Consider the following 57,671-nt stretch of genomic DNA (forward strand, 5'->3'; position numbering starts at 1 on the left):
AATCATGAGGAATGTGAACTTGAAAACAAATAAAAGTCTTCTCAAAATGTTCCAATGCATCTAAATAAATGAAAGAGTTGACTCCATGAAACCTTGTATCATAAGCCAACAAATCCTGGTAAGAAAGACCTATTCCTGTTGTCCCAAACTCCAGTCCTTTAGCCCACGGTTTACCGTTCTTCATTTCATGCCAAAGATTAAGCCAAGGATATTCTTTTGTCTGCCAAATATAACCTATAAGTAAACCATTCTGTGGATTTGCAGCCGTAACCCAACCGATACTATCATTAAATAGGTGTGTCGACACATAACTTTGCCGTGTATCTGTTCTTGTTAAATCAATCCTGCTGCCTAATGTATCAATTATGGCCGTAGGCCATTTATATTCATATTTATGAGGATCAGGATACGATAAGTGTTGCATAAAACCTTGAGATGCATTACTATCAATGATAGTAGATACTGCCAAGAAAGGAGAACCAAGAGTAGCATGTTGTACAATATTAAATAACCTACCTACCGTAAACGTACTTTCAACGTTATCCGTCACTTTAAAAACAGCATTTTCTTTATCAAATTGAACTTTCCGCTCTACCTTTATTCCATCCAAAGATGCATTGGAACGGATAATCAATACTGAATCTCCTTTCGATAAAATTAATTTCCACAACTTATTCCCAGCTTCGCCATTATGAGGAATATGTGCCTTCATTTCTCCATTTGTAGGTGCTCCCCATCTACCCAAACACATAAAATGTCCTTGGAAACGTGCACCTTGCCTATTATTCTCCGGCATTTCATTAGTCGGAAGATACCAAGAGTAGGGATTATCCGATTGCTTGGACAATCGAAAATCAATAAAAGCACCTCCAAGCAAATCCATAGACAAATATTTCCCTTCCGGATTTCCTAAAGTCAGGATATGATCTTTTGCTAAAAGTGAATAAGCATATAACAAAAATCCTATCAATAAAACTATTTTCCGATGTAAAATCATAATATTATTCTTTGTTTGTCATAACCAAAGGTACATATAAAATATAGTATTTAAAAGAGTGAAATGCCGGATATACACCAACACCATCAACTAGTTACAACTGGTTTACAGACAGTTACATACATAATTAAGTCTTTTAATCCAACTTTGTCTGCACTTTGTCTCAACTTTATATCTATTTTCTTCCTACTGTTTGGCTTTATAACATCTATTTTTGCTTTCAGAATATTGCAACCGCAAATTGACAATACGAAGTAACATATAACTATAACTTTAAAATTTCTACATTATGAAAAACTTATCTTCACTTTTAAAACATTACATAGGAGTATTTATACTCTTATTTTGTGGAGGCTACATAACGGCCCAACAAGTCACAATAACTATTACAGAGAGAGACTCTGAATTTCAAAGTATTAAAAAAGCATTGTTGCAAACATATAATGATGAAGAGATAGCAAATATTACTAATTTAAAAATCAAATGCGAGAATTCTATCTATCTTGGGCCTGATGATTTTAGTTTTTTAAATACAATGAGTAGTCTCACATATTTAGATTTATCAGAGGCACTAGTAGAATCAGCAAACAATAAAAAAAATAATATTTTCCCTGGAAGATTAGCCAATAATACCACGATTTCCCAATTAATCTTACCTAATTTATTAGAATCTATTGATAGAAATGCTCTTTTAAATAGCTCAATTTCCGGAATACTAATTATACCGGAAGGCGTAAGATCAATTGGCAGATATGCTTTTCAAAACACAAAAAATCTAGAAGTTATAATTCTGCCTACAACTCTAGATACCTACATAGATAAAGTTAACAACATTGAGATCAGCACATTCAATGGTTGTACAAATCTAAAACAAATCATTTTTAAGGGAAATATTCCAAGCCAAATAGGAAAAGATGCTTTTACTCCTAATACAGATATAAAGATTGGAGTCCCAACCGACTATCTTGAAGCCTATAAAGCCAGTGAAATATTCTCTCCTTATTTTACTCCGGAACAGTTTGTTGCATACCAAAATATTACACTCGTAAATGGTGCCAGCAGTCAACAAGGAAATGTCGCTATCCCAGGATCTAGTGTAACTGTAAAAGCGGAAACAATCCTCAATAAAACTTTCAAAGAATGGAAATCTGTACCTGAAGTAACCTTTACAGACATCAATAGCCCTACAACAGTATTTACTATGCCTCAAAAAGATATTGTTATAACAGCTATCTACAACGAAGATACTCCAAAGGCTATTAACATAGAGGGAGGTGAAGCATCTATAAATGGGACAAAGGTTACAGAAGCAATGGTCGGTTCGATAATAACGATTACAGCAAATAATGGTGATTTTCTAAATTGGGAATCAGAGGATGTCACGTTTACTACTAATAATAACACAACAACATTTGTTATGCCTAATAACGAAGTAAACATAAAGGCTAATTTCTACGTTGAGATAGGCGAAGTCGTAACTTTAACAACAGAGAAACAGAACATTTCAGACTGGTTTGATTCTGAAACATTACAAAGTATAACAAGACTCACAATTATATCTGATGGAGCTCCATTAAATGACAGTGATTTTGCCATAATAAATCAAATGTCCAAACTTGAAGAACTAAATATTGAGAAACTTTCCAATACGACCATTCCGGCTAATGCCTTTAATGGAAACAAAACAATTAAAACGATTAAGTTACCTGCACAATTAGTAAATATTGGCGGAGGTGCTTTTTCTAATTGTTCTTTAGAAGGTATTATTGAACTTCCAGCCTCATTAAACAATGGTAATGTAGCTAATAGCCGTTTTGCTAACACTCAGGGTATCATCGGTTTTACATCAAAGAATACAAGCAACCAAAACGGGATAAAAATAATAGATGGAGTCGTTTTCAATTATTGGGGAACTGAATTACAGCTATATCCTTGCGGAAAAATGAATGAAGAATATACAATTCCAAATCCGGAAAAATCAACTGACAATCTGAAAATAATGAATAGTGCATTTGCGGATAACCAATATTTAAAGAGATTAACCCTATCTTCTCAAACAACAGCACTACAAACTGCTGGTCGTTATAACTTAATTGCACCGGGTTCCAACAATCTTGAGGCAATTTATGTAGAAGACGGAAATCCCACATGGGGTTCTGTTGATGGAATACTATACGAAAAAGAGACGAAAACATTCGTATTATGTCCCCCTAAATTTGGAAAAGAAAAGTTGATCATTGATGGCAATTTAATAAATACTGTAGCTCTTAGCCTTGCACAGGCAACGACACTTAAAAGCGTAATCTTCACAGAAGGAGTAATAGAAATTGGTAGTTCTGTTTTTAAAGGTTTAACATCATTGGAATCTGTAGAATTTCCAGCCTCATTAAAAACATTGAAGGGCAATTCTTTTGAAAACACATCTATAACCACAGCCATCTTTAAAGGAAATAATCTTAGTACAATTGGAGGATTATGTTTCAAAAATGCAAAATTAGAAATAGTAGATCTTCCGGCATCAATCGAAGATATACAGAATGAAGGCTTCACAGGCAACAGCAATTTGGATATTCTCATATGTCGTGCAGAAAACGTACCGACAATCGGAAAAGTAACTTTTAATGGTGTAGGTTGGAGAGATAATAAAGTCAATACTCAAATTTATGTTCCGGCAAACTCTTTAAATGCATATAAAACATCAAATTGGGTAAACGGAATCGCAGAAGGATATAAAGCATTTCCCGCTGAAAATTTCATTGCATTCTATAATATTACAGCAACAGCTGCTTCTGTTCAATCGTCCATCGCTTCTGATATTTCTTTCACAAATGATGTAGTAACTATTGAAGCTCAAATTCCGGCCGGAATGAAATTCGACAAATGGACAACCACAACCGAAGGTGTTGTTTTCGCTGATGCAACCAATCCTACCACAACATTTATTATGCCGGCAAGTGATGTAGAAATTACAGCGACATATAAAGAACTTGGTACGCTAGAAAATATTGGAGACAATATTGACGCTATATTCTCTGGAAAATGGGATGAATCTGTTTTCAATGAATTTGTTCAGGCAAATGCTGCCGAGCTTACTACAATTGATTTGACAGATGTTGCCGAACTCACACAAGTTCCGGTCATCGCCAACTTAAACCCAAATTGTCTGATTTATGTGAATGAGGGTGTCACAGGCAACGAAGGACAAAATATTATCATCAAAGATGGAACTACTTACACAAGTGACAACATCATACTCTCCGAAACAAGTAATGATATTAGAAATAACAGCTTCAATAATACGCATGAGTTTACAGGAAATATTTCTTATTCACGCGATTTCAGTAATACAGCTGTTGGGAAGTTTGCCTCTATTTGCTTGCCGTTTACTCCGATAAATCACAATGAACTCGACGGGCTGGAATTTGAGGCTTTTGATAAAGTAACCGTCGAAGGAGATAAAGCCAGTCTTAATTTCATAACGATCAACACTAATGAACTGGAAGCAAATGTCCCATATATCGTAAAACTTACACAGGAAACGGGAACTATTACTTTTAAAGGTTCCTCTGTTCCTGAAACAACAATTGCTAGTTCCCCTACCTCTGAAGGTTATACTTTGAACGGGAATTTCAGATATACAGACAATGTTACTGCCTACTATTTATTACAATCCGACGGGTCCGAATTTGCAAAAGGTGCCGAAAACTCATATATCACAGCTTTCCGCGCCTACTTATCAACAGAAGACAATACAATTCGCAAATTAACGGTAACACATAATGATAATGGCGGTACAACAGAATTAAATGGGCAAGCAACAGATAAATTAAAGATCTACGCTGTAAATGACGTAATTTATATCCAGGCAGATAATGCACAATCAATCAATGTATATTCAATAGACGGACGCATTATCAAGGTCGCAGAATTAGCTATCGGAGAAAATACGATTACAGGAATTGCCAAAGGCATTTATCTGATTAATAATCAAAAAGTTGTTATCAAGTAATCACTTTAAAATAAATAATAAGCCATGAAAAATAAATATATGAAACCGGAAATAGAGATTATCAATATTTCAGTAGAAAATTCGATAATGGCATCAAGTCCTAACTCTATAGACATTAATGATGGAAAGCACAGTGGTGGACCGGCTAACTCGAAAGGCAGAAAAGATACATTTTGGGATTAAGTTTGTATAAGGTAGATTGTTTTCAGGATTTGAGAAGCTCGAAATTATAATGATTTCGGGCTTTTCATTTTTCATAAGTCATCCAAAGCCAGGACGATACACAAGATAATTAATCCAACTTTTGGGATGCAGTTCATACAAAAAGCACCTTCACTGTACTATCTTATATACCAGATACTTATCTTTAAACAGTGAAGAGGTGAAAGCAGTTTCAACTAAAACTAAAAACGCTTAAAGGGGCGTTGCCGATCGCCTAAGGGAGCGTTAGCAATCGCTCAAGGGGGCATCGGCTAACGCTCCCTTAGGTGTAAGGCGATGCTCCCTTAGGCGATTGCTCCATTTTTATACAGGTATTAAAAACGTCCTTATGTTTATAAATAAAGGACCGTACGATTGAAGCCAAACGTACGGTCCTCTGATTACAAACTCCTATCGTTTGCAAACAATCGACCGTATGTAGATAAAAGAGACAATAAACCTTGTAAATACAGTATTCATTCCTATTTTTTTGATAATCCCTATTTTATCCATATATTTGAAAAGTCATCAAAACATCCCGAATCAATGATTGAATTACCAGAAGCAATAACTATCGGCAAACAAGTACAAGATACACTTGTCAACCTGACTATAACAGAAGTGTTAGGACCTACGCATCTGCATAAATTTACCTTTTTCAACAGTGATCCTAACTTGTTTCGGGATCTATTGGTAGGAAAACAGATAAAATCAGCAGAAGGAAAAGGTATTTTCGTTGATATACGTTTAAGTGATAATACCTTTTTAAGCATTTTCGACGGCATCAATATGAAGTACGCCGGCCCAAATACCGAAATTCCCGATAAATATCAGCTTTTGATAACATTCGACAATGATACCTTTATAAGTTTCACAACCAGAATGTATGGCGGAATATATGTATTCAAGGACTCTTTTGATAACAAATACCGTACACAAAGTCTTGAAAGTATCTCTCCGCTATGTGAGGAATTTAACCAAGCCTATTTCGAGGAACTCATCTCGAAAGAAAAAAAAGACATCTCTGCCAAAGCACTTTTGGCTTCCGAACAACGCATTCCGGGAGTAGGAAATGGAGTGTTACAAGATATTCTCTTCAACGCCGGTATTCATCCGAAACGAAAAATATTCTCATTGAGCGATAGAGAGAAATCAAATCTATTCCAAGCTTTAAAAAACACTCTGCAAGCAATGACCGATGGTGGGGGAAGAGACACCGAAAGCGATTTTTTCGGGAATAAGGGAAAATATAAGACCATTCTATCAAAGAATACATACGGAATGTCCTGTCCTCACTGTAATGACAAGATACACAAGGATGCTTATATGGGAGGCTCGGTATATTTCTGTCCCACATGCCAAAAGTTATGACACAATATTGATTACTAAGAATAAATGATTACCCAACCTGCATCCTCTGATTTTGACGAGTTGCTCTCTTTATGGGAGACTTCCGTACGCAGCACTCATCACTTCCTTACAAAGGAAGATATTCTGTTTTATAAACCATTGATACGGAATGAATATTTTAAAGCAGTGGAACTATATATCATCCGGAATCCCCACACAGAAAAGATCGTCGCATTTATGGGATTAAGTCATGATAATATTGAAATGCTTTTTACTCATCCTAGCGAACAGGCCAAAGGATATGGAAAAGAGCTTATTGAATATGCCATTCATCAAAAAGGTATCCGCAAAGTCGATGTGAATGAGCAAAATGAAAAAGCACTCCGCTTTTACCTAAACAGAGGATTTGAAACAATCGGTCGGGATGCGTTTGATGCTCAGGGTAAGCCCTATCCTATTCTGCACCTTCGGCTTAAACCATTCAGATTAAGAAATGCCCTGATTGAAGATATAGATCGTCTTTATAATGTATTCGAAACGAGTATACGAAATACTTGCTACCAAGATTATACATCCCGGCAGATAGAAGCGTGGATTGGTAAAGCTACCCCCGAACGTTGGCTCGAATTACTTCAAAGTGAATTACAGTTCATTATAGTGGAAGAAACATCTTCTTTCCACATTGTGGGCTTCACTTCTATCAACACTAAAGGTTATTTGCATAGTATGTTTATAACTCCGGAATTTCAGAATAAAGGCCTCGCCTCATTATTATTACAAACAGCAGAAGAGTTTTCCCGAAAACATCAAGCTACATCTATCTTCTCTGAAGTAAGCCTCACTGCCTACCCATTCTTTAAAAAGCAAGGATTTATTACGGAGAAAAAGCAAACCGTAATTGTAAATCAGGTAGAAATGACAAACTTTGTCATGCGCAAAACTTTAAAATAAAATCTCATGCTACAAGTCAAAGAAGTTACCCGGAATAAAAAGCAATATCTCGAACTATTATTACTCGCGGATGAACAGGAATCAATGGTAGACCGCTATTTGGAACGAGGAGATATGTTTGCTCTTTACGACGGTGATTTAAAATCTATCTGCGTTGTCACAAATGAGGGAAACGGGATATACGAAATTAAAAGTATCGCTACTTATCCGCAATATCAGAAACAAGGATATGGAAAAGCACTGATTGAATATCTGTTCGAGCATTATCGTGAACAATGCCATACCATGCTTGTCGGGACAGGAGAAAGTCCTCTCACTCTTACTTTTTACGGACAATGCGGATTTACTTATTCTCATCGCATCAAGAATTTCTTTACAGACCATTATGACCATCCCATGTTTGAAGACGGAAAACAATTAGTTGATATGATTTACCTGAAAAAACAATTACCTTAAACTCTCTTTCGCTTCTTCCTACTCCTCCACATTCAGATTTGTGTATCCAGTTACGACTGCCATCTGAATCCTCTTTTTATTCCTATCCATGAACCAAATCCTTTTTTAAATGTATATAGAAAGGTAATAACTAAAAACTCAATGAATCATGGATATGAATTTTCGATTAACTAAGCATTTCTTCGTTCTATCTTTAATTGTACTGTTTCTTGGAGCCTGCTCTAAAAATTATCTGATCGTAGATTTGGGAGAAGACGGACAAGAAAACAATGGTAATAGTAACAATGGTAGTTCAAACAACGGCAGTAACACAAAAGATGATGTATTGGTAACTTTTAATGCATCTGTCGAAAATCGTCATGTAACGCGTGCCATGTCACCAATGGCAAAAGGAATGCAAAGTTGGCTTTGTGCTTACCTCGCCAACACAAGTAATAGTACGGATACCACTCCAATAGCAGAAGGAAATTATGTCACCTCCTCACCGGGAGTACTAACCGGCATTCAAGGATATAAAATGTATCTGAACAATAATATTTATAGTTTTTACGCAGTGTCATGTAATGCCAGCACATCTGTACCGACTTTTAATAAAGGCATATCGGAACCTTTATCAAACGGTATCGACTATTTATGGTGGGATGCCACCCATCAAGATATCACCCGTTCGCAGGTCAACATACCAATTGTCTATCAACACGTTGCTACACAGGTAGTATTCGCTATTACAGAAGGTACCAATATAACACTGAATAAAGTTATATCAGGTACAATCACTCCTCCGCAACCGGGAGCCACAATGAATCTATCCACTGGTGTTATTACGCCGGAAATGGAATATGGAAAAGCGGTCACAATGGGAATCAAAGATTACTCCCTGCAATACATCATGTTACCCGTAAGAAATACAAAACCAATGACCTTGATACTCGAACTATTAGTTAATAATGAAAGTACTGCACGCACTTATGTTGCCGAGGTTTCATTGCCGGATGGAGAACTGAAAGCCGGAAATTCTTACCTGTTTAAAGCCGTAATAAATGAGAACTCCGTTTCGTTTCCGAATGTCAGTATAAAGGAGTGGACAGAAGTCGATGAAAGTGGAAATCCGATTTATCCGGTACAATAGACAGAGATATTAAGATTAGAAAAATATATATTGCAGTGAAGAATCCGTTAATAGCAGATACATGATTAATGGACTTCTCACTGCATTTCGTTTTATGACTTCTTTTACGAAAGAGCAACCATCTTTTTCAACCTGCGATACACATATATAAATGCAGGTATCAGGAATAAATCAGCTGCAATCCACGCAGATGGGTCACCAAAACAGACAGCTATGAATCCCCATACCGGTACGGCATAAAGACTTACCAATGTGCGGGCTATCATCTCAGAAACGCCGGAAAGCATGGCAAGATTCGTGTACCCTGCTCCCTGAATGGTATAACGCAGAATACAAAGCAATCCTAAAGTAGGAAAGAAATAACACGAAACATGAAGATACAATTCTGTGTTTTTCAGGATTTCTATTTCCGAAGCATCCACAAAAAGTAGAGCTAAGAATCTTGATCCCAGTATCAAAACCACGAAAGTGAAAGCTGCATAGATAATCATCATCAATGAACTGACCTTTATGCCCGTCCAGATACGTTCCGGCTTACCTGCGCCATAATTTTGTCCGCTATAAGTAGCCATGGCAATACCCAGACTTTCAAACGGACAAATAAAGAACATCTTTATACGTATAGCAGAAGTGAAAGCTGCCACACAGGCCGTACCAAGCGCATTATTGGCACTTTGGAGCATAATGCTACCGATAGCGGTAATAGAAAATTGAAGCCCCATCGGTACACCTATATACATAAGCGTTTTTGCCAGTTTGGGCTGAAACTTACGCTCGTTTGGCGTACTTTTCAAGATTTGAAAGCGACGATACATATATAAGTAACATAATAAGGCAGAAACTCCCTGTGAAAAGACAGTTGCGACGGATGCTCCCAAGACTCCCCAATCCAAGACCAATATACAGAAAAAGTCAAGCAGTATATTCAGAATGGTTGAAAACAGCAAGAACCAAAACGGAGTCTTACTATCTCCCAATGCCCGGATAACACTTGATAAAAGATTATACAGGAATGTACAAGGTACCCCGATAAACGTCACCAATAAATAGGCATAAGCATCATCGAATATATTTTCCGGCGTACGAATCAGACGCAGAATATCTGCACAATAGAGGCTTGTTATGATGGCAATAATAACTGATAAGACAACGGATAGTTGTAAACTAACTGAAACATACCGTCTCATCGTACTGTAATCCCGTGCTCCGAACTTCTGGGCAACAGGAATACCGAAACCACAACTACATCCATTGCAGAATCCCAAAATAAGAAATATAACGGAACTACTTGCACCAACGGAAGCGAGTGAATTTATTCCTAAGAATTTGCCAACGATAGCAGCATCGACAAGAGAATATGTCTGTTGAAGCAAATTGCCGAGCAACAACGGTAGCGTGAAATTAAATATGAGTGGCAGCGCCGGGCCTGCCGTCATTTCTTTGGAAGTTGCCATAAACTTATACCTACAAAATTTCGTGCAAAGATACGCAAATCTTCTGCACACAATTTATGTGTTCGCAAACAAAATAAATTCTGCCATAGCGTTTATTGATGCAAATCAAGTTGTGGTACTTCTATCATCTTTCCGCAGCAATGAAGCAACACCCAGATTCTATTATTAAGCCTTCAACTTCCCGGTAGAAGACAGCATATCATCGCCTAAATGTGTCTTTGCTTCCATGACTTCACGTTCACGGATTTCCTTTGCTTTACGGGCATATACAATCATACGCATAGATTGATCATAAGTAAAATAGTTCCATACCCAGTTAAGCAGAACTACGATCTTATTACGCACTCCCAAGATAGAACGAAGATGTACCACCAGCCACATGATCCAAGCCAGCCAACCTTGCATCTTTAAATGTTTAAAATCCGCTACTGCACGATTTCTTCCGATTGTAGCCATTGCACCTAAATTACGATAATGAAAAGGTTGCAATCGCCCACCTTTTTCTATATTTCTTAGATTCTTTGCAAGTAATTCACCTTGTTGTATCGCCACTTGCGCCAATTGTGGATGCCCATTAGGATAATTTACATCAGAAGTCTGGATACATTGATCACCAATCACAAAAACATTTCCCAAACCAATTACTCGATTGAATTCATCCACTTTTATACGCCCTCCTCTACCTATCCGTTCCGAGTCCATATTACCGATAGGTACGGCAGTGACTCCACTTACCCATATAAAACTACGAGTGGGAATCTCGTGTCCATCTTCTAATATCACTTTGTGATCTTTATAATCCATGACACGCTTATTCAGCATGACATTGACTCCCATATCTGCCAAAAATTTCTCCGCATGTTCGGAAGCTTCCGGTGACATGGCAGCCAGCAGGTGATTGCTAGCCTCTATCAAATGAATATGCAGTAAATCTGCCGGCATATCAGGATAGTCATTGGGTAAAACAAACCTTTTCATTTCAGATAATGCTCCGGCAATCTCTACTCCTGTAGCACCACCACCTACAATAACAATATTAAGTAGCTCCTGACGTTCCTGCTCATTGGAACTCGTAATGGAACGTTCCAAATTCGACAATAATGCATTACGCAATCCCATTGCTTCCGACACATTCTTCATCGGCATAGCAACTTCTTCAATATGCTTATTGCCGAAAAAATTAGTAGTTGTTCCCGCGGCAAGCACTAAATAATCATAGGTAGCCTTACCGATAGATGTCTGTATCATATTCTTCTCCGGGAAAACAGCTCTTACTTCTGCCATACGATAATAAAAGTCCTTCCGCTTTCGGAAAATATTCCTGAATGGAAAAGAGATAGAAGTGGGTTCCATACCGGATGAAGCTATCTGATAAATCAGAGGTTGAAACTGATGATAGTTATTTTTGTCAACCAGGACAACCTGAAAATCGTACTTTTTCAGTTTATTGGCAAGTTTTAGTCCTCCAAAGCCTCCCCCAACAATAATAACGCGTTTTTTGTCGCTTTTAGCTATATTAAAGCTCATACTATTTTGTTTTTCTATAAAACAAACCGATAAGATCATTTGTTCGTCCTTTTTTATCGTATGAAAGTAAAGATTTGATTACATTTGTACATTAATCCATTACAATACCGAATATGAAACGAATTATTATCGTTGGAGCTACCTCAGGAATCGGCAAAGAAGTTGCCATGATATATCTAAAAACAGATTGCCGCATCGGTATAGCAGGCAGAAGAACGGATGCATTAAAAGAATTACAGGCCATAGCTCCCGATAAAATCGAAATCCAGCCAATAGACGTCACACAAGAAGATGCAACAGACAATTTATTGAAACTAATTGAAAAGACAGGTGGAATGGATCTTTTTCTCTTAAGTTCCGGTATTGGCAACCAAAACATAGAGTTGAAACCGGACATTGAAATCCGCACTGCACAAACCAATGTGGTAGGTTTCACAAGAATGGTGGATACCGCTTTCAATTATTTCAAGCAACATGGCGGCGGACACCTTTCGGTCATCAGTTCCATCGCCGGAACTAAAGGTCTGGGATCTGCTCCGGCTTATTCAGCCACCAAACGTTTTCAGAATACATACATAGATGCGCTGGCACAACTTTCCCACATGGAGAAACTTAATATCCGTTTTACAGATATACGCCCCGGTTTTGTTTCTACCGATCTATTGAAAGACGGTAATTATCCTCTGCTGATGAAAGCGGATAAGGTAGCCAAACATATTGTACATGCACTCAACAGAAAAAAACGTGTTGCGGTTATTGATTATCGTTATTCCATTCTGGTATTTTTCTGGCGGATGATTCCAAGATGGTTATGGGAGGTGTTACCGATAAGAAATGATAAATGATATGGATGAATTTGATAATGAAGTCTATAGTATTGTCAAAGAAATCCCTGTAGGGAAAGTCATTACATACGGACAGATAGCCCGTTTAATGGGAAAGCCCCAACATTCTCGGAAAGTGGGTAGAGCGATGTCTCACGCCCCAAAAGAAATGAATCTTCCTTGTCACCGTGTCGTAAACAGTCAGGGGAGACTAGTCCCGACCTGGCATGAACAACGCAGCAAACTGGAAAGCGAACACGTTGTTTTCAAGAAGAACGGTTATGTTGATTTGAGCCGCTGTATGTGGGAAGAAATTAAATAATTATAAACCAATCAGGATATGTCAAAAGAGCAACATATACTCTCAGAGCAACAATTACCTATAAGTTTCATCCTTCAGTTTGCCAATTTTGCCTTGATACTGAATGAGTTATCCTGAATGATGGAATCATTCAGCAGATATATTCATCATTCATTATCGGCTGAACCTTTTTTCTAAAGAAGGTTCAGGATAACACACTGATAGTCAAACCTAAATTCGCAAACTGAAAGATTGAAGGTTATTTGAGGGTAATTCGTTTTTTACGCTGTATTTCACTTATAAACACCTTGATGTTTTTTAAAAACATCAGGTTGATTGAAAAAAACATCAGGACGTTTGTAGACAAACATACGGTCGATTGTTGGCAAACGATAGGAGTTTTTAAATAAAGGACCGTACGTTTGTCATCAATCGACCGTATGCTGAAAACCGATTTTACTTATCCCCAATAATTATCGGGTGAGCCCAAGCAATATTAGATAGCAAAGAACCATCAATCCTCTGCACGCCCCGTTAATCCGGATGCTGCTTCCACTAATCGGATAAACTCTCTCCGATATCCTCTTTCATCATTATTCAAACCTTTTTTTGCCAATGCAACCACTTTTTCATAAGAAGCATCTGCTTTAAAATCCGAATCGCTCAACAGTTGTCCGTACATAGCCACAGCAGAAGCAAAATGAAAATCCGGTGAAACTTGATTCTTTTTATCATCCTTTACTACTAATTCTATTTTTTTGCTGACATCCTTATCCGGCTGCTTATAGCGTAACTTCACTGTTAGCAATTCATCGGAATTCGTATAAACACGCTGTTTCTTATCGTCCACCTTCTGATACTTCAAATCATCAACTTTCCCGGCATAATCGCTTTTTACTCCAACAGGTACAACCTCATAAAAAGCAGTCACGACATGCCCGGCTCCCATTTCACCTGCATCTTTAGCGTCATCATTGAAATCTTCCTTATTCAGTAAACGGCTTTCATATCCAATCAAACGATACGCTTCCACTTGTGCCGGATTAAACTCTATTTGTAACTTTACATCTTTGGCAACCGTACTGATTGTTCCACCAAATTCATTAACCAATACTTTATTAGCCTCCTGAATATTATCGATATAAGCATGGTTCCCATTTCCTTTTTCTGCTAATGCCTGCATCTTGTTATCTTTATAATTACCCATGCCATAACCCAACACCGTTAGAAAAACACCACTTTTACGTTCCTCTTCAATCAAAGACTCCAACCCCTCTTTAGAAGATACACCTACATTAAAATCACCGTCCGTACACAAAATAACACGATTATTGCCACCTTTGATAAAATTCTTACGCGCAATCTTATAAGCCAGACGAATCCCCTCGCCGCCTGCCGTAGAGCCACCTGCCTGCAATTCGTCTAAAGCTTCACGGATTTTCTGTTTATCACTGCCCGATGTAGAAGGTAATTTCTCTCCTGCCGATCCTGCATAAACGACAATGGCTACCTTATCTTTCTCCCGGAGATTATTTACGAGTAACTTCAATGACGATTTTACTAAATCCAAACGTGTAGGACCAAACATAGAACCGGAAACATCGATCAGAAAAACCAGATTGGATTCAGGAAGATTTGCAGTCGGGATTTCTTTAGCTTTTAGTCCGATACGAACCAAACGATGTTTTTCATTCCAAGGGCAAACTCCCACTTCAGTAGTAATCCTTACAGGATCTACACCTGTCGGTTTGGCATAATCATAAGAAAAATAATTCACTAATTCTTCAGTTCGTATCGCATCTTTTGGAGGTAATTGCCCTTGATTGATAAATCTACGCATATTACTATAAGAAGCAGCATCCACATCAACAGAGAAAGTAGATAATGGAGTCTCTTTCGCCGACAGGAAACGATTTTCCGATACATGGTTGTATTCTTCCGCATCAGGCATTGGCATTCTCATCCCATAACAAGCCACAGCACCGGTAAACATTCTTTTGTTAACCTCAGAATATCCGGTTACCACCTCTTCGTCCAATTGCATACATTCCTCTTCCAAAGCCACATTAATCATTGTTTTATTTGCCTTTACTTCTTTCGTCACAAATCCGATATAAGAAAATACCAGTGTCTTTCCTTTTTCCACCTGAACAGAATAATTCCCATTCCTATCACTTACCACTCCCGTATTCGTACCTTTAACAACAACACTGCACCCCACCAACGGTATAGCATCGGCAGCAGAAGCAACAGTTCCTTTTACCGTAATAACAGCAGCATACACACCTTCCACAGAAAACATTGTAACTAATAACATGAGCAATAATACTCTCATACATTTCTCTTTCATACTTCTATCTGTTTTTAGATTAATAAAATCATTCTTTTACTCTATAGATGCAAAATCCATAACGATTCCATAAAAGCACGCATATTTTTTCTAACTTTGCTAAAAAATAAGTTCTGCTATTCAAGAAAAACATATCGAAATTACCGGATGAGAAGTTGTTGCAACAGTATTGTCAATCCGGTCAAACAGAATATTTCGGAGAGCTTTATAACCGTTATATCCCGTTACTCTACGGCGTTTGCCTGAAATATCTGCAAGATGAAGCCAAAGCGCAGGATGCCGTAATGCAACTATTTGAAGACCTGCTACCCAAAGTATATAACTATGAGATAAGGGTGTTCAGAACATGGCTATATAGAGTAGCAAAGAATCATTGCCTGCAAATATTACGTAAGGAAAATAAAGAAATATCGATAGATTACGCAGTGAACTTTGTGGAATCCGATGAGATTCTGCATCTATTAGATGAGGAAGATAAAGGTGAAGAACAAATCAACGCTTTAAATCATTGTTTGGAGAAGCTGCCCGAAAACCAAAGAATCAGCATTATCCGTTTCTTCATGGAAGAAATGTCTTACGCTGATATTGTAGAACAAACGGGATATACATTGAATAACGTGAAAAGTTACATCCAAAACGGTAAACGTAATTTGAAAATCTGTATCAAAAAACATATCTTATGAAATTGATAGACTACATAAGGGGAAAACGTAAAGGAAAAGAGGCACACCGATTGGAAAGAGAATCGATGCAAGACCCGTTTCTAGCAGATGCGATAGATGGTTATGATACAGTAGAAGGAAATCACGAAGTACATATCGACGAGCTAAGAAAAATGATTTCCCATAAATCCGGTAAAAGACGTACGTATGCCGTCATAAGCAGCATTGCCGCCAGTCTATTGATAGGTATCGGTATCAGTTTTTATTTTATATATGAAAGTAATCGCTTTACGGAGAAGATATATACAGAAAAGAAAGATACCACCAATGTACCTGTCAATGTCACCGTTCCTGTGACACAGCCGGAACCTATTACAAAAAGAAATGAAGCTATTGCCCAGAATAAAGATACGGTAAAAAGTATTCCGGTAAAGCCCCCCAAAAAGTCACCAAGGCTTCTTCAAGAAGAATCCTCCGCTCCAACCACTTTACCGGAGACTGCAACAGATGAAATAGAAACCATATCACAAGCAGATGCAGAAGCAATGGAAATACAGACAGACATAGACGCAATGCCGTCAGCATCCGCCCAAAAAGTTCAGAAAGAAGCAATGGCAGCTGTAGCCCCACAGGCAGGAATGCCAAGAATCAGAGGTAAAGTCGTGGGAGAGAATGGAGAACCGGTAATAGGCGCAAACGTTACGTTGAATAATGATCCACTAGAAGGTACTGTCACGGATAGCGATGGCAACTTTGAATTAACAGCGCAATCAAAGAATGATAAGTTAAAGATCAGTTATATAGGACTCGAAACGGTAGAAACTCCTATCGATACGGCTCAAGAAATGATGATTGCCATGAATCCTGACCGTCAGGAATTGTCGGAAGTGGTAGTAACCGGATATTCCAAAATCAACAAAAGATTATTTACCGGAGCTGTCAATACCGCCGACACACTAAGTAAGCCTAAACCTATAATCGGAATCAAGGCTTATAAAAAATACATCAAAGAAAACTTGCAACTTCCTACCGACGATAAATGTAAAGACATAAAAGGGAAAGTCATTGTAACTTTCAATATAGGGAAAGATGGGAAGCCTCAAAATATTACCATAAAACAAAGTCTTTGCGAAGCAGCAGATGCCGAAGCAATCCGACTGATAGAAAAAGGACCATTATGGTCAGGTAAAGGAAAAACAAGCTGGACGGTTGAGTTTTAGAAACTAAAACTACCATCCGGCATGAATTGCCCGTCTCCGCTAAAACATAAATATGGCAGTAGCTACAACACGGTTATTACGTACGGAATGAGTGTCCGTAATCTTACCATTAGAAACATTCAAATCTCCGTACCATGCAGAACATAACGTATATTCCAAACCAAACTTCCAATGCGGGAGATTATAAGTCAGTTCGGCTCCACCTGTCACCACTTGATCCACATCCGTACCTGTGCCATACAATGATTTAGACACTAAAGCATCTTTTGTTCCCAGATTTTTAATATAACCAAGAAATACTCCCGGTTTCCATTTCTGCCCATAAACGACATTTACCCAAGTACTGGAGTTACGAATCGGAGTATACTCCTGTTCACCCGTACGTTGATCAACCTCTTTTATTCCATAGCCACCCAACATGGAAGTATGCGTCAGATTAGAACTTAAAAGACTCTTTGCCGCTACAAACCAATCTTTATCGGTATACTTCAAATGTACCTCATAAGACAGTGTCGTAATACGTTCATCCACTTTATAAGTATTATCATTACCGTTTGCATCCTTCATAACTGATTCCGTACGGGGTTTTAAGGACAATAGTTCGACTCCGGCACCTATCAGCCAACCATTCTTTTTATAATCCGCACCTACATAAAATTCCGGGACACAACTATTCTTTATGTAGTTCTGACTCTTTCCCACAGGTCCGGCAGAAAGATATTGCGATTGCCAAATAGCCGCCGCTGTCAACCGGACATCAGAAACTTTATATTGATAACGTATTTGCGGTGCACGGCTAAAGGGTTGGAAAGGTGCACCGGTTGCCAAGTTCAGAATTTGAGGAGCTACATCACCATACAACGGATGCCAAGCCTGTCCCAGCAAAAGTCCGGACTTCTTCCAGTCCAAACTCAAATAGGCATGACGAAGACGTATCATGGAGTAACTCGTTCCCGAACCACGGAAATCCACTTCTATTTTGGCAGAAGTCTTTGCCTTTCCCAACATCGGGCCTGTAACATCCAATCCGGCACGGGTATAAAGCGTATAAAAACTACCGTTTGCCGTAGCATTCAGGTCTTTTCCATCCGCATCCTCCTTTATATCTTTCGGATACATATAAAACAGACCATCTACCGTTTCCTCATTGGCACGGGAGTTATAATAAAGGTCTGTACGTATCTGTCCGTAAAACTTATAAGTAAAGTTTTTATTTTGAGCAAAACTGCCTAAGACCATCAATACGCCCACTGAAAGTAAGATATATTTCTTCATCCTGTATGTTTTTTACATTCAGGGCGCAAAGATAGACTTTTTTAACGTTATACGGTTCGCCTGATATAATAAAATTATTACCGTTTCTTCATTACACTATTGACTACACGGATAGACGAAACCAGTTTATCGGTAGAAGTAAAGACATCTACATTCCATACATGAGAAGAACGTCCCTTATGGATAGCCGTAGCAACCGCACGAACTGTGTCTCCTTCGTGTGCAGACGACATATGGTTGCCACTTACCTGCATACCTACGACAAATTCATCCGGATTGCAGAGAATCATCGAACCGAGTCCGGCCACCGTTTCCGCCAAGGCAAGCGTAGCTCCACCATGCAGGATACCGAATGGTTGACGGGTACGCTCGTCCACAGGCATAGTGGCTTCCACTCTGTCTCCCGAAGCATACGTATATTGTATTCCCAAGTTTCCCATCAGTGCATGACGTGCCTGTTCATTCAGTTTATCCAAAGGAACTTCGGATGCTCGAATCTCGGATATGATTGCCTTTTCCACCGCTACCGCCACACCGTCTTCTTCATTGGAGGCTGTTACAACATCTGCACAACGACGTACCGAGTCTTGTGCATTACCCATAGCAATACCTAATCCGGCAAGCTGTATCATATTGACATCGCAAACACCATCACCGATAGCAATCACTTCTTCCGGCTGAATATCTAATTTCGCAAGCAATACTCCCAAAGTATTTGCCTTATCAATAAATTGCGGTACTACCTCCAAGAAATAAGGTTCCGATCTGAATACATCCAAGACTCCTGCCAAACGTTTTTTCCAATGTTCTTCCAACCCTACCAAAGCTATCTCATCCTCACTTGCCAACATACATTTGCAAGGAGAGAAATCTACTTCTATCGCAAACATATCAGTAGCGCGTACCTCCATATTGTTTAAAGCCGCTTCTTGTTGCACATACTTGTTTTCAGGCTGATTCGTAAGAATAAAATTCTCATGATAAGTAAAAAGGGCAAATCCATTCTTTTGAGCTTTCTTCTCCAGATAAGGGAGCATCTCCGGATTGATTCTCTTTTCAAAAAGCAATTCACCGCTTTTGGCATCAAATATCTGTCCACCGTTATAAGAAAGAATATAACCACCGTAGCGATTCAATTCCAATTTTTCAGCCAAAGGAAGCACACCATAAGTCGGTCGTCCAGAAGCCAGCACAATACGTACTCCCATTTGCTGCACTTTCATCAATGCCGAATGTGTGCGTTTGCTTACTTCTCTCTCATTATTTAACAAAGTACCGTCTACATCAAGTACCAATAATTTGTATTGCATGGTTTTCTTTTTTGTTATGTCTAACAAATATAAAGGAAACCGCGCACAAAAGGTTCATTTATAAATAAATATTAACGAATAGTGTCGACATTTATCTCTAGAGTCAGGCTGCCGAAATCAATCATTGCATTGAAGATCATCATATGGGAATATAAGTAAATTTCATCAACAGTAATCTCTTTTTCCTGTAAAACGCCTTTGTCCAATAAAGCGGCACGTTTGGTTCCTTTTAACAAAGGAGATGCAGGCGTATACCAAATTCCAGCTTTCTCTAAGGCTATATTACCGATGGAAGTATCGGTCAAGAAGTTGTTTTTTACAATAAGTATATCATCTTGCGTATCACGTAAGGAAAAGAGTTCATTCAAAGCCTCCCTGTCAAGACTTTTATGTTGGTATTCAATCAAATCCGAGTAAACCAGTCTAAGAGAATGAACCGGGCGCATAGTATAAGCCGCATAGGTAACTTCTTGTATTTCTTCACCATATATGACACGGCACTTTACACAATCACCTGTCTGCAATACGTCTATATAATCCAGTAAATCAAGCGGTTCTGTCAAACCGAATATCTCTTTCCGGGTATTGTTCATTCGCTGATTATGATAATGAATGTTCTGTACAATCCCTTTCCCGATTTGAATGGTTTCAATAAATCGGCACATATACTTTCTGTTTCATTTCTTCATATTCACTGTGTACATCACTTTGATGGGTAATGCCACCTCCACTTTTAAAATAAAGCCGACCGTTTCGCTGTTCCACAAAACGAATCATAACTGCGCTATCCAGATTTTTCCCGTCGAAACATCCCGTCACTCCCGTATAAAAGCCGCGTTCATAGGTTTCTGCCTCCGAGATTATCTCTACTGTCTTCTTTTTCGGTGCACCGGTAATAGAGCCTGCCGGAAGCATACTGAAAACAATATCTCCCAAACGTTGCAGATAATCCTCCGGCAACTTCCCTGTTATCTCCGAGCTGGTTTGTAAAATCGGCCCGCGATTGGTTTGCAACGTATCAATATAGCGATAACGGGAAACCCTGACATGATCAGCAACAATACTTAAATCATTGCGTATCAAGTCTACAATCGTTGCATGCTCTGCCGCTTCTTTCTTATCTTCCATCAATAAGCGGTCGGCATCAGGCAAAGTAGCATCCATAGTTCCTTTCATCGGAAAGGAACTGATATGCCCATTTTGTATGCGAACGAATATCTCGGGAGAAAAGACTACGAAACGGTCTTTTAACCATACCTTATATAAAGCACGGGAATAACGGTAAATATCTTCCAAAGTCAGGTTTGTACAAACAGGAGTCATACAAGTAAGATTGGCAAGGAAACTATTCCCTGCTAAAATATTCTTTTGTACATGACTGAAAGAACGCTCATATTCCTGAAAAGTCATCGGCCGAGCATCCCATTCCACTTGTTTCGGGCAAGTTTGCCGAACGTATCCCGACTCCTCATTCGTAAATCCATTCAGATTGTAGAGCAGTTCCGAAGAAGAGATATCCCCCGGTTCTTCTATATAAACATGTTCCTGCAAGTAGTCAATGATAAAGATAAATGCTTTGCCTCCGGCAGAAAGGACATTCATCTTTTCTATCGCTTCCATCTTATTATATAGCTTCATATACTCTTTTGTTTCTAAAAGCAAAGGTAAGCAAATAAATCCCTCAAAAAAGGATTTTGAAGATAGATATATTATCTTTGCTCCTGAATTTTAAAAAGCAATCATGAAAATATCCCGTTATAATATACTTACCACCGTTGTTGTCATTGCTATTGCCATATCCATACCTTTTCTGATAAGCGGAGCTACAACGACTTCGCAGCAACAGACAAATACTCCATATAATATCTTCTCACCGGAAGTCCCGACCAAAATAAACTTTGCCGGAAAAGAGATAGATGTCAGACGTTATGACCTCCGAGAACGGCTCGACAGGGAGTTGACTGCTTTCACCTATATGCATTCTACTACCCTGCTGATGATAAAACGTGCCAATCGTTACTTCCCGATAGTAGAGCCGATACTAAAAGAAAACGGTGTGCCCGATGATTTTAAGTACCTGATGACCATCGAAAGTAATTTGGATACACGGGCACGTTCTCCACGCGGTGCTGCCGGACTGTGGCAATTTATGGACACTACCGGAAAAGAGTTTGGGTTGGAGGTAAATGCCAACGTGGACGAACGCTACCATATAGAGAAAGCTACCAGAGCCGCCTGCCGATATTTAAAACAGGCTTACGCCAAATACGGAGACTGGATGAGCGTTGCCGCATCTTATAATGCAGGACAACGCCGCATCTCCTCTTCATTGGAACAGCAACAAGCCGATACCGCACTAGACCTTTGGCTCAATGAAGAAACGTCCCGCTATATATTCCGCATCATGGCCGCAAAACTTGTCTTCTCTCATCCGGCACACTATGGTTTCCGTCTTCGTCGGGAGAATCTTTATCCCGCAATGATTTATACAGAAAAGGCCGTTACCACCCCGATTGCCGACCTCACAACATTCGCAAAAGAACAAGGAATAAATTACGCCCAACTAAAGGATTCCAATCCCTGGTTGAGAGATACTTCTTTGCAAAATAAAAGTGGAAAAACTTATATTCTAAAGATTCCTACTCAAGAATCGATAAATTATAACCCGGCAAAGACTCGTCCGCATAACCCGGATTGGATCATGCAATAGAGATGCTTTTAAGGAGATTACAAACAATAGGAGTTTGCAAACAAAGGACCGTACGTTTGACTTCAATCATACGGTCCTTTATTCATAAACATAAGGACGTTTTTAATACCTGTATAAAAATGGAGCAATCGCCTAAGGGAGCATCGCCTTACACCTAAGGGAGCGTTAGCCGATGCCCCCTTGAGCGATTGCTAACGCTCCCTTAGGCGATCGGCAACGCCCCTTTAAGCGTTTTTAGTTTTAGTTGAAACTGCCTTCACCTCTTCACTGCTTAAAGATAAGTATCTGGTATATAAGGTAGTACAGTGAAGGCACTTTTTTAGTTACAAATTTATAGTCAAGAAAGACCGATGGTTCGCGGGTGACACGGATTGAGCAGATGAAGACGGATTTTAAAATTATTAATCCGTCATAATCAGCCTAATCAGTGTTATCCGCGAACCACGTTTTCTGAATTTCTTACAAAGGATACACAAATTTTGGGGTGCAGTTCACTAAAAAAGTACCTTCACCATAACCATTTAACAATCAACCATAAAGGAGGAAATAGTGATAAGGTGAAGGTACTTTTTACAAATTACGTAATATGCTAAAATGTATCGAAATCATTGCTTTTCCGTCATATATTTCCAGAAACGTACCGGCATATTCTGCCGATGCAACTTGGGATTCAACCGTTCCCGTATAGTAGTAGACTGGAAATAAGTTTTCCACATACGTTGAAAGAGTTCTTCATCTTCCGCCATCAAAGACTTATCCAACATTCCTGTAACCAAATGTTCTGCTTTCTCTTCAAAACGTACTTCGGTAACATCCCTTAAATCATAATAATAACCATAGCTGCGCTTCAAATCATAGATCAACCAACGCTGGTCACGAAAACGGTTACTAAAATGATTTACCGCCAATGGCAATACATTATAAAGTGGTTCCATTGCTGCAAAATAAGTACCGTCCTGTGCTTTCTGAAAACGGAGAAACTGGAGAATACGAGTCTGTTCATTGGCAACTTTCTTCCAAAGTTTGGTTAACGCCAATACATCTTCATCGGCAAAATTCAGTTCGATAGAAGCCGGAGCATCGATCGTTTTACGGATATAACGAAATAAGAGCATACCTACATCCGGCAATTCGGAGAGCCAACACATGGTAAGCCTTGTAAGTGCCATCGTCGACTGTTTTTTTACTAAGGCAGACCATACACGGTCTGCTTTCTCCTGATCTGTATAAACCTGAAAGGTTTCCTCACAAAAAAGGGGCAATACATCTCCTTCCCGCATTAATAAATCCGGAAATGAACGACGGGAATAAGCCTCAAATACAGCAGTAAGCATCCCCTCGAAAGTATAATCATAAACAAACACCCGCATGATTCTCTCCTCCCCTTTTTAATCCTGAAACGGCAGTTCCAACTGGTCGTTATCGATCTTCTTCCTCCCTTTGGGAATAAGAAGCGTACGTATCGCCAACGGAGTAAGTTCGTTAACCGTAGGCGATGCTAATTCACGACAGGTGATAAAATACTGGGCCTTCTTCATCACCACCCCAATCTTCTTTAAATCATAAGAACCTAAACGGGAAAAATGGCGGGAAGCAACGATCAGTTTGGCAGATTTCACCCCGATACCGGGTACACGCAATAACATTTCATAATCCGCCCGATTTATATCTACCGGAAATTGTTCCGGATGGCGCAATGCCCATGCAAGTTTCGGATCAATCTCCAAATCAAGGTTCGGGTATGAATCATCCACGATTTCGTCCACTTTGAATTGATAGAAACGCAGTAACCAGTCAGCCTGATAAAGCCTGTTTTCACGAACAAGCGGCGGTTGCCTCAACATCGGCAAACGTGTATCATAACTATTGACGTGAATATATCCGGAATAATAGACACGCTTCATCGTGGGACGACTGTAAAGAGCCGAAGATAACCTGAGAATATCATGATCGGAATCTGCCGTAGCACCGACAATCATTTGTGTGCTCTGTCCCGCAGGTGCAAATCGTGGTGCATGACGAAATACCTGTCGTTCCTCTTTGCTCCGCAACACTCCCTGCTGGATATACTTCATCGGAGTAAAAACACTTTTAAAATCCTTTTCCGGTGCAAGTGTCCGAAGGCTCTCTTCATTGGGTATCTCAATATTTACACTAAGACGGTCGGCATACAATCCTGCTTCGTTCACCAAATCCTGACTGGCACCAGGGATGCTTTTCAAATGGATGTAACCATGAAAACGATGTATCAGACGGAGATCTTTTACCACACGTACAAGTCTTTCCATCGTGTAATCCGGACTGCGCACCACACCCGAGCTCAGGAAAAGCCCTTCAATATAGTTACGCCGATAAAACTCAATCGTCAGTTCCACCAATTCGGAAACAGAAAGTGTAGTGCGAGGAACATCATTACTGCGGCGGTTAATGCAATAAGCACAGTCATACATACAATTGTTGGTCAGCATTATTTTCAAAAGCGAGATACACCTTCCGTCCTCAGTAAAACTATGGCAGATACCCCATCCGGCAGCACTCCCCAGTTCTCCTTTCTTACCGGAACGGGACGTACCACTGGAGGCGCACGACACATCGTATTTAGCCGATTCCGCCAATATTTTCAGCTTTTTCAACACACTTTCTTTCATTCCACCTTCTTTATATCAGACACAAAGAAAATGAATTTCCAAGCAATATTCAAATGGTAAAAAAGAATATTTTTGCATTATCTGGACACCCGTCCTGATGTATTACCATTCATCAAGTTCTCAACCTCCTCAACTGTGACCTGATTAAAATCACCATAGACCGTGTTCTTCAATGCTGAAGCTGCCAACGCGAAATCAAGCGCCTTTCGGTCATTGTCAGGATAAGCCACAAGTCCGTAAATCATGCCTCCCACAAAAGCATCGCCAACCCCAACCTTATCCACAACATGATCGATATCATAAACAGGAGCGACCTTTAATGTCCCCTCGGAGTAAAGCACTGCGGCAAGGATATCGTGGTTTACACTCAAAGAATTACGCAATTCAATAAACATCTTGTGACAACGAGGATATTTCGATTCAATCAAACGGCATTCTTTCAAGAAAGCACCCTCATCCAACTTATAACGAGCATCCACAGCAGTAAAAGGAACATCCTCAACGCCAAGTGTATATTTATATTCAGGCATTGCACCGAATATCACATCACTTTTGGCAACCATTGCCGGCATCACCTCCAAAGCAGTCTTTCCATACTTCCAAAGATTTTTCCGGTAATTCAAATCACAGGAAATGGTTAATCCCATACGGTCCGCCACCTCTATTGCTTCCATACAAACTTCGGCAGCCTCCGGTGAAGAAGCAGGAACAATACCCGACCAATGAAACCAGTCGGCATCAGAAAATACCCGTTCCCAATCCACCATTCCGGGGCGTATAGTGGAAAAAGCAGAGCCGGCACGATCATAAACCACACGGGATGCACGCATAGAGGCTCCATCTTCCAAAAAATAAATACCGAGACGATCCCCACCACGTATTATGTGACGAGTTCCAATACCTATCGCTCTCAATGCACCCATACAAGCCTCCGCCACTTCATTCTGCGGCAAACGGGTTACAAACTCCACATCCAAGCCATAATTGGCCAGTGATGCAGCAACATTTGCTTCGCTACCTCCATACTTAACAATCAGACTATCAGCCTGCCTAATTCTTAAACAATTTGGAGGGGTAAGGCGCAGCAAAACTTCGCCAAAAGTTACAATTTTCTTTCCCATCAATCTATTACCTATTAAAATGCAATCACTACAATTAAACGTATGGCAAAAATAATAATTTTATGCGTATATTCTCTCAATAAAATACTATTTTCTTCATGTCCTGAAAATAAGGCAAATCCGATTATTTTATGTAGATTTGCAACCGTAAACAAATTAAAGGAAGAACAAAGATGAATATATTTCAAAAGTTATTTAACAAAGAAACTGAAATCCGCGACATCGACCAAAGCAAAGTTGAGAACTTTATGACGCTTATCCGTGTATACTACCAATCTGTTATGGCAGTAAATCTAGGGGTTACCAATATTCGTTTTTTACCGGATGTCGCTCTATACAAACATGTATATAAGGTACAGACACAAGGTGGTAAACTCGGCATTGCAGAAAAATCACATTCACGTAAAATGCTGATGCAGGATTATGGGCTTAGTGAATCATTCTTTAAAGAAATAGACGCCTCTATAAAAAAGGGTTGCAAAACTCAAAATGATATAAAAACATATTTGTTTATGTTCCAAGGGTTCAGCAGTGACCTGATGATGATTATCGGAAACCTGATGAAATGGAAGTTCGGAGTACCTAAGTTCTTCCGTAAGGCTCTTTACAGCATGACGGAAAAGAGCATACATGATATTCTGACCAAGACGAATTGGAAATCAGACGATATAAGACCCGTAGCTAAAAACGTTCGTGCCTATAAAGAACGTCTGGGATATTCTGAAGAGTGGATGACCGAATATGTTTTTAATATTATCATGCTTGCAAAAAGCGAAAAGCGCAGAAAAAAAGCAGAATAACTCATGGAACCTGTAGCAATAGAAGAACATCCTCTAAAACCATTTCTTCCTGCAAATGCAAAACTGTTGATGCTCGGAAGTTTTCCTCCACAAAGGAAAAGATGGAGTATGGACTTTTATTACCCTAATCTTCAAAATGATATGTGGCGTATCTTCGGATGGATATTCTTTCAAGACAAAGAGCATTTCTTAATGCCGGGAAAGAAAGCGTTCGACAGGGAAAAACTAATTTTGTTTCTACAAGAAAAAGGTATTGCCCTATTTGACTCCGCCACTTCTATCCGCCGATTGCAAGACAATGCTTCCGATAAATTCCTAGAAGTAGTGGAACCAACAGATATACCATTGTTGCTCCGCCATATTCCACTTTGCCGGGCCATTGTCACTACCGGACAAAAAGCAACGGACACATTACGTGCTCAAATAAAAGCGGAAGAGCCCAAAGTAGGCGACTATTCACTTTTCAAATTTGAAGAACGGGAGATGCGTTTATATCGAATGCCTTCTTCTTCACGTGCCTATCCAAAGCCACTGGAGGAGAAAGCGGATTCTTATCGAAAGATGTTTAATGAATTAGAACTTTTATAACAGCATGACTTGCAGATACGGAATATTCAACTATCTTTGCAGCCGCAATACGGGAGTAGCTCAGTTGGTAGAGCACCGGTCTCCAAAACCGGGTGTCGGGAGTTCGAGCCTCTCCTCCCGTGCTGTTGATATCCGATTATCTTCACCGCACAACAAATTTACAATCATTAATTTTATAAGAAGTATGAAAAACATCAGACTTATCTTAGTGGCTCTTTGTACATTGCCGCTATTCACAGCCCAAGCAGACGAGGGTATGTGGCTGCTACAACTCATGCAGGAACAACACCTAGCCGACATGATGAAAAAACAAGGATTACAAATGGAGGTGGACGACATTTATAACCCGAACAAAGTTTCATTGAAAGATGCTGTCGGTATCTTCGGAGGAGGATGTACCGGAGAAATCATTTCACCGGAAGGACTTATCCTAACCAATCATCATTGTGGTTATGACGCAATCCAGCAACATTCATCCGTAGAACACGATTATCTGACAGATGGATTCTGGGCAATGAACCGCAAAGAAGAAATCCCGACTCCGGGACTCCAATTTACTTTCATTGAAAAGATAGAAGATGTTACAGACATCATCAATAAAAAGATAGCTGATAAAGAAGTCACAGAAGCCGAATCATTCACTTATAAATTCCTTAGCACTATAGCCGATTCATTGTTATCGGTACATGGATATGCTGATAAATTCGGCTACCAAAGTGAATTATTGCCATTCTATGCAGGAAACCGTTATTATTTCTTTATTGAAAAAGTGTACAGTGATGTACGTATGGTTGCCGCTCCTCCTTCATCAGTAGGTAAATTCGGTGGAGAAACAGACAACTGGATGTGGCCACGCCATACCGGAGATTTCTCAATGTTCCGCATCTATGCAAATGAAAACGGAGAACCGGCTGATTATAATGAAAGCAATGTTCCGTTGAAGACCAAGAAACATTTCGCCATCTCCTTGCGTGGCATAGAAGACGGTGATTACACTATGATCATGGGATTCCCGGGAAGTACAGAACGTTACCTTACGGCATCCGGCATCCAGCAAATGATGGATTGCAGTAATACGCCCCGTATCAGAATCCGCACAGCACGCCAAGAGGTATTAAAATCGGAAATGGATAAAAGTGATAAAGTACGTATCCAATACGCAAGTAAATATGCACGTTCAAGCAATTATTGGAAAAACGCCATCGGCATGAACAAGGCTATTGTAGATAATAAAGTATTGGAAGGTAAAAAAGAACAAGAAACCCGCTTTGCCGAATTTGCAAAAAGAGTCAATAATAAAGAATATCAAGAAGTTGTTTCCAATATAGATCAGGCAATACAAGCCGGTAATAATTTGGAATATCAGTGGACTTGCCTCATCGAAGCTATTTCTTCCGGAATCGAATATGGTACTCCTTATATGGTTATGGAGCAATTAAAACAGGCACTTGATGAAAAGAATGATTCACTTCTCAATGCCAGCATACAGACATTAAAGGAATCTTATGCGAACATCCATGATAAAGATTATGACCATGAAGTAGACCGGAAAGTGGCAAAAGTAATACTTCCTTTATATGCCGAAATGGTTCCGGCCAGTGAACGCCCGGCTTTCTACCAAACTATTGAGAAAGAATTTAAAGGCGATTATAACAAATATGTAGATGCTTTGTATGACAATACTATTTTTGCTAATGATAAGAATTTCAATAAATTCATCAAGAAACCAAACAAAAAAGCAATTGATAAAGACTTGATGAGACAATTTGCAGCAGCAAAATGGGAAAAGCTCTATGAACTGCAGGGAAAGATGAAGGATTCAAGAATGCAATTACTAAGCCTATATAAGATTTATGTACGCGGACTTGGCGAAATGAATGCTCCTACCCCTCAATATCCGGATGCAAACTTCACCATCCGTCTGACTTACGGAAATGTTAAATCGTATGATCCTAAAGATGCGGTGCATTATGACTATTATACGACAACAGATGGTATTCTGGAAAAAGAAGATCCGAATAACCGTGAATTTAATGTTCCTGCCAAATTGAAAGAACTGATTCTTAAAAAGGATTTCGGACGTTATACAATGAAAAACGGAGAAATGCCGGTATGTTTCACTTCCACGAATGATATTACCGGCGGTAATTCCGGCAGTCCGATCATTAACGCACGCGGTGAACTTATCGGTGCTGCATTTGATGGCAACTGGGAATCGTTAAGCGGTGACATCAATTTCGACAATGAAAAGCAACGTTGTATCAATGTAGACATCCGTTATGTATTGTTCATTATCGAAAAATTAGGTGGAGCAAAACACTTGATTGATGAAATGACAATCGTAGAATAAATAATATATAACCTTCCAAAGACACGGGTTATGTGGTTCTCACGGTTTCCTTTTTAATAACAAAAGCTGTGTAATCCTCATAATCCGTGTTTTTTATAACCTATATACCATGAACAAGAAATCTTTTATATTCTGTACCATACTGGGATTCTCATCCTTATCGTCTTATGCTGATGAAGGTATGTGGATGCTTACTGACTTGAAAGAGCAGAATGCAGCCGTTATGTATGAATTGGGACTCGACATCAAAACAGATCAGATATATAGTCCTGACAATATCAGTTTAAAAGATGCAGTCGTACACTTCGGAGGCGGCTGTACGGGAGAGGTCATTTCCTCCGAAGGACTTGTGTTGACGAATCATCATTGCGGTTATGGCTATATACAAGAACATTCGTCCGTTGAACATGATTACCTGACGGATGGTTTCTGGGCCATGAACCGTGAAGAAGAACTTCCCTGTAAGGACTTATCGGTGACTTTCATCGATCAAATCCTAGACGTCACTTCCTATGTAAAGGAACAACTGGCCAAGGATGAAGATCCCGAAGGAACCAATTATCTGTCTCCGTCCTATCTTTCCAAGGTAGCAGACCGGTTTGCAGAAGCTAATAAAATAGAGAAAACACCATTTACCATATTGGAGTTAAAACCTTTTTATGGTGCCAACAAATATTATCTGTTTGTAAAGACAGAATATAAAGATGTACGAATGGTAGGCGCACCACCTTCTTCTATCGGTAAATTTGGTGCAGATACGGATAATTGGATGTGGCCACGTCATACAGGAGACTTCTCTATTTTCCGGATCTATGCGACTAAAGACGGTAAACCTGCTGAATATGCAACCGATAATATTCCTTTAAAAGTAAAGAAGCACTTGACTATCAGTCTTGCCGGAATAAAAGAGGGTGACTTCACTTTTGTCATGGGCTTCCCCGGACGTAACTGGCGATATATGATTTCCGACGAAGTGGAAGAACGTATGCAAACTACCAACTTTATGCGTGAAAAAGTTCGCGGAGTACGTCAGGAAGCAATGATGGCAGAAATGCAGCGTGACCCGGCTATACGTATCCAATATGCAAGCAAATATGCCAGTTCCGCTAATTATTGGAAAAATGCAATCGGTATGAACAAAGGTTTAATCAGCCTTCATGTGTTGGATACAAAAAAGGCTCAACAAGAAAAACTCCTGGCTTATGGACGTACCATCGGTGATAACTCTTATCAAAAAGCATTCGACGAGATCCGTTCTATCGTAGGCAAGCGTCGTGATGCCCTTTACCACCAACAAGCCATCTACGAAGCATTATATCTGGGAACAGAGTTTTCGCGCATACCTTCTGTCAAGAAACTGATGAATGCATATCAAGGAAAGAGCAGCAAGGATTCTATCGACAAATATACCAATGAACTGCGTAAAGACGGAGAACTGTTTTTCAATAAAAGCTATAATCCGGAAGTAGACCGTATCGTCTCTAAAAAGATGCTTAAATTATACAGTGAACTCATCCCTAAAGAGCAACGTATCGATATATTCAATTTAATAGATAAGAAATATAAGGGTAACAGCGATGCTTTTGTCGATGCTTGTTTTGATCGTTCCATCTTCAGTTCTCCCGAGCGTTTATCTAAATTCCTAGCCAAACCATCGCTCAAACAATTGGAACAAGACCTCATGGTTCAATATTCACAATCTGTACGCAATGGATATAATGATATGGGAATCGCCATGAAAAAAGAAACAAACGCATATAATTTAGCGCATAAAGTCTGGGTAGAAGGCATGATGAACCTTAAACAACAGGAAGGAACACCTGTCTATCCCGATGCGAATTCTACTTTGAGGTTAACTTACGGTCGTATAGGTTCATACCGCCCGACAGATGGAATCGAATACAATTGGTATACTACTTTGAAAGGAGTTATGGAGAAAGAAGATCCGGATAACTTTGAATTCGTAGTACCCGCCAAACTAAAAGAACTTTATGAAAATAAGGACTTCGGACGTTATGCGATGGAAAACGGAGAAATGCCAATCTGTTTCGTCACCAACACCGATAATACAGGAGGAAACTCCGGCAGCCCGGTATTTAATGCCAAAGGAGAGCTTATCGGAACAGGATTTGACCGTAATTGGGAAGGCCTCACCGGTGATATTGCTTTTCAAACGACCTTACAGCGGGCAGCATGTGTAGATATCCGTTATACATTATTTATAATTGATAAATTCGCCGGTGCATCACACTTAATCAACGAGTTGACTATTACAGAATAACATTGTTGAAAAGAATGTTTTTTGCATAAATAAAATTACGGACGCACCTACGTATGAACATTTAGCGTTATATTTACGTTCTATTTAACAAAAGTGTGATTATTGTCATACTTAGGTTTAAATTAGAAAGGAGACAATTATGGAAAGATTTGAAGAACTAATAACCTCCAATGTACCGGTCTTAATAGATTTCTTTGCAGAATGGTGCGGACCATGTAAAGCGATGAAACCCATTCTGGAAGAACTGAAAGGAATGAAAGGAGACGCTATTCGAGTTGCAAAGATTGATGTAGACAAGTACTTGGAACTGGCTAACCAGTATAAAATACAATCCATACCTACGTTAATGTTATTCAAAAACGGAGAAGTGTTATGGAAACATACAGGGGTAATGCACGCCCGGGAATTGAAAGAAGTGATCGAAAAATACGAATAAAAGATGAAAAAAGGAATTTTAATATTAGCCCTTATCATGGGGGGTATTGTGAACTTTGCTTGCGCACATAGCAGCGAAAGCAAAGCTAATACGGCAGAAAGCGGAGAAGTTATTCAGATGAACAACGATATGTTTCTGAAAAATATCTTTAACTATAAGACCAACAAAGAATGGAAGTATGAAGGAACGACACCTGTTGTCATTGACTTTTATGCAGACTGGTGCGGACCTTGTCGCAGAGTTTCCCCGATTATGAAAGAACTCGCAAAAGAATACGAAGGAAAGATTACCATTTATAAAGTAGATACGGATAAAGAGCAAGACCTTTCACGGGCAATGGGCATCCAGTCCTTACCTACTATTGTGTTTATCCCCGTAAAAGGTCAGCCACAAGTTATAATGGGAGCGGCCGATAAAGAGACTTTCAAAAAAGCGGTCGATACGGTTTTGTTAGGACAACCAACCAAATAACTATATTTCCAAATTTTTATTCTCAATCACCTTGATGTTTTTTAAATTCATCAGGGTGATTTTTTTTATTCATCTTGATGTTTTTTTCAAACGACCTTATGTTTGAAAAAAAGGACCGCACGATTGAATTCAAACGTACGGTCCTTTGTTCACAAACTCCTATCGTTTGCAAACAACCGACTGTATGCTGACAGAAAGAGTATCCTGCACCTTTTATCGGTATGGATAAAAAGCTGCATTTTACTGAGAGAAAATGACGCTAAAACAGGATTGCTTCAAAAGCTCTTTCAAACCTTCAGTTTACGCATTGCGCTACTGACAAACAGGCATTTAGACTGAACTTTACTATAGAAGAGTTTTATTCGGTAAAATCAAAAGAAAAAGAACCTGAATGATGAATGAAGGTTAGCATCATTCAGGTTAATCGTTTGTATATCAGATGATATTTTGCAAACTGAAAGATGAAAGATAGTTATCGCAACACCTGACTACCATCCGGGTAAGGAACAAACTTACCTGTAGCTTTCAAAATAGGCATTGTTGCATGCTGTGCTTTCAGATAATCACTCAACTCCTTTGCCAATTCCTTTGCTTTGTCAGGATAGCGGACAGATAAATTATCCTTTTCCGAAATATCATCCTCCAAGTTGTAAAGACAGTTCTCGCCCGTGATATAATAATGGATCAATTTCCAATCACCTTTCACGATAGCACTTTGCGGAGCACCGGTCGTTTGGACTCTCTCTCCCCAATTATTCGGATAATGGAAAAATAAAGCACGCTCTTTATCGCCTTCCTGTCCTTTTAATTGTGCAGCAAAACTCTTTCCATCTATCGTCTGAGGCGTTTGATAATCGGAAACTCCGGCAAGTTCCAGTATGGTAGGGTAGAAATCTTCAATGATAACCGGTGTATCATTTATAGTAGAAGGTTTGGTTACATTTGGATAATAAACAATCAATGGTTCGCGAATACCCCCTTCTTTCAACGAGCCTTTACCCTCGCTCAACGGAAAGTTCTTATCAGTACGGCCTATCGTATAACCTCCATTATCAGACATGAAGATGATAACCGTATTGTCTGCAATACCTTTTTGCTGTACATAGTCCATTAAATCGCCTAGGCTCTTGTCCATACCTTCCAACAAAGCAGCATATTGAGCTTCCCTATGGGTAAGACCTTTATCTATGTACTTCTGATAGAAACGTTTATCTGTCTTAAACGGAGCATGCACAGCATAGTGACTCATATACAGGAAGAACGGGTTTGACTTGTCAAGTGCCTTATCTATCAATCCTTCCGCTTCACGTGTCAATGCTTCGGTCAGGAAAGTGTCACTACCATAATACTTCTCCAAATCGGGTACTCCCCATATTTTGGAGTGTTCCGAATCATCCACATTTCCGTAGTTATCTTCCCCCAGATAGCTTCCCATTGCTCCGGCAGCATGTCCGGCAATATTATAGTCAAAACCAATTGCCAACGGATCGGCAGCAGGAGTGTCCAGCGAGCCGAAGTGCGCCTTTCCTACCATCATAGTCGTATAACCGTTTTCACGAAGAACTTGTGGTAAGCATTTCGCATAGAAAGCATGTTCCAAACCCGGTTCGGGACACAAACCGTTATAATTCCACGCCTCAAAGTTCAGAACAGGGTCTTCACGATCTGTTGACGTATCTTTCTTCAACGTCCAGTTCGTCACTTTATGCTGTGCCGCATTGGCACCGGTGTACAGGCTTACCCGTGAGGGAGAACTGATAGGACAAGCATAAGCATGGGTAAACTTCACACCAATCTTCGCAAGACGCTCCATATTAGGCGTTTCATAGATGCGATTCAACTCGGTCGTCTCTTTCCAGAACGGTAAGGACGTATCCTGCCAACCCATATCATCCACTAAGAAAAGAATGATATTCGGCTTTTGCTGGGCAAGGACATTGCCTGAAAGCAATGCCGTTGCCATAAGGGAATAAATAGGATACTTCATCTGATTATTTTGTTAAAATTCCAATTTCACCAATCGTTATAAAATTCTTATTATTTATCTCCGCCAATGGTTCAAGTTTAAAGAAACGGGCAGGATATTTTCTACCGAAACGTACGAACGTAGGAACCGGATTGTGCATGATATTGCTGAACTCGCCACTGGCGTCGCATTCTGTCCAATCCTGACCATCGTTACTCACATAGAAACGATATTTATAGATAGTACCGGATTTATCATCCCCGTTGACAGGAGCATAACTAAATCCCGCCACATCAATCGCCTGACCCATATCGACCACAAGTGGTGTCATTCCATCTGCTTTCCAATAGGTAGCCTGATTACCGTCAATTGCCTTTTGAGCATCGCTATCCGAACCTAATACTTTCCAACCGTTTACAGGAACATCACTCAATTTCAGCGCAGCGTCTTCCTCCGTCAATGGACGGGCATAGAATAAACCGACTTTCGATATATTAGCAATACCACGGGAACCATTTACCGTTACTCTTATCTTCTCAGCCTTACATTCAGGAAAACGTAAAAGACGTTTATAACCTACTGTAGTACCTTCGCCTAATTGCTGCCAAATACCATCGATAAGAGCTTCAACAGTGAAAGACTCTACACGTTGCCCTTTTGATATATCTTCCTGAATAAGGAAAGTATTGAACACCGCATCTTTCTCCACGTCATATTCCTTAGAAGAGTTTGCAGTTGCCTGCCAAAGTACATCCCCTTTTCTGAGTTTATTGTCAGCAAATGTCTCCGTAAGATAATCAGAAAGTTCCTTGATACGCTTTACATCATTCTCATGGATAAGGCCGCGCTTATCAGGAGGTATATTCAATAATAAAACAGAGTTATAACCGACAGACTTGAAATAAATATCCGCCAGATGTGATAATGATTTCACCTGTTCATCCTGATCGGCATGGTAAAACCATCCCGGACGAATGGAGACATCGACTTCAGAAGGATACCAAAAAAGTTCGGATGCTTTAGCCACGATGTCACGACCACCCAAATCAGGAGCTTTTTCAAAGAGTTCCAAGCGTTGGTTCTGCTCTTTCGAACGAGTGTAAATACCGGGAGTAAGTGCTGTGGCACTCCACTCCGTTTCACGTCCGATACCTTTTTCATTACCCACCCAGCGAACATCGTCGCCCATGATAGCCATTACCGCTTTCGGTTGCAGGTGAGTAATAGTCTTGTAGAAAGCATCCCAATCATACTCCTGCTTCTTTCCGTTAGGACCTTCGGCACATGCACCGTCAAACCACACTTCATGGATCTCACCATAGTTTGAAAGAAGTTCCGTCAACTGTTCGATGAAGAATTGGTTGTATTTCGGAGAATCCCCGTAACATTCCGCATTACGATCCCACGGGGAAAGATAAACACCGAACTTCAGTCCGTATTTATCACAAGCATTGCGTAACTCCCGAACAACGTCGCCTTTACCTCCACGCCAAGGAGAAGAAGCTACAGAATGTGTCGTAGTCTTTGTAGGCCACAGACAGAAACCATCATGATGCTTCGCGGTCAATATCGCCATTTTGAAACCCGCGTCTTTTAAAGCCTTCACCCACTGCTCGGCATCCAATTCCTCCGGATTAAAAATAGCAGGATCTTCACTACCGTCACCCCATTCCCTACCGGTGAAAGTATTCACACCGAAATGCAGAAAAGCGGTCAGCTCCATCTGCTGCCACGCCAATTGTTGTGGTGTCGGTACAAGACGTGAAGCCATATCTATTTTCTGCTCCACAGTAGCTCCTTCCGGGAAGGAAACATGCTTTACATAATACTCTTCCTTTTGCTGCGTACACCCAACTGCACACAAGCAAATGAAAATAACCGCAAATAAAAGCCTTGATAGTTTCATAAATTTTCCAGTTTTATATAATTCTTCCTATTTCACATTTCTGCGTTTCCCATAATAAACGCATCTTCTTATTTCTCCCTGTATGGACTAAACGTAAAGTTGAATTCGTGTTTCTTTACCGGAATCCAATACTTCGGCAATACACCCGGTCCACAAGTAGCCGTACCCACTCCCGTTTGTTCCGCATCCAGATGTACCGTTACAATACCTGTACGTTCCAATTGATTGATATGATCGGCACTATCTATATTCTCATCTGTAAACGGGACAACACTGAACTGGAAGTTCTTACCCGATCCGAACAATAAACCTTCGCCATCCCCGTCGGTAACAGTTGCCCAACGAACATCGGTACGATTGCCCGTAGCCTGCGGACGGACATAATAATGGAACATTGCCTCAGCATCGGTATGATAGATACCTATTTTACCGGAGCGATCGCGGTCAACGTAAGTTTCGTGTTCTCCCCGTCCAAGATAAGACACCTTATTATATAGATAAGGCATCTCAAATGCCAAACCGATACGGGCAAGTGATTTCACAACCGAAGTATCCGGCACGAAAGTCGTTTTCACAGACAAAACGTTGCCTTTCAAGGTATAGACGAAAGTAGCGTCACCTATCTTCACACCTTTCGCATTAAGTAATTGTACCTGTGCCGTACCACCCTTATCATTTGTCTTTACTGCCACAGCTTTCTGAGTAAGATGATCCAGACCTGCCTTCTTCCAAGCCTTAGCACCTCCGGTCTTTTCACGATTATCGTTATCCGTTACCGGACGATAAAGACTCAGTACAACAGGCGATGCGAGCATCTCCTTACCTTCAAAACAATAGGAAGTAAGTGCCCCGGTCTTCTTATCTATTCCAATAGATGTCTTCCCTTCTGCTACCGGAAGATCATAACGAGCATTCTTGTTCGCCGACAACACAAACTGGTCATAAGCCACTTCAAAATCTTTTCCTCTAAATGGAAGTTCTTCACGTGGTGTCCAACTCAACGTGAGATATGCCTCACGGATATTGGTAGGAAGTTTCACTTGTCCCAGCACCAATTCAGCAGTTGCATGAGGAGTACAATCCACCACTTTCTCTCCTTTTGCCAGCACCGTTCCGTTATCACCGGTTACCGACCAATGCAACGTGAAAGCATTCAAGTCGGTAAAGTCATACCAGTTTTTAATGGAAAGCTTTAACTTTTTGGCATCAATCAAATTTGATTTGATATATTGATATTGTTTCTTCACTTCAAGTAAATGTGGATGAGGTACACGATCTGCGCCGATAAGCCCGTTGCAGCAGAAATTACCAAAGCTCGGTACATCCTTAGGACCATAATCACCACCATACGTCCAATACCATTTTCCATTTGAATTATCAATCTCACGGAACGACTGATCTACCCAATCCCAGATACAACCTCCCTGAACAATCGGCTCGTTCTCAAACACATCCATATATTCCTGTAATCCGCCACAGCTATTACCCATTGCATGTAAGTACTCGGTCATTATGAACGGACGATATACTTTCGGCTCTTTTTGATTCACATAAGCCAGTAAGTCTTCTACCGAGCGATACATACGACAATAGATGTCTGTATTATAGTTTTGTTCGGCACGTTCGTACTGTACCGGACGATTCTTCTCCACTGACTTCATCCACTCATACGTACGTTCAAAGTTGATACCGTTACCCGCTTCGTTACCTAATGACCAAATGACAATAGACGGATGGTTTTTAGAACGTTCATACATACGTTTCGTGCGATCCATATGTGCCGTCAACCAAGTAGAATCTTTGGCAATCGATTCTTTCCCATAACCCATACCGTGAGACTCTATATTCGCTTCATCAATCACATAAAGTCCATACTGGTCGCAAAGCTCATACCAATAAGGGTCTGTCGGATAGTGTGAGTTACGAACCGTATTCAAGTTATGCTGCTTCATTAGCTTGATGTCTTCCAACATCAGTTCCTTACTGACCGTACGTCCCAACTGCGAATGTTCGTGACGATTGGCTCCTTTCACCAGTACCGGCGTTCCATTGATACAGAAACGTCCGTTCTTAATTTCAGAAGTACGGAATCCTACACGACTACCGGTGGTTTCAATCACCTTGCCCGCTTTATCTTTCAATTGAAGAACAAGCGTGTACAGATTAGGATGCTCAGCACTCCAAGGCTTAATACCCGTTAATGCTTGTTCCTTCAAAACATAAGGTGCTACCAGATTGCCGGACAAAACAGCTTGTCCCTTTGCGTCCAACAAATTATACGACACAGCGGAAACATCTGCTCCCTTCACCTGAACATTCATACTAAACAAACCATCCTTATAATCTATCGTATCCAATAACGAAGTCACATGATAATCGGCAATATACGTTTCAGGAGTACTATATAGATAAACATTACGCTCAATGCCACTCAATCGCCACATATCCTGACACTCCAGATAGGAGCCTGAGCTCCAACGGTAAACTTCCAGGGCTATTGTATTTTCCCCTTTCTGCAACTTATCGGTAATATCCCATTCTGCAGGTGTTTTAGAACCTTGATTGTACCCTACAAACTTACCGTTAATCCATACATAATAAAAAGAAATAACACCTTCGCAGCACAATACCACACGACGACCTTCCCATCCCGCAGGAACAGTAAACGAACGACGATAAGAACCAACCTCATTTTCCTGATAAGGCACTAGCGGCGGATTCTTTTTAAAGTGGAACATTTTGTCGTCAAACTCATACGTCTCATTTACATAAATGGCAGTTCCGTATCCCTGACGCTCCCAATTGCCCGGCACATTGATATCAGCCCATCCGCCTACATAGAAAGACGGTTTATAAAACTCCACCGGACGATTATCAGGATTCTTCACCCAATGAAACTTCCATTTCCCATTTAAACTCTCATAATAAGACGAAGCCTCATGATTTCGTTCGACAACCATTTTTTCATTGGAGTACGGCCATACATAACTATGGGGTTCAAGTTTATTCAACCCTATTGCATACTGACTTTGCCACTCCGGTAGCTGTTGTGCATTTATAAATCCGGTAACCAACAGCAAGATACAAGACAATATTCTAAAAGTGTTCTTCATAATGTATTTTATAAATACCAATGAGGTCTTTGGTTAGATTCAACTGCCAAAGGCCTCATAAAGTATATTGTTCTTAATTACAAATTTACTCTATCTCCTTTTATTTCACGCAACTTATCGGATAAACGTTTTACGTGCTTCGGATATTTCGTAGCACAATTATCCCTTTCCCCCTTATCTTTCTTCAGGTTATATAGTTGTGCTTCCGGTGAGTTACCCAATTCTATGTTCACATTTTTACTAACAGCAGGTCCTTTACCCGGTTCTATGTATTTCCATGTTCCATCCGTCAAAGAAAGGTTGTTTTGACCATTTTGTTCTACCAGATAACTACGTCCCTTTTTAGTTTTGCCCAACCAATCCGACAAATGATTCTCGCTATCAGGTGCAGCCCCTTCCGGCAACTTTACGTCCAACAGACTGGCAAAAGATGCCATCCAATCAATTTGGCACACTAATGCATCAGATACCGCAGGTTTTACAACTCCTTCCCAACGCAATATGCAAGGAACACGGCTTCCTGCTTCATAAGAGCTATATTTGCCTCCACGGAAAGGTCCCCACGGTTTATGCTCACCTAACAATTCTACAGCCTGATCTTTATAACCATCATCTACCACAGGACCATTATCACTGGAAAGGATTACGATAGTATTCTTATCCAAACCCAAGCGCTTCAAAGCTGCCATTACCTCTCCTACACTCCAATCAAACTCTAACAAAACATCCCCGCGAGATCCCATACCACTTTTTCCGGCAAACCGAAGAGAAGGACAACGGGGAACATGAGCATCCTGAGTTGCAAAGTAAAGAAAGAAAGGCTTATCTTTATTACTTTCAATAAAAGAGATTGCCCGTTCAGTAAGTTCCTCCGCAATCTTTTCATCATTCCAAAGTGCAGATTTTCCACCTTTCATAAACCCTATACGCGAAATACCATTCACGATACTCTGATTATGTCCGTGCGAAGGATGCAAACGTAGTAATTCCGGATTGTCCTTACCGGTAGGTTCACCCGGAAAGTTTTTCTTATAACTTACCTCAATCGGATCATTCGGATCTAGATTGATAACTCTACTATTTTCCACAAATACACAAGGAACGCGATCACCTGTAGCAGCCATTACAAAAGAATAATCAAAGCCTATATCCGGGATTCCGGGTTTTAACTCTTTATTCCAATCCTGTTCACCTGATTTATCTCCCAAGCCTAAATGCCACTTACCAATCACCCCAGTAGTATAACCAGCTTGTTGAAACATATTTCCCAATGTATAGCGTTCCGGTCGAATAATCATTCCGGCATCACCATCTGCAATACCCGTCCCTTGACGACGCCATGCATACTCTCCTGTCAACATTGCATAGCGCGAAGGTGTACTTGTAGCGGCGGCACTATGCGCATCCGTAAAACGAACTCCCTCTGAAGCCAACCTTTCAACATTAGGTGTATGAATTGTCTTTGCTCCGTTACAACTTAAATCTCCATAACCGATATCATCGGCATATATAAACACGATATTAGGTTTTTCAGGCAATTTTTCTTTCTGTCCTCCTGCATACGCTCCAACTAAGGGCAAAGCCATTAAAGGCAAAGTTAATTGTACTGATCTCATATTTTTTCTTTATTTATTCTACTATTAATTCATCAAAATACATCCAGATATTTTTTCCGGGACGAATATGGTCTTCCGGACATACGCCTGGGTTTGTCATTTCCATTTTTATATACCGCCCTTTAACAGACAGATTATCAAAAACTTCATCTGTTATAAACGTACCTTCCTTAAATATTTCTTCAGAGGTATGTTCTCTCCTTGCTACACAAGTGTAATTCTTGTCATCATCAGAAACAAGCACCTTTATAGTAGCAGGTATATGAACTGCCATACCATAGTTTGTGATACATCCCAACGTCACTTTCCGTATCGTTTCTTCCTGTCCTAGATTTACAACAAAAGATGCATCCTGATCATACCATCCGGCCCATTCAAAATCAGAATGTCTGTCACTTCCTCTTAATCCATTGGTAAGTACATACACCCTGCCGTTGGTGTCTTTTCCCATAACTGTCTTTCCCGTAGCTTTATTTCGACCCAATTTTAGCTCTAACATTTTACCTTTTTGTTCACCGTTCATAAAAGTCGCGGCTTTTACAGTCAAAGCATTATCAACAATCAATGTATCCCGATAAATCAAAGACTCTGAAGTGGGTTCCGTCCCATCTAAAGTATAATGAATCTCTACATCCGGACGTATACAGCTAATAGAAACTTTCAAGTTTCCATTTCCGTCAGGCATCACACAATGATCCAGGTTAAACATGGAATGAGCATAGTTTACCCCCATTATATCCCAATGCTTACTCAAAGCATCTAAACGTTTCAAGAAGCCACGCCAATCCTTTGTACCTTTAGGAGACCATGCCAATTCTGCCAACGCAGCCAAACGAGGAAATATTAGATATTCTGTATCTTCTGGTTTATTACAAAATTCAGTCCATAAAGATGCTTGTACCCCCATCAGTAAAGGAATGATTTCCGGTTCCCAGTCTTCTTGTACCGGCTCATAATCATAAACATTCTTCAATGTATTGTTACCGAAATACGTCAACGGTTCAAACCATTGGGGACCTTGATAACGAATTAAATACATGATACGTGCCGGAGTCATAATAAAACGATGTCCTTGACGAGCTGCTTTCAAAGCAGCTGTTCCAAAACCTTGCCAACCTAAGATAATTACACTATCCGGAAGCGTACTGTTTGTCAATTCATCCCAACCAATAACCTCCCGACCTTTACTTCGCACATAATCACACATACGTTTCATAAAATAGCCTTGCAGTTCTTCTATATCCGTAATATGCTCCTGTTTCATCCGCGCCTGACATTTCGGGCATTTCTCCCAATTTTTCTTAGAAGCCTCATCTCCACCTAAATGAATATACTTGGAAGGAAATAAAGTTAAGACTTCATCTATCACATCTTCCAAAAATGTAAAGACACTGTCATTGCCGGCACAGTAAATAATTTCAGAATTGGCACTTCCCATTCCCGGAAGTACTCCGATGAACTTGTCAACTACCGGACAAGCTAATTGAGGATATGCAGCCAATGATGAATTGGTATGTGCAGGCATCTCTATTTCCGGAATAACTTCAATCTGTCTGTCAGACGCAAACCTAACAATCTCTTTAATATCTTCTTGAGTATAAAAGCCTCCAACAGGAGTCGGCTCTCCTTTTTGGGGATTACGACGTGCCGAGAAAGGAACATTTCGTTCCACTCTCCAAGCACCTATTTCTGTCAACTTCGGATATTTCTTTATTTCCAACCGCCATCCGTTATCATCCGTCAAATGGAAATGAAGTTTATTGATTTTAAGCATAGCCGCACAATCAATAATCTTTAAAACGGTTTCTTTAGGAATAAAAAAACGTGCCGCATCAATTAATAGCCCCCTGTATTCGAAACGAGGACTATCTTCTATATTTAATGCAGGAATACTCCATTCATACCCCTTAGTTAATTCCTTACTTTCAATAGCAGGTGGTAATAACTGCCGGATAGTTTGAAGCGCATAGAAAAATCCTTTATTTCCTCCTCCTTTTATAATAATCTTATCCGGTGTGACTTCTAAACGATATGCCTCTTCTCCTAATAACGTATCAGTTACAAACACCACATTTGCACTCATACTATTAATTTCATATATCGGACTAAAACCGGCAGCACAAGAAAACCTATTAATTAATTGATTCAAAATATTTACTTGCTCTTCATTTTCCACAGAAAAAGTCGTTTTAGCATTGAAAACAAAACTCCCTTCCTTTTTATCTAATCTTACAGGCTGAGGAATAACAGCCTCGGTAGAAAGATGCTCTTTACTACCGGAACTATTACAGCCCGGCAGTAAGAAAAGCATCATCATCCCTACTAAAATCTTTGTCACCTTCATACCTGCTTATTAATTATATTTGAATCTAATCGGATCATTGTATTGTTCTTGTAAGCGTAACAATTCTTCTCGCAAATTCTTCGTTATCTCTTCCATACCCGGTTTTCCATAAATATTATGCATTTCTGTTGGGTCTTCTTTCAAATCATATAATTCCCATTCATCTATATCATTATAGAAATGGATTAATTTATAATGATCTGTACGAACCCCATAATGCCTCTTAACCATATGCTCAGCCGGATATTCATAGAAATGATAATATAAAGATTTACGCCAATCCTTAGGCGCCTCCCCTTTCAATAATGGAACAAGAGAAACGCCTTGAATGTCTTCCGGAATCTCCGCACCAGCCAATTCTAAAAATGTCGGTGCATAGTCGATATTCTGTACTAATTGTGGTATATCACCACGCTTATCCAATCCCTTCGGTAAATGCATAATCAAAGGAGTATGCATAGATTCTTCATACATGAAACGTTTATCAAACCATCCATGCTCACCCATATAAAATCCTTGATCTGAAGTATAAACAACTAATGTATTATCCAACATATCATGCTCTTTTAAATAGTCAAGAACCCGACCTACATTGTCATCCAAAGATTTTACAGTTTTCGCATAATCACGCATATAGCGTTGGTACTTCCACTCTGCAAGCTCTTTCCCTTTCAAATTCTGCTTATAGAAATCGGTAATAATAGGAGCATAAAAATCATCAAAGGCTTTACGTTCTTCCGGGTTCATTCGACCAATATAACTTAAATATCGTTCTTTCAGGGAAGATTCTTTGCCCTCTTTAAGCATCTTAAGATCATAAATCAAATCCATATCTTTAAATATGCTCATCTCCTGTGATGCCGCAGCAGGACGTCCTTCATAAGTATCAAAGAAATTATCAGGTAATGGGAATGTTTTCTCTTCATATTCAGCAAGATACTTAGTTTCAGGCAACCAATTACGATGAATTGCTTTATGATGGATAAACAAACAAAAAGGTTTATTCCTATCCCTCTGATTTTCCATCCAGTCAATCCCCATATCGGTCACAATATTGGTTATATATCCCTGTTTCTGGATAGTATCGTTATTCATCGTTATAAAATCAGGATTATAGTAATCACCTTGTCCCGGCACTATTTCCCAATAATCGAACCCGGTAGGCAAGCTCTCCAAATGCCATTTCCCCACAATCGCAGTTTGATAACCTGCCTTTTGAAGCAACTTAGGCATTGTTTGCTGCGAACCGTCAAAGACACAAGTCGTATTATCCGTAAATCCATTTGCATGGCTATGCTTACCTGTAATCATACATGCCCGGCTCGGACCACTTAATGAATTGGCAACAAAACTGTTAGTAAAACGTACCCCGTCATTGGCTATCCGGTCCAAATTCGGAGTTTCAATATAGCGGGTATCGTAGCAACTCATCATTTGCGCCGTATGGTCGTCCGTCATTATATATACAATATTATACGGCTTAGTAATTTCCTTTTTCTGCTGACAAGATGAAATTACAGAGGTACAAGCTGCCAGTCCGGCAACTGAATATAATAAATTAAAATTCGGTTGTTTCATAATAATAGAATTTTAGCCTTAATAACTTTCTTCACACTGTACAAAGATAGCCCACACTTCATAAAACCATTTTCACTATTATCCAAATGATGTTTCAGTATCGTCTAAATCGTACATATTAAGAATAGTATAGTGAAGAGTCCAAACCACTAACAGGAAGAACTCCCCACTATTCATTATCAATCACTAATCACAATCGTAAGTGTAGTCTGCAGTACCATCAGCATTTGAAGGCCATCCCGGATTTTGATATAAAACAGATTTTCCAGTATTGGTATCAACAGTCAACAAGAATTCAGAAATCGGAATTGGTTCCAAATAATGTTGTTTAGGAAATGTATATCCATTATAGGCAGCATTAGTTGCACTCTTCTGAAGTGGTCTGATATAAGTAGAAATACCAGATTGAGAAACGACACCTTCCCCTATTTTATCTTTCTCATATAATTTATACATTTCCTCCCAAAGATTCATACCTTCCACCTGATAAGAAACCATATTATCTAATGCACGCCATCTTTTCAAATCATCTAAGCGCATTCCTTCACCCAAGAATTCGCATCTCCTTTCTCGACGAATATTATATAATGTTCGGTCTATATCAGAGCCTCTCCATTTTGTAGCAAGATCGTTTTCCTGGGATAAATCTGTAGCTTGAATTGTTTTATTATAATCCGGATCAACACCTGCACGGATACGCAATTCTCTCCAATACGCATCACAATTTCCCCCCAATACTCCATAACGTTCAAAATATGCTTCCAAATATACAAGATAAGCTTCAGCAGCACGGAATATCGGAGTTGCAGAAGTACCAGCATATTGAACATCTTGTCCCGGCTCAGAACTAACAAACTTCGATATCTCATATCCTGTAGTAGAAGCTTCATTACCAGTCAAAGTAATCTGTGGCCTAAAATAATACAAAGTATCATTCCCATTCATTATAAGCCCACCTCCCTTTATAGAAGATACTAAGCGATTATCACGGTTTTGTATTTCATAAATTATCATTTTATCTCCTTTATAGTCTGTACCTTGAGCATAAATAGGTAAACCATCTTTCATTAAAAAGCTATTGACTAATGCTCTTGTAAAACCAGTTCCTCCTCCCGTACGTCCCAAATAGTTGGAACAACTATGAGATATAACTCCTGATGCATAATAGCGGGCTAGTATCACTTCATCTGTATTACTAAATACAGTTAAGCTATTAAACATTGAACTATAATCTTTATTTAGCTTACGTGCAGAAGCAACTTTATCTGCCGCAGTTATTGCTTCATCTAAAAAGAAATTTACTTCTGCTTCAGCACTTCCAGCCTCAAACTTAAAATCCGGATATGCTTCACTGCCAACCCATTTTGCATTTCCCGGAACAAAACATGTTCCCGCATGATATTTCTCCCAAGTAGCCTCGTACAAAGCAACACGTGCTTTCATCACATAGGCTGCATCCTTTGATAAACGACCTGATTCTGGCGCATTTTGTAGCATTAACTCCGCAGCACGATCAAGATCCTTTAAAATAAAACGGACAACTTCATTACGAGGTGCTCTCTTCGAGGAAGCTATTAATTTATTAAGATCATCGGTTTGCATCTCTGTTAAAATAGGCACATCTCCATAATTTCTAAGTAAACGGAAATAATCATAAGCTCTAAAAAAATATCCTTCGCCTAAATAATGATTAATATACTCTTCGGTACCCGATATAGCATTTTCCTTTATTTGACTCTCTGTTTTATTAATAAAGAAATTGATACCTCTTAAATTTTCAAACTTCCATTGACAATCATCAGCTCCCTGTTTTATAGTTTTCTTTTCTCCCTGATAAAATAAATTACTAGCTCCTGTACCAATCTGATTATCACTGGTATTATCTTCCACATAAACTCCTCCCCATAAAGGTTTCATTTTAGGAAGAATATCATAAAAATCATTTATTGCTATCTTTAAATCTTCTGGACTTTTGAAATAAGAATTTTCATCTCCAAAATCCAAAGGCTCACGATCAAGGAAATCACATGATGTCATGTTTATTCCTAGAAATATTAATCCTAATATCAAATATTTATTCATAATTATAGTATTTATCATTAAAAGGTTAATTCTAAACCAACAGACCAAACCCTATACATCGGATAAGTTTTACCTGCTCCATAAGCGTCATCAGCACTACCTACAGCTTCTGGATCATAAATCTTTAAATTTGTTATTGTAAACAGGTTTTCTCCGGACAAATAAACTCTCGCTTTCTTCACATATCTTGAGATCTTTGTTTTTTCTGGAAGGCTAAATCCTATCTGAATATTCTTCAAGCGTAAATATGAACCATTCTGAACAAAGCGATCGCATACCTGAATATTATTCTGGTCTGTTCTTAAACGCCCATAATACGAATCCATGTTTGCACCTAACTCAGAACCAACATAACGAAAATAATCTAAATGATCCGTATAAAGCGACCGTTGCCACTCACTTGCAAATCCGAAAAATGTAGCACTATTTTTGAAGAACACATCGCGTTTTCCTATACCTTGAAAGAAAGCTCTAAAATCTATAAATTTATACTTGGCTTCCAAAGAAAAACTATATGCAAAACGAGGTGTACTATTACCGATTACTTTTAAGTCACCATGATCAGAAAGTGTTCCACTTCCGCTATCAACAGAACCATCATTATCTAAATCGCGGTACATTAAATCACCTCCACCCCATTTATCTCCAATAGCAGATTGATTATGTTTTGCTAAATATTCAGCCATTTCCCTATCATTTTGAGCAATTCCAACGACTTCATATCCCCACATTTCTCCGTATTTCTTTCCTTTATACCATTTATCAATATTCCCATCAGGAGAATCATATTTAGTGATTACAGTCTGGTAATCACTAACACTCGCAGATATTCCATAACTAAAATCTTTATTTACCCTATCTCTCCATGCTACTTCAAGTTCCCAACCTCGTGTCCTAAGCTCAGCATTATTAGTTTTAGGAGCATCACCACCAAAAACCGCAGGGAGAGCCTTTGCCGGACCAATCATATCCTTTGTAGTTCTTTGATACCAATCGAAAGAACCCGATAAACGATTATTGAAAAATCCCCAATCAATACCTACACCTGCATTTTCAATCTTCTCCCATGTCAAACTAGTCGAATAAGGGTCAAATACAGATAATACATTAGCTCGTTCTCCCCCTAGTATCAAACTGCCAGGAACCGCTTCCATTTTTTGATAAAACTGATAAAAAGATTTTGTATTTTGGTTTCCTAACTTACCATAAGAGCCCCTAATCTTCAAATATTCTAATCCGACATCATGTAACGGCCTCCAAAAAGATTCTTGAGCAATATTCCAACCCAATGAAAAAGAAGGGAAGAAAGCCCAACGTTGCGTTGAGGGAAAACGAGAAGCACCATCATAACGTAAATTTACTTCTGCCATATAACGATCGGCATATACATAATTTATTCGTCCAAAAAAGCCCATAGAGGCCCATTCACCCAATTTATCGGAAATCAAATTCTTTGTTGAAGTAGATGATAAGAAGGGTTTCTCATCCAATAACACATTATTTGTCGCAACACGAGTTGTCTCTTTATAATAATATTCAGACTGCCCTCCTATCAAAAATTTTAAATAATGCTTTCCAAATTTCTTTTCATAATCCGTATAAATATTGGTATTAAAATAATTCACATAACCATTTGATTTTTCCAAGAAATTAGTTCCTGCTGCTGGTTGAATAACAAATGTTCCATCTCCAGTATTACTATATTCAGCTTTATCTGCAACTCCCTCTAATACAAGGAAATCTTGTGTTCCTCCATCAGGAAGAGTATATTGCAATTTCTTAAACTGTCGAGAAGTACGAGGACTTTCCAAACGACTATTCATATCCGCATAAATTTTCCAACCTTTAATAGGTTCGTAAGTCAACGTTGCCTGGTTATATAATTGTTGATTCTTGGAATTATTACGTCCCCCATTTTGAATAGCCGGGATCAATGATTCTTTATTATATTCACCATTAGGCATCATGACAGGCATTAAAGGAGAACGACGTCCCAAATTATGGAAAAACAAGTCATTTAACGCAGTTGGCTTATCATTATCTGTCACAACTAAACGCGTATTCCAAATTAAATTGACTTTCTTATTAAACCGCACTCCTACCTTACCATTAATGGCTAAACGAGAATAAGATTCATCTGCATACCTGAATAATCCACTTTGATCCAAATAATTTGCTGAAAAATAATAATTGACTTTATCACCTCCGCCGCTTACACTCAAGTTATGCTCTTGAGAAGTCGTAAAGTTTTTCAAGAAAGCGTCATACCAATTAGTATTCCCATAGCTTCTCTGTCCCCATGCCCAATCATTCTGTCCTTCTGCTTTTTCGATTCCATATTCAAGTTCTCCACGTTGATATTGTAAAATTTTATTCAACTGAGATTGACCAAAAGGAGCATTTCCTCCACTATTAGTATACGCATCATTAACCATGAGAGCATACGTATAAGAGTCAACAGGATTAGGTACAGCCACAGGCTGTGATATACGAACATTTCCTGTATAATTAACTCTCAATCCTTTCTCGCCAGTTTTTGTAGTAATTAAAATAACTCCAAAAGGTGCACGAGAACCATAAATAGAAGCAGCAGCAGCATCTTTCAATACAGAAATATTCTCAATATCATTAGGATTTATCGTATTTAAATCACCTTCCATACCATCAATCAATATTAATGGAGATGATATAGAGCCATCACCAATAGAGCCTATACCACGAATGTTTATATTCATTTCTTGTCCTAAACCACCACCAGCATCATTTGTAATATTCAAACCAGCAACGGCACCTTGTAAACCTTGAACAGCACTAGCTACAGGCCTGGCTTCCAAAACTTTATTATCCACAGTTCTCACAGAACCTGTAGCATTGATTTTCTTTTGAGTGCCAAAACCAACGATCACAACTTCATCGATCATTTTAGCATCATCTTTCATCGTTACCTTTATTGTTTTTTGATTACCAACAACAATTTCTTTTGTTTGATATCCAATAAAAGAGATAACCAATACGCTCTTTGTGCCAGGAACTGAAATAGAGAAATTACCATCAAAATCAGTAATTGTTCCCGTTGTCGTTCCTTTCACCGCTACGCTTGCTCCAGGAAGCCCTTCATTCATCTCATCAAGAACCGTACCGGTAATCTTTATCTCTTGAGCATACATTAATGGTGCAAACAAAGAGAATAAACATCCTATAATTATTATAATTTTCGTCTTCATATTATCAAGATTTATTCACAAAAACATTAATCTTTTTCGCCTTTCTGCCCAAATACAAGTTTATACATTATAGTACTATCAGAGGTTAGAATATACTGTTCCGCATCTACCGTACGCTCATAATTCTTGTTTTTTGTTACGGCAATAATCACTTCTCCATCACCACCTCCTGCCAAATTCTGAGTAAAGAACCATTGTACTTTTCCTCCACTACTTGGCATAGGAGCTTTCCATTTTGCATTACTTCTCAATGCAACTGTTATAGTATCAAGTTCAGGTTCTAATACTATTTTCTTTAATTCAATAAATTTAGCCGTAATGCTACCATTATAATAAACTGAATCAGTCGTGACCTGATACTTTCCACCTTCAAGTACATAATTTCCCGATTCGTCTTTCAATGTATCTTTTTTTTCATAAAAATATTGATAAGTTGAATCAATACTTCTAAGAACTTCCATATCAAAGACTTTACCCGATTTAGAAGTTATTCCGCGGACTTCAAGTTCAGACTTTAAACTAAAATCTCCCGGATTTTTTGCTTCCTTCTCACAAGAAGACAAATAAAGTAGTCCTCCTATTAAAAAAATAAAATATAATAACTTTTTCATTGACTCTATTTTTTATTTCTTAATAAACATTCCACTCAACATTTTACCAGATGTAGTCAACAAAGACACACTATACATGCCATTAGGAATCTCTTTTATTCTTAATTTCTTATCAGTACCCTCTTTATTGATAACACATAATCCCGACATATTAAAAACTTGTACTCGAAAAGGTGTAATATCCGATTGCAGAGCAAAAGACACAAGATCTGTTGCCGGATTAGGATAAACAGTCATTCTATTAGTTTTTTCGTTTTTCAATGGAATTACAGCTGAAGGATTTAGATCCACTTTTGTTACTAAAGTATCAACATTACTATTTAATCCGAAACTGGAAGCTTTAACTAAACTATATTTATGATTAGTCTTCACATCATTACCCATATCCCAATAAAATATTCCTGCTAATTTATTTTCACAAACAAATTTACTACGTTCATAGCTTTGATTAAACCCTGTTATATAACGATCATAAGAGCCATCATTCACAATATCCATATCAGGAGTATAACTACCATCCAATAAGCCATTTCTTACCCCTATTGGTGCAGAAGCCGCAACAACAGAGCCATTTTTATAACCTTTCGATGTTGTTGTTGCATATGAAAGTGATATTTTATTTAAAGGATATCCTTGTTGCACAAAACTATTATATGCATTCTTAAAAGTATTCCAAGTGAAATTCTCACCTTGTGGACCATATATTTGGAAAGTAAAATAGTCAACCCTATCCATATATTTAGGACGTAAATTATAAGAAACTCGATGAGGAGAAACTGTTAATATTTTATCTTTTCCTAAAACCTTATCTATTTCCAATAATAATTCACCATAGTTATCCCAGCATGACTGAGAATAACACCATTCGAAATCCAAATCTACCCCATCAAATTCTTGAGCTATTTCCGATAAGTTTTGAGCAAAAATCTTACGTTTATTCGCATCTGCAAAAGTGCCTTCCCAACCATCGTGACCTTTAACACTCATTCTAACTTTATATCCTCGATAACCATCATAAGCACCTCTCATAATACCAATAAAATGTTTATAAGAGTATGAGTCATACCCCAAATCATCAGGGTTATCATAATTCCAATAAGAATTTGCATTCTGCAACGTTGCTGCCGTTACTGTCGTATCAAACCCGGGCATTGGCAATCCGGACATATCAGAGGTTACTTCACTATTTCCACGAGTAATATGCCATATTACGGTATCATCAAGTTTAGCTTTCAGATTTTCTCCTACAATAGCTGAAAAATTACTTATACCTTGGGGAATCCAGCTTCCTTTTTCCGTTCCACAAAGCCCTTTACCTCCAAAATATGATTTACCATTATAATAGAAAACAAATGTTTCTTCAATTGTTAAATCTGTTGCATAAGTAGCGACTCCAAGATGTACCCATTGACCTACATTCAATCTCTTTTGATTTATATACTCATGTCCGTTAACCCGTACTATCACCTGTTTGCTATCCGCATTACCTAAACGAATTGAGAAACCTTGTGTACCTTCCGTATTTTCTTTTTTGAATATATATGCGCCTTCCGTCCACTCTTCAAGATAAATCCATGTTTCAAATGTATACTTATCCGAAGGAGTAAAAGCATTCTTTCCAACATTCATTCCTACACCATTTCCATTCAAAGACAATACACCACTTCTTCCTTTATATTCAGACAAATATGAACCATTTTCTATATTCCCATGATTATAAGGATACGGTAACTTTAATGTACCATCACTATAAGACTCTATACCCAATATCAACAAATCATTACTTAACAAATATTTTTCTTTATCAATAGCACGATCAAAAAAACGAGAGAAATCTGTATAAGCAGTATTAATATAATATTTAAAGTCCTCATTATCAGTTACGATATCACGTTCCGCACCTGTATCCGAGAATATTCCATGATGTTTAAACTTATAATCCACAACATTTTCGCATAAATTTTGGTCAAATTTATAATAAGCAACTAAGCTTTCCCATTGAGGTACCCATTTATTCAGAGTATTACAACGAAAATAGCCATAATCCATAGCTAATAAGTCATTCCAAATACGGAATTCATCAATTCTACCAATAAATCCCCCACCACCGATAATAAAATTATCCTCTGAAGCCGGAATCTCTGATATTGTACCTTCATACACTACATCGCCATTCACAAGAATTTTACCGAAACCTTTATCACAGAAGAAAGAGACTTGGCACCATTTATTAGCAGCCAATTCTTGAGATGTAGCTTTAATAGTTTTATCTCCAACAACAAATTCAAGAGTATTTGCATCTCCCAAATAAGATTTAAAATTGGTGCCTCTACTATAGATAACAGCACCTTTGTTCCATGTTGAAGGATTTATCCAAAATTGGACTGTATAAGAAGAAAGGTTATTTAATTCAGGCATTGTCCTAAAATTCACACTTCCTTCAGCGGTCAGTTTCAACGAATAATTATCTACTTGAGCACATAAACTCCCTAAACCAGCAAACAACAATGCCAGCGAACACATAATATTTTTCATAAGTTATCAGAGATTAACAAAATTAACAGAAAGGTAAGCAGTGTTATAACTGCTTACCCAAAGATCTATTTAAATCAATTATTTAACAGCAATCTTAACTGATTTTTGCCCAACTTTTGCTACATAGAAGCCTTTATCCAAACGAATGGCATTATTAGCCCTTACGTTTGCTATTTTTGCTCCCGAAACAGTATAAATTACTGCATCTTCAAAAAAAGTAACAGCATCTCCATCCAATGAGTAAAGAACTTTATCTAAAATCTGAGATACTATATTATCAGGAGCGTCCGGAGTATACGTCACATATTCTCTTCTTACAGGTTCACCGGTAATATCTGTAGTAAAACTAAGCTCTTTAATAAATAAAACACCTGTTTTCAATTCATCAACTTGCATTTCCATTTTCAGACGGGTAGGAACGCCTGTCTCTGCTGCAGCCCAAGTATCAAACTCATAAATCATCCATCTCGTAGGATCATACACCATATTTTCATCTCTATCCACAACTGGATCTCCATCTTCATCTAACAAACAAAAATCAGATGAACGAAAATTTGTATGATTGCCATTTCCATCTGCATCTCCCTTAGGCACAACATCATTTGAGTAAGTAGATGCATACATTTTAAACAATGTATTATTATTTAACACATTCTGGGTATATGAAAATACTAAACGGACACGAATTTTAGCTTTCTCAATGGCATCGTCTCCCTCACCAAACTTTGCAGCATAAGGAGTATTGGCCGGATCTGTATAGAAATTCAGATTAAACCAACGAATATCTGTAAAATCAGAATTCATTGCTATACCTTTATCATATGTGCAATCGGCACCTTTCCAACAAAGAACTTTCCCTACTGTTCCGCCCAAATCAACAATATTAAGACCAGACTGCACTGTTTTTGCACCATCACTGTCAATCCCTGTATAAATAGGAGGTGCACCTGCCAACATAACAAAACCATTATTAAAATTTTCAACTACTGCCGGTAAAGCATTTGCCGGATTTGCTCCTGCATTTACATAATCAATCTGATATAAGCCAACTTCCTGATTCGAAAATTTATAACGCGAAGGAGTTATATCTGTCTGAGCAGAAACATTAGCAGCCATTATCAAAGCAGCTGCAGAAGCAAGTAAAAATCTCTTTTTCATAATAAATAAAATTTTAAGTTATTAAATAAGTTAAAGATTAAGCCCACAAAGGAAAAAAGCATTAATCTGTTTTGATTGATGCAAATGTATTGAGAGTTCACAAAAGCCATGTTCAATAATAGCTAATTAAGGTTCGTTTTTAGCTATTTCTGATACAATAAAATGCTTCATAGCAATTTACAGACGCCTTTTAGACAAAATTGGACTAATTTAAATTAGTCTCTCGGTGCCTTCACTGCAACAAGTTACCAATCAGCCATAAAGGAATCAAGAGTGATAAGGTGAAAGCAAAAAAAGTCATTTCCATTTATGCAAATACAGTATGAAGTTTCTAAAAACAACTTTAATGTTTAAAAGAAACCTACGGTCGATTGGGAACAAACATACGGTCGATCGAGAACAAAGGACCGTACCTTTATCTCCAATCTCCTATTGTTTATTGTTTGCTTTTATATCACAGCATAATCCCATACTAAATATCATCAGAAACTTCTACTTTAATTAGAATACTTTCCCTTTTTTAAATCAATAAAACAGTAAAAATATAATTATTTGCTATATTTGTATCATAAATCAAGAATACTATGACACTAAAAACACAATATGGATCTTTTTTACTTGGAATCTTATTTGCAATTACTCAGGTGTCAGCCAATCCAGAATACTATTTCAAGCAAATATCTCTTCAAGATGGTTTAACCCAATCTACTGTCCGATGCATATTGAATGATCATAAAGGTTTTATTTGGATAGGAACAAATTCCGGCTTAAACCGTTACGACAGACATGAATTGAAAACCTATTTGAATATTCCGGAAGACGATCAGCATAGTCTTCCCAGCAACTATATCCATTTTGTCGCAGAAGATTCTTTAAATAACATTTGGGTATCAACGGAAATAGGTCTTGCACGTTATAACCGTAATGACGACTGTTTTATACCTGAATATTATAAAGGAAACCACATAAAGGTACGCTCTTTCATGTTGACAGATGGCGGAATATTATTCGGTGGGTCAAACAAGATATACAAATACAATTATTCAACAAAAAATATGGATCTGCTCCCGATAAAAACGGAAGAATCTCATACTTCTCTATTTAATTCACTCCAGCAATGGAAAGATAATCTAATCTTGGTTGGTAGCCGCTGGAATGGCATCTGGACGTATGATTTACAAACATGTGAGTTAAAAAGGACCACATTCTATCACGAAAAGAAAGTCATTTCACAATTTATAGATTCTAAAAGAAATGTCTGGATATCCCCTTATGGCAAGGGAGTTCTTTGCTTCTCTCCATCCGGAAAATTATTACGCGAATATACTGCACAAAATTCAAATTTAAGTAATAATGTAATTCTGGACATAGAAGAAAAAGACAACCAAATATGGTTTGCAACAGACGGTGGAGGTATCAGTATTCTAAACCCGACCAATGATTCTTTTTCTGTTATCGAACATATACCAGGAAACATATACTCATTGCCTGTAAATTCTATTTTCTGCCTTTACAAAGACAATGAGGATAATATGTGGGCAGGCAGCATACGCGGAGGACTATTAGGTATACGACAAGTATTCATAAAAACATATCGTGATGCTCCACTCAACAATCAATATGGATTGAGTGAAAGAACGGTATTATCAATATTAGAAGATAAAAATGACCTTCTATGGATTGGCACTGATGGAGGAGGAATCAACAAATTTGATCCTGTAACAGGATTATTTACACATTACCCTTCTACATACAAAGATAAAGTGGCATCTATTACCGAATATAAAGAGGATGAATTACTGGTTTCCATATTCAGTAAAGGTCTTTATATTTTCAACAAAAAAACAGGAAATACACGTCCGTTTATTCTTATTGATAAAGAAAGGAATGAATTCATATGCCGTTCCGGAAGTTCCGTGAATATTAATAAATTCTCAGAAGATAAAATCCACTTCTTTGCAGATAAGATATATGTATACGATATTAAAAAGGACGAATTCAGTACAGTCAAATATATCGGGCCTAAAGCTGCTATATTAAGCTCACTTCAAATAATATCTTCCAACGAATATGTGACTTACTTGTTTGGACAGCATAATATTTTCGAACTAAACAAC

The 57,671-nt window shown here is 38.7% G+C and carries 40 protein-coding genes and 1 tRNA gene (2 of these 41 cut by a window edge); 19 read left to right on the forward strand and 22 right to left on the reverse strand.

What is annotated here, in order from left to right; genetic code table 11:
* Window positions 1-997, reverse strand: the 5' portion of a protein-coding gene (locus DXB63_RS05590) for a hypothetical protein (RefSeq protein WP_122125408.1). 104 nt of this gene lie to the left of the window's left edge; 997 of the gene's 1,101 nt are visible here — the first part of the coding sequence; the start codon lies at window positions 995-997; its stop codon lies off the left edge, out of view.
* 289 nt (window positions 998-1,286) lie between these two features.
* On the opposite strand from DXB63_RS05590, the gene DXB63_RS05595 reads away from it, so the two are divergent.
* The 6 genes from DXB63_RS05595 to DXB63_RS05615 all read left to right on the forward strand — a co-directional run bounded on the left by DXB63_RS05595 (window position 1,287) and on the right by DXB63_RS05615 (window position 9,093).
* On the forward strand, window positions 1,287-5,006 hold the full coding sequence (locus DXB63_RS05595) for a leucine-rich repeat protein (protein ID WP_122125409.1): 3,720 nt from the start codon (window positions 1,287-1,289) through the stop codon (window positions 5,004-5,006).
* A gap of 24 nt (window positions 5,007-5,030) precedes the next feature.
* Window positions 5,031-5,189, forward strand: coding sequence for a hypothetical protein (locus tag DXB63_RS17885; protein ID WP_158563643.1), 159 nt, complete (start codon window positions 5,031-5,033; stop codon window positions 5,187-5,189).
* Between the two features lie 564 nt (window positions 5,190-5,753).
* Window positions 5,754-6,578 carry an endonuclease VIII gene (locus DXB63_RS05600; protein ID WP_122125410.1) on the forward strand — a complete coding sequence of 275 codons (825 nt, stop codon included), beginning with the start codon at window positions 5,754-5,756 and terminating at the stop codon, window positions 6,576-6,578.
* Window positions 6,579-6,602: 24 nt separating this feature from the next.
* A complete protein-coding gene (locus tag DXB63_RS05605; RefSeq protein WP_122125411.1) occupies window positions 6,603-7,508 on the forward strand; it encodes a GNAT family N-acetyltransferase in 906 nt (301 codons plus the stop codon).
* 6 nt (window positions 7,509-7,514) lie between these two features.
* Complete coding sequence (locus DXB63_RS05610) at window positions 7,515-7,964, forward strand: N-acetyltransferase (protein WP_122125412.1); 450 nt, start codon at window positions 7,515-7,517, stop codon at window positions 7,962-7,964.
* A gap of 148 nt (window positions 7,965-8,112) precedes the next feature.
* A complete protein-coding gene (locus tag DXB63_RS05615) occupies window positions 8,113-9,093 on the forward strand; it encodes a fimbrillin family protein (RefSeq protein ID WP_122125413.1) in 981 nt (326 codons plus the stop codon).
* A 104-nt stretch (window positions 9,094-9,197) separates the two neighbouring features.
* Here DXB63_RS05615 and DXB63_RS05620 read toward each other — a convergent pair whose 3' ends face one another.
* Together DXB63_RS05620 and DXB63_RS05625 are read right to left on the reverse strand one after the other, a co-directional pair.
* On the reverse strand, window positions 9,198-10,547 hold the full coding sequence (locus DXB63_RS05620) for an MATE family efflux transporter (protein ID WP_122125414.1): 1,350 nt from the start codon (window positions 10,545-10,547) through the stop codon (window positions 9,198-9,200).
* A 165-nt stretch (window positions 10,548-10,712) separates the two neighbouring features.
* Window positions 10,713-12,074 carry an NAD(P)/FAD-dependent oxidoreductase gene (locus tag DXB63_RS05625; protein ID WP_122125508.1) on the reverse strand — a complete coding sequence of 454 codons (1,362 nt, stop codon included), beginning with the start codon at window positions 12,072-12,074 and terminating at the stop codon, window positions 10,713-10,715.
* Window positions 12,075-12,187: 113 nt separating this feature from the next.
* Here DXB63_RS05625 and DXB63_RS05630 point away from each other — a divergent pair, with 113 nt between their 5' ends.
* Both DXB63_RS05630 and DXB63_RS05635 read left to right on the forward strand, forming a co-directional pair.
* Window positions 12,188-12,919, forward strand: a complete 732-nt coding sequence (locus DXB63_RS05630) for an SDR family oxidoreductase (RefSeq protein ID WP_122125415.1) — start codon at window positions 12,188-12,190, stop codon at window positions 12,917-12,919.
* 1 nt (window position 12,920) lies between these two features.
* Window positions 12,921-13,220 carry an MGMT family protein gene (locus DXB63_RS05635; RefSeq protein ID WP_122125509.1) on the forward strand — a complete coding sequence of 100 codons (300 nt, stop codon included), beginning with the start codon at window positions 12,921-12,923 and terminating at the stop codon, window positions 13,218-13,220.
* A gap of 493 nt (window positions 13,221-13,713) precedes the next feature.
* Here the strand turns inward: DXB63_RS05635 and DXB63_RS05640 are convergent, their stop codons facing one another.
* Window positions 13,714-15,549 carry a VWA domain-containing protein gene (locus DXB63_RS05640; protein WP_122125416.1) on the reverse strand — a complete coding sequence of 612 codons (1,836 nt, stop codon included), beginning with the start codon at window positions 15,547-15,549 and terminating at the stop codon, window positions 13,714-13,716.
* A gap of 113 nt (window positions 15,550-15,662) precedes the next feature.
* Between DXB63_RS05640 and DXB63_RS05645 the strand changes: the two genes are divergently transcribed.
* Both DXB63_RS05645 and DXB63_RS05650 read left to right on the forward strand, forming a co-directional pair.
* The gene (locus DXB63_RS05645; RefSeq protein ID WP_122125417.1) at window positions 15,663-16,232 is read left to right on the forward strand and encodes an RNA polymerase sigma factor; all 570 of its coding nucleotides are present in this window, start codon (window positions 15,663-15,665) and stop codon (window positions 16,230-16,232) included.
* Window positions 16,229-17,431: a carboxypeptidase-like regulatory domain-containing protein gene (locus DXB63_RS05650; RefSeq protein WP_122125418.1), complete on the forward strand. Its 1,203-nt coding sequence runs from the start codon at window positions 16,229-16,231 to the stop codon at window positions 17,429-17,431. The genes DXB63_RS05645 and DXB63_RS05650 overlap by 4 nt, the downstream gene beginning before the upstream one ends.
* A 39-nt stretch (window positions 17,432-17,470) precedes the next feature.
* Here DXB63_RS05650 and DXB63_RS05655 read toward each other — a convergent pair whose 3' ends face one another.
* The 4 genes from DXB63_RS05655 to DXB63_RS05670 all read right to left on the reverse strand — a co-directional run bounded on the left by DXB63_RS05655 (window position 17,471) and on the right by DXB63_RS05670 (window position 21,654).
* Window positions 17,471-18,706 (reverse strand): hypothetical protein, encoded by a 1,236-nt coding sequence (locus DXB63_RS05655; RefSeq protein ID WP_122125419.1) that lies wholly within the window; start codon window positions 18,704-18,706, stop codon window positions 17,471-17,473.
* Between the two features lie 77 nt (window positions 18,707-18,783).
* A complete protein-coding gene (locus tag DXB63_RS05660; RefSeq protein ID WP_122125420.1) occupies window positions 18,784-20,016 on the reverse strand; it encodes a Cof-type HAD-IIB family hydrolase in 1,233 nt (410 codons plus the stop codon).
* Window positions 20,017-20,087: 71 nt separating this feature from the next.
* Window positions 20,088-20,681 carry an aminotransferase class IV family protein gene (locus tag DXB63_RS05665; protein WP_122125421.1) on the reverse strand — a complete coding sequence of 198 codons (594 nt, stop codon included), beginning with the start codon at window positions 20,679-20,681 and terminating at the stop codon, window positions 20,088-20,090.
* Window positions 20,665-21,654, reverse strand: coding sequence for an aminodeoxychorismate synthase component I (locus DXB63_RS05670; protein WP_122125422.1), 990 nt, complete (start codon window positions 21,652-21,654; stop codon window positions 20,665-20,667). The genes DXB63_RS05665 and DXB63_RS05670 overlap by 17 nt, the downstream gene beginning before the upstream one ends.
* Before the next feature lie 100 nt (window positions 21,655-21,754).
* Here DXB63_RS05670 and DXB63_RS05675 point away from each other — a divergent pair, with 100 nt between their 5' ends.
* Window positions 21,755-22,726 (forward strand): lytic transglycosylase domain-containing protein, encoded by a 972-nt coding sequence (locus DXB63_RS05675; RefSeq protein ID WP_369869582.1) that lies wholly within the window; start codon window positions 21,755-21,757, stop codon window positions 22,724-22,726.
* A gap of 605 nt (window positions 22,727-23,331) precedes the next feature.
* On the opposite strand, the gene DXB63_RS05680 is transcribed toward DXB63_RS05675, so the two are convergent.
* From DXB63_RS05680 to DXB63_RS05690, 3 genes are all read right to left on the reverse strand, one after another.
* Window positions 23,332-24,096 carry a TIGR03915 family putative DNA repair protein gene (locus tag DXB63_RS05680; protein ID WP_122125424.1) on the reverse strand — a complete coding sequence of 255 codons (765 nt, stop codon included), beginning with the start codon at window positions 24,094-24,096 and terminating at the stop codon, window positions 23,332-23,334.
* 18 nt (window positions 24,097-24,114) lie between these two features.
* Window positions 24,115-25,374, reverse strand: coding sequence for a putative DNA modification/repair radical SAM protein (locus DXB63_RS05685; protein ID WP_122125425.1), 1,260 nt, complete (start codon window positions 25,372-25,374; stop codon window positions 24,115-24,117).
* 77 nt (window positions 25,375-25,451) lie between these two features.
* Window positions 25,452-26,495 carry a sugar kinase gene (locus DXB63_RS05690; protein ID WP_122125426.1) on the reverse strand — a complete coding sequence of 348 codons (1,044 nt, stop codon included), beginning with the start codon at window positions 26,493-26,495 and terminating at the stop codon, window positions 25,452-25,454.
* 173 nt (window positions 26,496-26,668) lie between these two features.
* Here DXB63_RS05690 and DXB63_RS05695 point away from each other — a divergent pair, with 173 nt between their 5' ends.
* The 7 genes from DXB63_RS05695 (at window position 26,669) to trxA (DXB63_RS05725) (ending at window position 33,421) form a co-directional block, all read left to right on the forward strand.
* Window positions 26,669-27,295, forward strand: a complete 627-nt coding sequence (locus DXB63_RS05695) for a hypothetical protein (RefSeq protein WP_122125427.1) — start codon at window positions 26,669-26,671, stop codon at window positions 27,293-27,295.
* A 3-nt stretch (window positions 27,296-27,298) separates the two neighbouring features.
* Window positions 27,299-27,883, forward strand: coding sequence for a uracil-DNA glycosylase family protein (locus DXB63_RS05700; RefSeq protein ID WP_122125428.1), 585 nt, complete (start codon window positions 27,299-27,301; stop codon window positions 27,881-27,883).
* Between the two features lie 49 nt (window positions 27,884-27,932).
* Window positions 27,933-28,005: transfer RNA gene (locus tag DXB63_RS05705), tRNA-Trp, on the forward strand.
* A gap of 62 nt (window positions 28,006-28,067) precedes the next feature.
* Window positions 28,068-30,233 carry a S46 family peptidase gene (locus tag DXB63_RS05710; protein WP_122125429.1) on the forward strand — a complete coding sequence of 722 codons (2,166 nt, stop codon included), beginning with the start codon at window positions 28,068-28,070 and terminating at the stop codon, window positions 30,231-30,233.
* A gap of 109 nt (window positions 30,234-30,342) precedes the next feature.
* A complete protein-coding gene (locus DXB63_RS05715; protein ID WP_122125430.1) occupies window positions 30,343-32,514 on the forward strand; it encodes a S46 family peptidase in 2,172 nt (723 codons plus the stop codon).
* A 139-nt stretch (window positions 32,515-32,653) separates the two neighbouring features.
* Window positions 32,654-32,950, forward strand: coding sequence for a thioredoxin (gene trxA / locus DXB63_RS05720; RefSeq protein WP_122125431.1), 297 nt, complete (start codon window positions 32,654-32,656; stop codon window positions 32,948-32,950).
* A 3-nt stretch (window positions 32,951-32,953) separates the two neighbouring features.
* On the forward strand, window positions 32,954-33,421 hold the full coding sequence (trxA, locus tag DXB63_RS05725) for a thioredoxin (protein WP_122125432.1): 468 nt from the start codon (window positions 32,954-32,956) through the stop codon (window positions 33,419-33,421).
* A gap of 472 nt (window positions 33,422-33,893) precedes the next feature.
* Here the strand turns inward: trxA (DXB63_RS05725) and DXB63_RS05730 are convergent, their stop codons facing one another.
* From DXB63_RS05730 to DXB63_RS05780, 11 genes are all read right to left on the reverse strand, one after another.
* Entirely contained in the window at window positions 33,894-35,408 is a 1,515-nt protein-coding gene (locus DXB63_RS05730; protein WP_122125433.1) for a sulfatase, read from the reverse strand.
* A 4-nt stretch (window positions 35,409-35,412) separates the two neighbouring features.
* A complete protein-coding gene (locus DXB63_RS05735; RefSeq protein WP_122125434.1) occupies window positions 35,413-37,293 on the reverse strand; it encodes an alpha-L-fucosidase in 1,881 nt (626 codons plus the stop codon).
* Window positions 37,294-37,361: 68 nt separating this feature from the next.
* Window positions 37,362-40,406, reverse strand: coding sequence for a glycoside hydrolase family 2 TIM barrel-domain containing protein (locus DXB63_RS05740; protein ID WP_122125435.1), 3,045 nt, complete (start codon window positions 40,404-40,406; stop codon window positions 37,362-37,364).
* Between the two features lie 77 nt (window positions 40,407-40,483).
* Window positions 40,484-42,022 (reverse strand): arylsulfatase, encoded by a 1,539-nt coding sequence (locus DXB63_RS05745; RefSeq protein WP_122125436.1) that lies wholly within the window; start codon window positions 42,020-42,022, stop codon window positions 40,484-40,486.
* 13 nt (window positions 42,023-42,035) lie between these two features.
* The gene (locus tag DXB63_RS05750; protein ID WP_233522808.1) at window positions 42,036-44,333 is read right to left on the reverse strand and encodes a glycoside hydrolase family 20 protein; all 2,298 of its coding nucleotides are present in this window, start codon (window positions 44,331-44,333) and stop codon (window positions 42,036-42,038) included.
* A gap of 42 nt (window positions 44,334-44,375) precedes the next feature.
* Entirely contained in the window at window positions 44,376-45,944 is a 1,569-nt protein-coding gene (locus tag DXB63_RS05755) for a sulfatase (RefSeq protein WP_122125438.1), read from the reverse strand.
* A 186-nt stretch (window positions 45,945-46,130) separates the two neighbouring features.
* Window positions 46,131-48,026 (reverse strand): RagB/SusD family nutrient uptake outer membrane protein, encoded by a 1,896-nt coding sequence (locus DXB63_RS05760; RefSeq protein ID WP_158563644.1) that lies wholly within the window; start codon window positions 48,024-48,026, stop codon window positions 46,131-46,133.
* Window positions 48,027-48,043: 17 nt separating this feature from the next.
* Window positions 48,044-51,250, reverse strand: coding sequence for a TonB-dependent receptor (locus DXB63_RS05765; RefSeq protein WP_122125440.1), 3,207 nt, complete (start codon window positions 51,248-51,250; stop codon window positions 48,044-48,046).
* A 26-nt stretch (window positions 51,251-51,276) separates the two neighbouring features.
* Entirely contained in the window at window positions 51,277-51,861 is a 585-nt protein-coding gene (locus tag DXB63_RS05770; protein WP_122125441.1) for a hypothetical protein, read from the reverse strand.
* A gap of 12 nt (window positions 51,862-51,873) precedes the next feature.
* Window positions 51,874-54,396 carry a LamG-like jellyroll fold domain-containing protein gene (locus DXB63_RS05775; protein ID WP_122125442.1) on the reverse strand — a complete coding sequence of 841 codons (2,523 nt, stop codon included), beginning with the start codon at window positions 54,394-54,396 and terminating at the stop codon, window positions 51,874-51,876.
* Window positions 54,397-54,474: 78 nt separating this feature from the next.
* On the reverse strand, window positions 54,475-55,554 hold the full coding sequence (locus DXB63_RS05780) for a hypothetical protein (protein WP_122125443.1): 1,080 nt from the start codon (window positions 55,552-55,554) through the stop codon (window positions 54,475-54,477).
* A gap of 584 nt (window positions 55,555-56,138) precedes the next feature.
* Here DXB63_RS05780 and DXB63_RS05785 point away from each other — a divergent pair.
* Window positions 56,139-57,671, forward strand: partial view of a two-component regulator propeller domain-containing protein gene (locus DXB63_RS05785; RefSeq protein WP_122125444.1) — the start only. Its footprint extends 2,409 nt past the window's final position; only the first 1,533 of its 3,942 coding nucleotides appear in the window; its start codon is at window positions 56,139-56,141; its stop codon lies beyond the right edge, outside the window.

The sequence above is a fragment of the Bacteroides sp. OM05-12 genome (assembly GCF_003438995.1).
Taxonomy (GTDB): Bacteria; Bacteroidota; Bacteroidia; order Bacteroidales; family Bacteroidaceae; genus Bacteroides.

Bases quoted from the DNA above. Each gene is read 5' to 3' on its own strand.
- DXB63_RS05615 (WP_122125413.1), top strand. From the start codon at position 8,113: ATGGATATGAATTTTCGATTAACTAAGCATTTCTTCGTTCTATCTTTA.
- DXB63_RS05695 (WP_122125427.1), top strand. From the start codon at position 26,669: ATGAATATATTTCAAAAGTTATTTAACAAAGAAACTGAAATCCGCGAC.
- DXB63_RS05710 (WP_122125429.1), top strand. From the start codon at position 28,068: ATGAAAAACATCAGACTTATCTTAGTGGCTCTTTGTACATTGCCGCTA.
- trxA (WP_122125432.1), top strand. From the start codon at position 32,954: ATGAAAAAAGGAATTTTAATATTAGCCCTTATCATGGGGGGTATTGTG.
- DXB63_RS05775 (WP_122125442.1), bottom strand. From the start codon at position 54,396: ATGAAAAATATTATGTGTTCGCTGGCATTGTTGTTTGCTGGTTTAGGG.
- DXB63_RS05755 (WP_122125438.1), bottom strand. From the start codon at position 45,944: ATGAAACAACCGAATTTTAATTTATTATATTCAGTTGCCGGACTGGCA.
- DXB63_RS05635 (WP_122125509.1), top strand. From the start codon at position 12,921: ATGGATGAATTTGATAATGAAGTCTATAGTATTGTCAAAGAAATCCCT.
- DXB63_RS05745 (WP_122125436.1), bottom strand. From the start codon at position 42,022: ATGAGATCAGTACAATTAACTTTGCCTTTAATGGCTTTGCCCTTAGTT.
- DXB63_RS05600 (WP_122125410.1), top strand. From the start codon at position 5,754: ATGATTGAATTACCAGAAGCAATAACTATCGGCAAACAAGTACAAGAT.
- DXB63_RS05655 (WP_122125419.1), bottom strand. From the start codon at position 18,706: ATGAAGAAATATATCTTACTTTCAGTGGGCGTATTGATGGTCTTAGGC.
- DXB63_RS05605 (WP_122125411.1), top strand. From the start codon at position 6,603: ATGATTACCCAACCTGCATCCTCTGATTTTGACGAGTTGCTCTCTTTA.
- DXB63_RS05780 (WP_122125443.1), bottom strand. From the start codon at position 55,554: ATGAAAAAGAGATTTTTACTTGCTTCTGCAGCTGCTTTGATAATGGCT.
- DXB63_RS05595 (WP_122125409.1), top strand. From the start codon at position 1,287: ATGAAAAACTTATCTTCACTTTTAAAACATTACATAGGAGTATTTATA.
- DXB63_RS05660 (WP_122125420.1), bottom strand. From the start codon at position 20,016: ATGCAATACAAATTATTGGTACTTGATGTAGACGGTACTTTGTTAAAT.
- DXB63_RS05740 (WP_122125435.1), bottom strand. From the start codon at position 40,406: ATGAAGAACACTTTTAGAATATTGTCTTGTATCTTGCTGTTGGTTACC.
- DXB63_RS05715 (WP_122125430.1), top strand. From the start codon at position 30,343: ATGAACAAGAAATCTTTTATATTCTGTACCATACTGGGATTCTCATCC.
- DXB63_RS17885 (WP_158563643.1), top strand. From the start codon at position 5,031: ATGAAAAATAAATATATGAAACCGGAAATAGAGATTATCAATATTTCA.
- DXB63_RS05650 (WP_122125418.1), top strand. From the start codon at position 16,229: ATGAAATTGATAGACTACATAAGGGGAAAACGTAAAGGAAAAGAGGCA.
- DXB63_RS05610 (WP_122125412.1), top strand. From the start codon at position 7,515: ATGCTACAAGTCAAAGAAGTTACCCGGAATAAAAAGCAATATCTCGAA.
- DXB63_RS05685 (WP_122125425.1), bottom strand. From the start codon at position 25,374: ATGAAAGAAAGTGTGTTGAAAAAGCTGAAAATATTGGCGGAATCGGCT.
- DXB63_RS05640 (WP_122125416.1), bottom strand. From the start codon at position 15,549: ATGAAAGAGAAATGTATGAGAGTATTATTGCTCATGTTATTAGTTACA.
- DXB63_RS05665 (WP_122125421.1), bottom strand. From the start codon at position 20,681: ATGTGCCGATTTATTGAAACCATTCAAATCGGGAAAGGGATTGTACAG.
- DXB63_RS05700 (WP_122125428.1), top strand. From the start codon at position 27,299: ATGGAACCTGTAGCAATAGAAGAACATCCTCTAAAACCATTTCTTCCT.
- DXB63_RS05750 (WP_233522808.1), bottom strand. From the start codon at position 44,333: ATGCTTTTCTTACTGCCGGGCTGTAATAGTTCCGGTAGTAAAGAGCAT.
- DXB63_RS05760 (WP_158563644.1), bottom strand. From the start codon at position 48,026: ATGAATAAATATTTGATATTAGGATTAATATTTCTAGGAATAAACATG.
- DXB63_RS05625 (WP_122125508.1), bottom strand. From the start codon at position 12,074: ATGAGCTTTAATATAGCTAAAAGCGACAAAAAACGCGTTATTATTGTT.
- DXB63_RS05670 (WP_122125422.1), bottom strand. From the start codon at position 21,654: ATGAAGCTATATAATAAGATGGAAGCGATAGAAAAGATGAATGTCCTT.
- DXB63_RS05680 (WP_122125424.1), bottom strand. From the start codon at position 24,096: ATGCGGGTGTTTGTTTATGATTATACTTTCGAGGGGATGCTTACTGCT.
- DXB63_RS05630 (WP_122125415.1), top strand. From the start codon at position 12,188: ATGAAACGAATTATTATCGTTGGAGCTACCTCAGGAATCGGCAAAGAA.
- DXB63_RS05765 (WP_122125440.1), bottom strand. From the start codon at position 51,250: ATGAAGACGAAAATTATAATAATTATAGGATGTTTATTCTCTTTGTTT.
- trxA (WP_122125431.1), top strand. From the start codon at position 32,654: ATGGAAAGATTTGAAGAACTAATAACCTCCAATGTACCGGTCTTAATA.
- DXB63_RS05690 (WP_122125426.1), bottom strand. From the start codon at position 26,495: ATGGGAAAGAAAATTGTAACTTTTGGCGAAGTTTTGCTGCGCCTTACC.
- DXB63_RS05730 (WP_122125433.1), bottom strand. From the start codon at position 35,408: ATGAAGTATCCTATTTATTCCCTTATGGCAACGGCATTGCTTTCAGGC.
- DXB63_RS05770 (WP_122125441.1), bottom strand. From the start codon at position 51,861: ATGAAAAAGTTATTATATTTTATTTTTTTAATAGGAGGACTACTTTAT.
- DXB63_RS05620 (WP_122125414.1), bottom strand. From the start codon at position 10,547: ATGGCAACTTCCAAAGAAATGACGGCAGGCCCGGCGCTGCCACTCATA.
- DXB63_RS05735 (WP_122125434.1), bottom strand. From the start codon at position 37,293: ATGAAACTATCAAGGCTTTTATTTGCGGTTATTTTCATTTGCTTGTGT.